Genomic DNA, 56,730 nt, shown 5'->3' on the forward strand with positions numbered 1-56,730 from the left:
GAAGAGCGCTCGGATCGCCGGTCAGCCACGCGATCGGGTCGTGCACGTCCCAGTCCGGGTGGAACCCGAGACCCACCGGACCGAAGCCGGGGGTGGTGTCCCGGTCGTCGACGGCGGTCATCAGGCACCTCCCACGAGGTCGGCTGGGGTTCGAACGAATGTAGGAATGCTATCGGAGACCACCGACAGGCACAACCCTCAATCCCCAGCAATCCCAAGGGATTTCGCCGCTCGACTGTCCACAGGGTGTGGACGGCGGAGAGGCGACCGGAGGAGTCAGGACACCGTCGCCGACTCGCGCACAGCGCACGCCGCGGTCCCCGCCCGCCAGGGCGCACGATGCGATCAGCCGGCACGACGGCGGCAGCACGAGATGCCGCCCTTGCGGTCGCCGACTTGCTCACGGCGCGGGCGCAGCGGACCCCCGCCCGCCCGGGCGCACGACGCGATCAGCCGGCACGACGGCGGCAGCACGAGATGCCGCCCTTGCGATCGGCGGCGCACACCGCATGACCGCGACAGTGCATCCTGCAGTCGACGACGGTGCGCGACGAGGGCGCCAGAGAACGGGCCCGCGCCCGCGGATCACCCGGCGGAGGCGCCCCGGAGCATCGCGTCGAGCTCGGGGTCGGAGCCGAGCTCGCGGACCTCCTGGGCGCAGCGGCACGCGGCGGCCACCTTGGCAGCCCAGGCCAGCGCGTCCTCGCGCGTGGTGACGTCGACCACCGTGATCCCGCTGACGGCGCCGGGCGGCGTGCCTTCAGTGACAGCACCGTCGGGCGTCACGACGCTCGCCGGAGCATGGACGAGACCGCCCGCCAGCACGTAGACCCCGGCGGCGATGGCCTCGCGGGCCACCGCGTGCGCGGCGTCGGCGACCGCGGGCAGCTCGTCGTCCGGGACGTGGTCCATCGCCCCTGCGGCGAAGGTGATCAGGTACGTCGTCACGTCCCACCTCTCCCGGGTCAGGTCGAGCGCAGGCGCCGGCCGGCGCCCCGAGCGGTCAGCCGAACAGCGCGGGGAACGTCGCGTCGGCCGCAGCGCGCAGGTCGTGCAGCGACCAGGCGATGGTCTCGCCGAACGCCGGCCCCACGCGCAGCTCGTCGCCGCCGGTCACCTCGCCGAGCCGCATCACGGGGACGCCGTGCGCCGCGGCGAGCGACTCGAGCTCGGCGGCCGATGCGGGAGCGCACGTGACGACGGCTCGGGCCGTCGACTCCGAGAGCAGCAGCACGAAGGCGTCCGCGTCGTCCGGTACGTGGATCGTGGCGCCCGAGCCGGCGCGCAGCGCCATCTCGACCAGCGCCTGGGCGAGGCCGCCGTCGCTCACGTCGTGCGCGGCCGTCGCCAGCCCGCGCTCGGAGGCCGCCACGAGCACCTCGGCCAGCGCCCGCTCCGCCTCGAGGTCCACCGCCGGCGGCAGCCCGCCGAGGTGGCCATGGACGACGTGCGCCCACTCCGAGCCGGCCAGCTCGTCGCGGGTCTCGCCCAGCAGCAGCACGACGTCGCCGGCCGCGCCGAAAGCCATCGGCGTGCGCCGCGCGACGTCCTGCATCACCCCGAGGACGCCGACCACCGGGGTCGGGTGGATCGCGACGTCGCCGGTCTGGTTGTAGAAGCTGACGTTGCCGCCGGTGACCGGGATGCCCAGCTGCTGGCACGCGTCGGCCAGGCCGGTGACGGCCCGCTCGAACTGCCACATCACGTCCGGGTCCTCAGGCGAGCCGAAGTTGAGACAGTTGGTGACGGCGAGCGGCCGCGCGCCGGTGGCCGCCACGTTGCGGTAGGCCTCGGCCAGCGCCAGCTGGGCGCCGGCGTACGGGTCGAGCTTGGCGAAGCGGCCGTTGCAGTCCGTCGCGAGAGCGACGCCGAGGCCGCTCTCCTCGTCGACGCGCACGACGCCGGCGTCTTCGGGCTGCGCGAGCACGGTGTTGCCGAGCACGTAGCGGTCGTACTGCTGGGTGACCCAGGTCTTGGAGGCGAGGTTGGGCGAGCCGACCAGGCGCAGCACGGTGTCGTGCAGCGAGATCGCGGTGAACGGCCGCTCGAGGCCGTCAGGGCTGGCGGCCTGGAGGTCGTCCTGCCAGGCGGGCCGGGCGTAGGGGCGCTGGTAGACCGGGCCGTCGTGGGCCACGGTGCGCGGAGGGACGTCGACGATCACCTCGCCGTGCCACTCGATCACGAGCCGGCCGGTGCCGGTGACCTCGCCGATCACGTCGGCGTCGACGTCCCACTTGGCGCAGATCGCGAGGAACGCGTCGAGGTTGTCCGGCGTCACGACCGCCGCCATGCGCTCCTGCGACTCGCTCATGAGGATCTCCTCCGGCGTCAGCGTCGCGTCGCGCAGAGGGACGGCGTCGAGCGTCACGTGCATGCCGCCCTCGCCGTTGCTCGCGAGCTCGCTGGTGGCGCAGGAGATGCCGGCGGCGCCGAGGTCCTGGATGCCCTCCACGAGCCCGGCGTGGAGCAGCTCGAGCGTGCACTCGATGAGCAGCTTCTCCATGAACGGGTCGCCCACCTGCACCGCCGGGCGCTTGGTGGGGCCGCCGTCCTCGAACGTCTCCGACGCGAGGATCGAGGCGCCGCCGATGCCGTCGCCGCCGGTCTTGGCGCCGTAGAGCACGACGAGGTTGCCGACACCGCGCGCGCTCGCGAGGTGGATGTCCTCGTGGCGCAGCGTGCCGACGCACAGCGCGTTGACGAGGGGGTTGCCCTGGTAGCACGGGTCAAAGACGACCTCGCCGCCGATGTTGGGCAGGCCGAGGCAGTTGCCGTAGCCGCCGATGCCGGCCACGACGCCGGGCAGCACGCGGTGGGTGTCGGGGTGGTCGGCGGCGCCGAAGCGCAGCGGGTCCATCACCGCGACCGGGCGCGCGCCCATCGAGATGATGTCGCGCACGATCCCGCCGATGCCGGTCGCGGCTCCCTGGTAGGGCTCGACGTAGGACGGGTGGTTGTGCGACTCCACCTTGAAGGTGACCGCCCAGCCCTGGCCGATGTCGACCACGCCGGCGTTCTCGCCGATGCCCACCAGCAGCGTGTCGGTCTCCGGCTTCTTCTCGCCGAACTGGCGCAGGTGCACCTTGCTGGACTTGTAGGAGCAGTGCTCGCTCCACATCACGCTGTACATCGCGAGCTCCGCGCTGGTGGGGCGGCGGCCGAGGATCTCGCGGATGTCGGCGTACTCGTTGTCGCGCAGGCCCAGCTGGGCGTACGGCTGCTCGCGCTCCGGGTGGGCGTACGCGTCGGCGACGGTGTCGGTGTGGCGCTGGCCGGTCGTCATGCCTCGACGAGACCCTTCAGGATCGAGGTGAAGAAGCCGAGCCCGTCGGTGCTCGGGCCGGTGAGCGGCTCGACGGCGTGCTCGGGGTGCGGCATCAGGCCTACGACGTTGCCGCGGGCGTTGCTGATGCCGGCGATGTCGCGACGGCTGCCGTTGGGGTTGAGCTCGAGGTAGCGGGCCACGACGCGGCCCTCCCCCTCGAGCCGGTCGAGCGTGGCCTCGTCGGCGACGTAGCCGCCCTCGCCGTTCTTGAGCGGCACCACGATCTCCTGCCCCTCGTCGTACGCCGAGGTCCACGCGGTGGAGGTCGACTCGATGCGCAGGCGCTGGTCGCGGCAGATGAAGTGCAGGTGGTCGTTGCGCACCAGCGCACCGGGCAGCAGGTGCGACTCGCAGAGCACCTGGAAGCCGTTGCAGATGCCGAGCACGGGCAGCCCGCCCTCGGCCGCGGCCACGAGCGGGCCCATCACGGGCGCGAAGCGGGCGATCGCGCCGCACCGCAGGTAGTCGCCGTAGGAGAAGCCGCCGGGCAGCACCACGGCGTCGACCGCGTGCAGGTCGGCGTCGCCGTGCCAGAGCTCGACCGCCTCACCGCCGGCGACCCGCACCGCGCGGGCGGCGTCGCGGTCGTCGAGCGAGCCGGGGAAGGTGACGACCCCGACCCTCATGCGGTGACCTCGCGGACGACGTAGTCCTCGATCACCGGGTTGGACAGCAGCGAGCCGGCCAGCTCGTGGATCTGCGCCAGCCGGGCCTCGTCGACCTCGCCGTCGAGCTCGAGCGCGAAGGACTTGCCCTGGCGGACGGAGGTGACCCCGGCGAGGCCGAGGCGGCCGAGCGCGCCCTCGACGGCCTTGCCCTGCGGGTCGAGGATCTCGGGCTTGAGCATGACGTCGACGACGACGCGGGCCACGGAGCGCTCCAGGGGGAGGGGTGGTCAGGCGGTACGCCGCATCCTATCCGTCCGCGGGGGTGCCACTCTCCGCCGGAGCGAGCGGGCGCACGCCGCGCCGGTCCCGTTGCCGGGCCTCGACCGGTGCGCCCGCCTCAGCCCAGGCGGGCGGTGCCCGCGGCCGCCGCCCCGGACCAGGCCGCCCAGGCCGAGGAGACCATGGCGGCCAGGTCGTGGGTGGCCCGCCAGCCCAGGTCGGCCTCCGCGCGGGCGGCCGAGGTGACGATCCGGGCCGGGTCGCCGGGGCGCCGAGCCCCCACCGCGTAAGGCACGGGGCGGCCCACCTCCGCCTCCACGGCGGCGATGATCTCCTTCACCGACACCCCGCGGCCCAGGCCGAGGTTGTACGCCGGGGCCAGGGGGGCGCCCGAGGCCAGCGCCCGGGCGGCCGCCACGTGGGCGGTGGCGACGTCGGCGACGTGGATGTAGTCGCGCACGCACGAGCCGTCCGGGGTCGGATAGTCCTCGCCGTTGACCGTGAACGTCTCGCCGCGCAGGACGGCGTCGAGCAGGATCGGGAACAGGTTGTGCGGGCTGACGTCGTAGACCTCGGGCGAGCCGGAGCCCACGACGTTGAAGTAGCGCAGGCTGGTGTGCCGCAGCGGCGGCCGGCCGGCCAGCTCGTCGGCCCGCGCGACGTCGCGCAGCAGCCACTCGCCGATCAGCTTGCCCTCGCCGTAGGGCGACTCCGGCCGCTTGTCGGTGTCCTCGGTGACCAGGTCGACGTCGGGAGTGCCGAACACCGCGGCCGAGCTGGAGAACACGACGTCGCGCACGCCGGCCCGCACGCACTCGGCGAGCAGCACGCGGGTGCCCTCGACGTTGACGCGGTAGGACTCCAGCGGCTCGCGCACGGACACCCCCGCGTACTTCAGCGCCGCCACGTGCACGACACCGGTGACCCCGTGCTCGCGCAGCACGCCGGCCACCGTGGCGGCGTCGGTGATCGAGCCCTCCACCAGCGGCACGCCGTCGGGCAGGAACTCGCGGCGTCCGCTGGAGAGGTCGTCCAGGACGACGACGGTCAGGCCCTCGTCGAGGAACGCGCGGACGACGTGCGAGCCGACGTACCCGGCGCCACCGGTGACCAGCCATGTCATGGCGGCAACCCTAGCCAGGGCGCCTGGCGGTGGTCTGTCCGCCGGATGTCCGCGACCTGAGGGCCGGACGGTCGGCTCCGCGTCCCGAGCCGCAGGCGGTGGCGCGCGCGGCCGGGGTGGCGGACGACCGAGGGGCGGCCCGAGGGACGGGCGGGGTGCTGGTCAGGCGAAGCGCTTGCCGGTGAGCCGCTCGTAGGCCTCGACGTACTTCTCCCGGGTGCGCTCGACGACGTCGTCGGGCAGCGGCGGGGGCGCCTCGCCGGAGTGCCGGTCCCAGCCGGAGGCGGGCGAGGTGAGCCAGTCGCGCACGAACTGCTTGTCGTAGGACACCTGCGCGTGGCCGGGCTCCCAGGTGTCGGCCGGCCAGTAGCGGCTCGAGTCGGGGGTGAGCACCTCGTCGGCCAGCACGATGCTGCCGTCCGGGCGGGAGCCGAACTCGAGCTTGGTGTCGGCGAGGATGATGCCGCGCTCGGCGGCGATCGAGGCCGCGCGCTCGTACACCTGGAGCGTGAGCCGGCGCAGGGTCTGCGCCTCGTCCTGCCCGACCGTGGCGACCACCTGGTCGAAGGTGACGTTCTCGTCGTGGTCGCCGAGGGCGGCCTTGGTGGCGGGGGTGAAGATCGGCTTGGGCAACTTCGAGCCGTCGACCAGCCCGGGCGGCAGGCCGACGCCGCAGACCGCGCGGGTCTCGGCGTACTCGGCCAGGCCCGAGCCGGTGAGGTAGCCGCGGGCGACGCACTCGACCGGGAACATGTCGAGGCGGCTGCACACCATGGCGCGACGGGCCACGGAGTCCGGCACCCGGGTGGTGATGACGTGGTTGGGCACGATGTCCGAGAGCCGGTCGAACCACCACAGGCTCATGGCCGTGAGGATCCGGCCCTTGTCCGGGATCGGCGTCGGGAGCACCCAGTCGTAGGCCGAGATGCGGTCGCTGGCCACGAACAGCAGGCGGCCGTCCGGGTCCTCGTAGAGGTCGCGGACCTTGCCGGAGTAGACGTGCCGGTAGCCCTCAGGGAGCTGGTAGGTGGGGGCGGGGATGCTCTGGGCGCTGGCCACGTCCCGACCCTACCCGCGACCCCCCACCGTCGTTACTGCCCGAAAGCGCGGATCCGGGCCCGGTCTCCGGTCGTTCGGGCAGTAACGACGGGGGGGTCTGGTCAGAGGATGGGCTCGGGGGCGTAGACGGCGGCGTCGGGGCGCTCGGCGACCAGGTGCTCCACCTCGTCGACGACGGCGGCCACCTGGGCGCGAGCGGCACCGGTGAACTCGATGGGCTCGGAGACGAGCTCGTCGAGCTGCTCGCGGGTGAGGCCGAGGCGGGGGTCGGCCGCCAGGCGGTCGAAGAGGTCGTTGTGCTCGGTGCCCTTCTCGCGCATCTCGAGCCCGACGGCCACCGCGTGCTCCTTGATCGCCTCGTGCGCTGCCTCCCGGCCGACACCGTTCTTCACGGCGGCGATGAGCACCTTGGTGGTGGCGAGGAAGGGCAGGTAGCGGCGCAGCTCGCGCTCGGCCACCGCGGGGTAGGCGCCGAACTCGTCGAGCACGGTGAGGAAGGTCTCCAGCAGCCCGTCGATGGTGAAGAACGCGTCGGGCAGGGCGACCCGGCGCACCACCGAGCAGAAGACGTCGCCCTCGTTCCACTGCGCGCCGGCGAGCTCGGCCACCATCGAGGCGTAGCCGCGCAGCACCACGGCGAAGCCGTTGATGCGCTCGGCCGAGCGGCTGTTCATCTTGTGCGGCATGGCCGAGGAGCCGACCTGCCCCGGCTGGAACCCCTCGGTGACCAGCTCGTTGCCCGCCATGAGCCGCAGGGTCATCGCGAACGACGACGGCCCCGCCGCGAGCTGCACGAGCGCCGAGACCACGTCGTGGTCGAGCGAGCGCGGGTAGACCTGGCCGACGCTGGTGAACACGTGCGTGAAGCCGAGGTGCGCGGCGACGCGGTCCTCGAGCTCGTCGAGCTTGCCCTGGTCGCCGTCGAGCAGGTCGAGCATGTCCTGCGCGGTGCCCATCGGGCCCTTGACGCCGCGCAGCGGGTAGCGGGCGATGAGCTCCTCGAGCCGGCGGTGCGCCACGAGCAGCTCGTCGGCGGCGCTGGCGAACCGCTTGCCCAGCGTGGTCATCTGCGCCGCGACGTTGTGCGAGCGCCCGGCGATGGCGAGCTCGTCGTACTCGACGGCGTGGGCCGCCAGCCGCGCCAGCACGGCGACGACCTTGTCGCGGGTGAGCTGCATCGACGAGAGCACCTGGAGCTGCTCGACGTTCTCGGTGAGGTCGCGGCTGGTCATGCCCTTGTGCACGTGCTCGTGGCCCGCGAGCGCGGAGAACTCCTCGATCCGCGCCTTCACGTCGTGCCGGGTGACCTTCTCCCGCTCGCGGATCGACCCGAGGTCGACCTGGTCGACCACCGCCTCGTAGGCCTCCACGACGCCGTCCGGCACGTCGATCCCGAGGTCGCGCTGGGCGCGCAGGACGGCGATCCACAGCCGCCGCTCGAGGACGATCTTGTGCTCGGGCGACCAGATCGTCGCCATGGCCGTGCTCGCGTAGCGCGAGGCGAGGACGTCGGGGATCGCGGGAGTGCTGGGCATGCGCTGGCCTTCACGGTCGGGGCGAGGCCGTCGCCCGGGGGTCGGCGGACGACGACGGCCCATCCTCTCAGGTGCCGCCGCCGGGGACGGCGCACCGACCGACCCGGAGTGCCGGTCGCCGGCGGGAGGTGTCGGGTCAGGAACGTGGCACGGCGAACGACGACACGGAGAGGAGGTTGTTGGCCTGCGCGTCCGGCGCGGCGCACATCGACAGACCGGAGACCGCGACGTCGACGGTCTGCGCGGACCCGGGCAGCGACACGCGCAGGGCAGACACCGGTCCGCTCGTGCGGACTTCGCAGCGGAACTTGGCGACCAGCGCCTCCGCCGAGGCCCCGCCTGGGAGCAGCACGGCGTACGGCGCGGGGGCGAGGCCGAACCCGCCGGCGCCGTCGGTCTCGGGCACCTGCACCGCACGGCCGCCCGCCACCAGGCCCACCAAGGGCCACCCGCCGACGACGCAGCTGCTGGCCGAGGTGTTCGTGACGCGCAGGCCGCGCAGGTTCCAGCCGGTGGCGCCGTCGGCCCAGGGCTGGGTGACGCGCAGGTCGGCCAGCGTGCACCGCCGCACGCCCGAGGCGCTGGCCTGCGCGGCCGTCAGGGCGCGGGCGCCGTCCGGCGCCGAGGCCACCGGCGTCGGCGACGCGGCCGAGGCCGAGGCGCTCCCCCCGCCCGGGGCTGCGGATGTGCCCGAGCCCGTCGTGGCGACCGCGAACCCGCTCACCGTGACCCACGGGGCGGAGCCGCGCGAGCAGTCGAAGGAGCTGGTCGACACGAGGGGCGCGACCGAGACGTCGGCCGTGGAGGTGTCGCCGGGCAGCGTCACGCGCAGCGCGTCCGGGGCCGAGGCGAAGCAGCCGCCGAGCATCACGCCGAACGTCGCCTCGCCGGGCCCGAGCGTCACCGGGCCGCCCGGGTCGCCGCGCTGCGCGGTGACGCCGTCCACGACCTTGCCGCCCGAGAACGGCCGCACCGCGGGGATGCCGTCGAGCGTGCAGTGCACGTCCGGGTTGCGCGGGTAGAGGTGCACGCGCAGCGCGACAACGCCGAACGGCGTCGGGATCGGGTCGACCTCGGGGACGGGCTTCACGTCGCCGTACCGGCAGCTCGCCAGGCCGGGCTCTGGGGCTCCCGACGACGACAGCGGTCGAGGCTTCCCGGCGGCCAGCAGGACCTGGCTGAGCTCGTCCGTGCTGAGGAAGGCGAGCGGCTGGCAGCTCCCGCAGCGCATCGGAGTCGCGATCCCGTCGACCTCGGTCCCGTCCTCGTAGTACTGGGCGAGCACGAGCGAGCCGCGCGGGATGTCGGCCTCCACGTCCGTGGAGGCGTTGGCCCAGTACTCGGCCGGGCATCCACCCTCGGCGGCGCAACGCCGGCTGCCGCCCCCGCTGATCGCACATGCGGAGCCGCACCGGTGGAGGGCGCTCCCGGCGCGTAGACCGGCGTCGGCCGCGGCTCGCGGCTGCGCATAAGACGAGATCTCCAGTGTCGCGACGGACGACAGGTCGGACGGGGACACGGAGTACGTGCGCGAGGACACCCCCGCCGCAGTGCTCGGTCCGTCGCTGACCGCGGTCGCGCGGAGACCGAAACGGGCGAGCGCCTGGACGACGGGGTCCGCCGGATCCACCGACTGCGTCGGACCCGCCGGGGGCAGGGGCGGCCCGTCCGACGCACCGGGACGGAGCGGGCCGGCGAGGGCGGCGACCAGCACGAGGGCGACGGCGAGGCCGGTGGCGCCGAGGGTGCGCGTCCGGCGGCGGCGCTGCAGGGTGCGGCCGCGGACGGCGTCGTCGGCCGGCGACCACACGGCGCCCGGCTCGTCGGCGAGCAGCAGCCCGAGCGCGGAGCGGACGTCGTGACGGGCGCGCGCGTCGTCCTCGCCCCAAGGTCCGACGGGGTCAGTCATGGTCCACCTCCACGTCCGCGAGCGCCTCGCGCAGCCGCGCGAGGCCGCGGGCGGCCTGGCTCTTCACGTTGCCGGTCGAGCAGCGCAGCACCGCGGCTGTCTCCTCCACCGAGAGGTCGTCCCAGTAGCGCAGGACGACGATCGCGCGCTGGCTCGGGCCGAGCGAGGCCAGCGCGGACGCGATCGCCGCGCGGGAGCCGACCGCGTCGGCGTGGTCGGCGTACGACGTCTCCGGCACCGTGTCGGTGGCGCGCTCGCGCCGCCACGCGCGCCGGCCGTCGGAGAGCACCGCGTTGACGACGGCCCGCCGGGCGTAGGCGTCGACCGAGTCGGCCCGCGAGGCCCGGCGCCAGTGCACGAACAGGCGCGCGAGCGCGTCCTGCACGGCGTCCTCCGCCCGGTCCCAGTCGCCGCAGATGAGGTACGCCGTGCGCCGCAGCGACGGACGCCGGGCAGCGACGAACTGCTCGAAGTCGGGAGGCCCCGGCGTCGCGCTCATCGCACCCCCGTCCGCTCCCGGCCGAGGCCGCGGCGCGGCCTCACCCCGTCAGACGCCGACGACCCGCCGGCAGGTTGCACGCCGGCCGTGGCCCCGGCCGGCCGCCTCAGGGGACCAGCGCGCGGACCTCGCCACGGGCGGCGGCCAGGCCGATGTCGGTGCGGTGGTGCGAGCCCTCGAGCCCGATCCGCGCGACCGCGTCGTACGCGTGCTCGCGGGCCTGCGAGAGATCCGCCCCGACCCCGACGACGCTGAGCACCCGGCCGCCCGTGGAGACCACCGAGCCGTCCTCGGCGTGCGCGGTGCCGGCGTGCAGCACGTAGGCGCCTTCGACAGCATCCGCGTCGTCGAGCCCGGTGATCACGCGCCCGGTGACGGGGGTGCCCGGGTAGTTCTCGGCGGCCACCACCACGGTGACGGCGGCGCCGTCGTGCCACCGCAGGTCCTCGAGGTCGTGCAGACCGCCGGTGGCCGCGGCGTGCAGCACGTGGGCGAGCGGGGTGCGCAGCCGGGCGAGCACCACCTGGGTCTCGGGGTCGCCGAAGCGGGCGTTGAACTCGATCACGCGCAGGCCGCGCGAGGTGAGCGCGAGCCCGGCGTAGACCAGCCCGACGAACGGCGTGCCCCGGTGGCGCAGCTCGTCGACCACCGGCTGCACCACGCGCTCGACGACGTCGGCCACGAGGCCCTCGGGAGCCCAGTCGAGCGGCGAGTAGGCGCCCATGCCGCCGGTGTTGGGCCCGGCGTCGCCGTCGCCCACGCGCTTGAAGTCCTGGGCCGGCTGGAGCGGCACCACGTGCTCGCCGTCGCTGAGGCAGAACAGCGACACCTCGGGGCCGTCGAGGTACTCCTCCACGACGACGCGCCCGGCGTCCTTGTCCAGGCACGCGCGGGCGTGCTCGAGCGCGACGGCGCGGTCGTCGGTGACGACGACGCCCTTGCCCGCGGCCAGCCCGTCGTCCTTGACGACGTACGGCGCGCCGAACTGGTCGAAGGCGGTCTCGACCTCCTCGAGCCGCTCGCACACGTGGGCCATCGCGGTGGGCACGCCGGCGCAGGCCATGACCTCCTTGGCGAAGGCCTTGCTGCCCTCGAGGCGGGCGGCCGGCGCGTCCGGCCCGAAGGCCGCGATCCCGGCCGCGCGGATGCGGTCGGCGGCACCGGCGACGAGGGGCCCCTCGGGGCCGATCAACACGAGGTCGACGCCGAGCCACTGCGCCAGCGCGGCGGGGGCGTCCGGGTCGGTGAGGTCGCACGGGTGCACGGTGGCGTCGGCCGCGATCCCGGCGTTGCCCGGCGCGGCGTGCAGCTCCTCCACCACGGGGTCCTCGCGCAGGGCGCGGACCAGGGCGTGCTCGCGGGCTCCGGATCCGAGGACCAGCACCTTCACGCGGGCGACCCTACCGACGCCGACGCCCGCGGTCGCCCCTGCCGTCCGACCCGTGACCTGCCGGTCCCGGCCGTCCGGAGGCGCGACCTGGCGACCCACGCGCACCGGGTGCACGCGTGGCCGTCGTCCCGCCGTCGGGCGGCGGCCGGGCCGGCAGCTCGTCGGGACGGGCGTCGTCGGCCCCGGACGCGACGGTGCCCGCGTCCGTGCGGGACGCGGGCACCGTCGGCGGGCGTGCGGAGGTCAGGCCCCCATGTAGTGCTTGTCGACCACCGTGAGCACCTCGTCGATGATCGCCAGGCCCTCCTTGGCCTCGGCGTCGGTGACGGTGCACGGCGGCACGACGTGCATGCGGTTGAAGTTGGTGAAGGGCAGCAGACCGCGCTTCTTGCTCTCGGCGACGAGCTCGCCCATCGCCGGCGAGCTGCCGCCGTAGGGCGCGAGGGGCTCGCGGGTGGCGCGGTCGGTCACGAGGTCGAGCGCCCAGAAGACGCCGAGGCCGCGCACCTCGCCGATCACCGGGTGCCGGTCGGCCAGCTCGCGCAGGCCGGGGCCGAGCACCTCGTCGCCGATGCGCTTGGCGTTCTCGACGATGCCCTCCTCGCGGAAGGCGTCCATCGAGGCGACGATCGACGCGCAGGCCAGCGGGTGGCCGGAGTAGGTGAGCCCGCCGGGGAACACGCGGTCGTCGAAGGTGTGCGCGATCGGGTCGCTGATGACGACGCCGCCGACGGGGACGTAGCCGGAGTTGGAGCCCTTGGCGAAGGTGATGAGGTCCGGGACGACGTCGAAGTTCTCGAAGGCCCACCAGGTGCCGCAGCGGCCGAACCCGGCCATCACCTCGTCGAGGATCAGCACGATGCCGTGCTTGTCGGCCAGCGCCCGCACGCCGGGCAGGTAGCCGGGCGGCGGGACCAGCACGCCCGCGGTGCCCACGACGGACTCGATGAGGATCGCGGCGATGGTGGACGGACCCTCCATCGTGATCACCTGCTCGAGGTGCTCGAGCGCGCGCTCGCACTCCTGCGCCTCGTCGGCGGCCCAGAAGGCAGAGCGGTAGGCGTAGGGGCCGAAGAAGTGCACGTGGCCGTCGGCGTACTCGTTGGGCCAGCGGCGCGGGTCGCCGGTGGAGACGATCGAGGCGCCGGTGTTGCCGTGGTAGCTGCGGTAGAACGAGAGCACCTTGCGGCGTCCGGTGTGCAGGCGCGCCATGCGGATGGCGTTCTCGTTGGCGTCGGCACCGCCGTTGGTGAAGAAGACCTTGTTCATGCCCTCCGGCGAGATCTCGGCGATCCGGTGCGCCGCCTCGCCGCGTGCGGCGTTGGCGTGCTGCGGGGCGATGGTCGCCAGCGTGGCGGCCTGCTCCTGGATCGCCGCGACCACCTTGGGGTGCTGGTGGCCGATGTTGACGTTGACCAGCTGGCTGGAGAAGTCCAGGTAGCGGGTGCCGTCGTAGTCCCACACGTACGAGCCCTCACCGCCCGCGAGCACCATCGGGTCGAGCGCCCCCTGGGCGGACCAGGAGTGGAAGACGTGGGCGCGGTCGAGGTCGTGGACGCGACGTCCCTCGGCGGGGTCGGGCGTGAGGTCGTGGGTCATGTGGTCTTCTCCCGGGTCGACGTGATGCCGCCAGGGTAGGTCCCGGACTTCCCGGGCGTCACGGGCAGCCTGTCAGGCAGGCACGCCGTACGCCGACACCCTGTCGGAGAGGGTCGCGCGGACCTGCGCCCACTCCTCGGCCACGATCGAGAACATCACGGTGTCGCGGACGGTGCCGTCGCCGCGGCGCTGGTAGCGGCGCAGCACCCCCTCGTAGGTGGCACCGAGGCGCGCGATGGCGCGCTGGGAGCGCACGTTGCGGATGTCGGTCTTGAGCTGCACCCGGCCCATGGCGAGCTCGTCGAAGGCGTACGACAGCAGCAGCAGCTTGCACTCCGGGTTGACGACGCCGCCCCACACGCCCGGGTCGTAGGCGGTGTTGCCGATCTCGAGCCGGGCGTCGTTGGGCGAGATCTCGAGGTACGACGTCCAGCCCACGACGGACCCGGCCCGGCGCTGGCCGACGTCCGCGCGCAGCCGCACAGTCCACGGGAACCAGCCGCGGTCGAGCACCGTGCGGATCCAGCCGCGGGCCGCCTGGTCGTCGGGCAGCGGGCCGCCGGCCAGGTGCTGCCAGACCGGGTCGTGGTCGAGCGCGGTGCGCAGGCCGTGCGCGTCGTGCTGGGTCGCCGGCGTCAGCTCCACCCAGGTGCCGCGCAGCACCGTGCCGGGCGGCGGCGGCCACTGCGCCACCGGCCAGGCGGCGTCGTCCGGACGGGGGTCCACGCGCGGCTCGAACCGGTCGGCGCTCACGCCCCCACGCTAGTGCCCGCCCGCTCCGGGAGGGCCGCACGTTACTGCCCGGATGACCGGATCCGGCCTCTGTCTCCGCGCTTTCGGGCAGTAACGACGGGGTCAGTCGGTCAGGCGGCGGACCATGCGGACGTGGCCGTCAGTGTCGTCGACGCCGGCTGCCGCGACCGGGGCGTCGACGCCCTCGACCTCGAACCCGATCGAGGTGTGGAAGGCGACCGAGGCGGTGTTGACCGTGGAGGTGACGCACCGCACCGTCGTCGTGCCGCGCTGCCGGGCCTCGGCGGCGAACCGGTCGTGCAGCTCGCGGCCGAGGCCGCTGCCGCGCGCGTCGGGCCGCACGCCGACGAAGTGCACGTAGGACTCCCCCGGGTGGTCCGGCGAGTCGAAGCCGACCAGGAACCCGGCCATCGCGCCGTCGGCGTCCTCGGCCACGAGCGAGGTGCCGGAGAAGTGCTCGAGGAATAGACTGGGCAGCAGCGCGGACAGCCGGCGTCCGCCCCACCAGGTGTCGACGGCGTCGACCATCGCCGGGTGGTCGTCGGCGCGGGCCCGCCGGATCGCGTACGGCACGGAGACCGGCTCAGCCCAGCAGGTCGTGCAGGACGACGGTCTGCTCGCGCTCCGGGCCCACGCCGATCGCCGAGATGCGCACGCCGCTGCGCTCCTCGAGGAAGTCGACGTACTCGCGCGCCCGCACCGGCAGGTCGTCCACCGTGCGCGCCCCGGAGATGTCCTCGGACCAGCCGGGCAGGTACTCGTACACGGGCTTCGCGTGGTGGAACCCGGTCTGCGTCATGGGCAGCTCGGTGGTGCGCTCGCCGTCGACGTCGTAGGCCACGCACACCGGGATGCGCTCCCACGCGCTGAGCACGTCGAGCTTGGTGAGCACGAGGTCGGTGACGCCGTTGACGCGACCTGCGTAGCGCGCGATCGGGACGTCGAACCACCCGCACCGGCGCGGGCGCCCGGTGGTCGTGCCGTACTCGTGGCCGAGCCGGCGCAGCTGCTCGCCGTCGTCGTCGAACAGCTCGGTGGGGAACGGGCCCTCGCCCACGCGCGTGATGTACGCCTTGGCGATCGCGATCACGCGGCTCACCGACGTCGGCGGGATCCCCGCGCCGGTGCACGCGCCGCCGGCCGTCGCGTTGGACGAGGTCACGAAGGGGTACGTGCCGTGGTCGACGTCGAGCAGCGTGGCCTGGCCGCCCTCGAGCAGCACCACCTCGTCGCGCTGGAGCGCTTCGCCGAGCAGCAGCGTGGTGTCGGCCACCATCGGGCGCAGCCGGTCGGCGTGCTCGAGCAGCTCGTCGACCACCTGGTCGACCGAGATCGCCCGGCGGTTGTAGACCTTCACGAGCAGGTGGTTCTTCTGCTCGAGGGCGCCCTCGACCTTCTGCCGCAGGATCTTCTCGTCGAACAGGTCCTGCACGCGGATGCCGACCCGGCTCATCTTGTCGGCGTACGTCGGGCCGATGCCGCGGCCCGTGGTGCCGATGCGGCGGCTGCCCAGGAAGCGCTCGGTCACCTTGTCGAGGGTGCGGTTGTACGCCGCGATCACGTGCGCGTTGGCGCTGACGAGCAGACGCGAGGTGTCGACCCCGCGGGCCTCGAGGCCGTCGAGCTCGTGGAAGAGCACCTGGAGGTCGACCACGACGCCGTTGCCGATCACGGGCACGACGCCGGGCGTGAGGATGCCGCTGGGCAGCAGGTGCAGCGCGTACTTCTCGGTGCCGATCACGACCGTGTGGCCGGCGTTGTTGCCGCCGTTGAACTTGACGACGTAGTCCACGCGGCTGCCGAGCAGGTCGGTCGCCTTACCCTTCCCCTCGTCGCCCCACTGAGCACCGAGCAGCACGATGGCCGGCATCCGGGCCCCCTCCGTGTCGACTGCGCCGCCTCGACCTCGTCGTGGGAGGCGGTCCGTGCACCACACGGGAGTGGTGCCACCAGAGCCTACCGGCTCCGGCGGCCCGTCCCGGCGTCCTGCACGAGGCCGACCGCGCGACCCGTGCGCTCAGTGCCGAACGGCGAGGGTGGCGAGCATCGCCTCCGCCAGGCGGGTGCCCGAGGTCCACGCCGTCTCGACGCGCGACCGCTCGCCCCACGCGTCGCCGCACAGGCCGACGACGCCGTCCCACGCGAAGTCGGTGCCGCGGGTGACGCGCGGCTTGGCCAGCGACCAGCGGCGCACGTCGTGCCACGCCGGGTCGCCGGCGGTGCCGACGACCTCGCGCAGCGCCGCGAGCAGCAGCGGCGCGGCGGAGGCAGGGTCGTCGAGATGGTCGGCGGCGAGCTGCGGTGTCGAGTGGGCGACGAGCACCGGGGCGCCGTCACCGCGCCGGCGGCCGTCGTCGACCACCACGGAGAGCAGCTGGGAGTCGTGCACGAACATGCCGTCGAACGGGTCCCACCGGTGGTCGTCGTACGCCGCGACCAGGCACAGCACCGGGTCGAAGGCCACGGAGTCCAGCGCCGGCACGACGGGGTCGTCGTCGGCGACGAGGTCGCGCGCCTGCGGGCCCGGCAGGGCGAGCACCGCGGCGTCGAACCACGTCTCGTCCACCAGCACGCCGCCGTCGACGCGGCTGACCGACTCGACCTCGGTGGGGTGCACCACCGCGGGCAGCCCGTCGGCGAGGTCCTCCACGAGGGAGCGCAGGCCGAAGGTGGCGGCGTAGCGCATCGGGCCGCGGGTGTGGCCGCGGCGCCCTTCGGGACCGGCGACGAGGAAGGTGTCGGTCCACGGGCGGACGAGGTCGCGGCGCTGCCACGACGTCACGACCGACCGGAAGCCCGGGTCGGCGACGGTGAGGTAGGCGGCCCCGACGTCGACGGGGTGGCCGTCGTAGGGCAGGCCCGTGCCGCGCAGGGTGCGCACCGCCATGCGCCCGCCGATGCGACGGCCGCGGTCGAGGACGGTGACGTCGACGCCGGCCTCGTGCAGCGCGCGGGCGGCCGCGACGCCGGACATGCCGCCGCCGACGACGGCCACCCGGGCCGGCGGCGCGGCGACAGGGGGCACGGTCAGCGGCCCTCGAGCGCGTCCGCGGCGGCGGCCGAGGAGTCGCGCAGGAAGAGCGTGCAGCGGGTGGCCTCGTCGTCCTCGCCGATGGCGGCGGCGGCGCGTGCGAGCGCGTGCAGGCAGCGCAGGAACCCGCGGTTGGGCTCGTGCTCCCACGGCACCGGCCCGTGCCCACGCCAGCCGTTGCGCCGCAAGGCGTCCAGGCCGCGGTGGTAGCCGACCCGGGCGAAGGCGTACGACTCCACCACCCGGCCCTCGGCGTGGGCCTGGTCCGCGAGCACGCTCCAGACCAGGCTGCTCGTGGGGTGCGCGGCGGCGACGGCGTAGGGGTCCTGCCCGGCCTCGAGCGCCTCGCGCGGAGCGGGGTCGTCGGGCAGCAGGGTGGGCTCCGGGCCGCCGACGAGGTTCTGGTCGATCGGTGTGGTCACGCGCTCGATCCTGCCGCAGCGGGCCGCGGGCCGCATCGGCCCCTCCCGTCGCGGCAGTTCGGGGGGTTCGCGCTGGGGCCGACCCTCCGGGCCTGCGGGCCGCCACCGCCGGCACCGCGTGGGCTCGGGCCGGCCTCGTCGGCCTCCGAGCGGCGGCGGAGTGGGAGCACGGCGGTGGGTTCAGGCCGGCGTCCGCAGCCTGCGGGAGGCGGCCGGGTGAGCGTACGGCGTGGGCTCACGCCGGCCTCCGCAGCCTGCGGGCCGCCACCGCGGGCTGGAGGTACAGGGCGCGGCCGAGCCGGGCGATGATCGTGGCGCCCGTCTCGCCCGCGACCCAGCGGACCACGCGCCACCCTGCCGCCTCGAGGTCCGCCTGGCGGGCACGCTCCGCCCGCATCGCCGCGCGGATCTGCGCCGAGGTGCTGCCGTACTTCGCGACGCCGTCGGCCTCGCCCACCACGCGGCGCTCCTCCCAGACGAAGTCGCCGACGTACGGAGCGCCCGAGGCGCCCACGATCGGGAGGTTGAGCTCCGGGACGGGCATGCGGACGGCGAGGATCCAGCCGCGGGACCAGCTCTCGAACGGCGAGGCGCTCGCCGGGTCCGCCGCCTCCACCGCCGCCCGTGCCGTGCGCACGCCCGGCCAGCCCACCATCGGCTCGACCACGGCCGCGAGCCGCGCCCTGGCCTGCTCGATCGCGGCGCTCGGGACTCGGCGGCCCCGCAGCTCGCGGTCGAGGTCCGGGTATGCCGGCCGCAGCAGCTCGCGCAGCGCGCCGTCGACCGCGACCAGGGCGTGCGGAAGGTCCCCCGGCCGGGCGAGGTCGACGGCGGTGCGCGCGACGTCGGTGACACGAACGCCGTCGACGACGACGACCGACGAGGCCGGCAGCGCCGAGGCGTGCACGCGGAGGCCGGCGTCCTCGCGCTCCGCCTGGCCGGGGATCGTCACGTGGATCCGGTCGTCGTGGACGTCCGGCGTCCACAGGCCGAGCAGCCTCGCGGCGGACGTGTGGCTGAACGCCGCCGAGGGCGCCAGCCGGCGTGCGGTGGCCCGCAGGCGGGCGGCGTGCAGGTCGTCGCCGAGCACCAGCTGGCGGCCGGAGTCCGGGGCGGCGGCGTACACGCCCCGGCGCTCGCGCACGAGGAGCCCGTGCTCGACCGCGCGGGCGATCCGGCCCGGCGACCAGCCGGTGGCGAGCAGCTCGTCGCGCGACCAGGGGCCGGGGCCGAGGGACGAGTGGAGGGCGTCGACACGGGCACGCGTGGAGCGGTGGGCAGCCATGCCGCGACGGTGCCGCGGCCGGCCGCGACGGCCGGGCTGCGCCGCCCGGCCCTGTGCCCGACACGCCGCCGGCGCCGCCCGTGCCCCGCCGTCCACCCCCGTCGTTACTGCCCGAAAACCCGGAAAATGCGCCAGTTTCCGGTCATTGCGGCAGTAACGACGGGGTGGAGCGGGGGCTAGCGGATCTTGGTGCCGGTGCTGCGGAGGTCCTCGCAGGCGGTCACCACGCGCGCGGCCATGCCGGCCTCGGCGAGCTTGCCCCAGGCGCGCGGGTCGTACTGCTTCTTGTTGCCGACCTCGCCGTCGACCTTGAGGACGCCGTCGTAGCTGCGGAACATGTGGTCGGCCACGGGGCGGGTGAAGGCGTACTGGGTGTCGGTGTCGATGTTCATCTTGACGACGCCGTAGTCGAGCGCCTCGCGGATCTCCGACAGCAGCGACCCCGACCCGCCGTGGAACACCAGGTCGAACGGCTTGTCCTTGCCGTACTTGGCGCCGACGGCGTCCTGGATCTCCTTGAGGATCGACGGCGTGAGGACGACGTTGCCCGGCTTGTAGACGCCGTGCACGTTGCCGAAGGTCGCGGCGACCATGTAGCGGCCGCGCTCGCCGAGGCCGAGCTTCTCCGCCGTCGCGAGACCGTCCTCCGGGGTCGAGAACAGCTTGGCGTCGTGCGTCGCCTCGATGCCGTCCTCCTCGCCGCCGACGACGCCGATCTCGAGCTCCATCACGATGTTGGCCCGGTGGCACTTGTCGAGCAGCTCCTCCGCCACCGCCAGGTTCTCGTCGAGCGGCACGGCCGAGCCGTCCCACATGTGCGACTGGAACAGCGGCAGCCGGCCGGCCGCGACCCGCTCGAGCGAGAGGTCGATCAGCGGGCGCATGTAGCCGTCGAGCTTCTCCTTGGGGCAGTGGTCGGTGTGCAGCGCGATCTGCACGTCGTACTTCTCCGCCACCACGTGGGCGAACTCGGCGAGGGCCACCGCACCCGTGACCATGTCCTTCACCGCCTGGCCGGACGCGAACTCCGCGCCGCCCCAGGAGAACTGGACGATGCCGTCGCTCTCGGCCTCGGCGAATCCGCGGATGGCCGCGACGATGGTCTGCGACGACGTGCAGTTGATCGCCGGGTAGGCGAACGCGCCGGCCTTGGCGCGGTCGAGCATCTCGGCGTAGACCTCAGGGGTGGCGATGGGCATGGCGAACGCGCTCCTCGAACGTGGAACAGGGGTCCGTCGGGCGACGCTGCCCAGCGGGCTTCACGCGTTCATCCTTCCACGCGGCCGCCGCGGGCTTCCACGCGCGCGACGAACTGCCGGACCGGACGCCGTCCCCGCACGTGCCGGACGGCGGCGGCCAGGAGCCGGTGAGGTGCGCGGCCCCGCGGACCGCTGCGCTCAGACGGCGTGCCGGTCCGGGCCGCCGAGCAGACCGAGCACCACGACCTCCGCGAGCACCAGCACCACGGCGGCCGTCGTCCACCCCGCGGCGACCAGCCCCACCGCGGCGAGCAGGAACAGCCCGGCCTCCACGGCCAGGCGGGCCGCGAGCGGGAGCCGCACCCGGCGCCGCGGCGAGAGCAGCATCCCCCACACCACGACGACCGCCGCGCACGCGACGAGGCCGACCACCCAGCCCAGCAGCCCGCCGACGACGACCACGCCGACGACGAGGAACGAGCCCCACAGCGCCAGCTCGAGCAGGAAGCGCAGCCCGAGCAGCACCACGACACCGGCCCCCATGCGGGCCGGCGCCCCCTCCTGCTCCTGCATGGCGCCAGGGTGCCGTGCCGGGCCGCCGTCCGCGACCACGTCGGCCCGACTGCCCGGGAGGCGGCTCAGGGGCCGGCGGCGGCCGGCGGTCCCGGGTGCTGGCCGAACACGTGCCGGCGCACCCAGGCGTGCATCGCGATCGCGGCGGCCGCTCCGACGTTGACCGATCGGGTCGAGCCGAACTGCGTGATCGAGACGGTGAGGTCGCACGCCGCGAGCGCCGCGTCCGACAGGCCGGCGCCCTCCTGGCCGAAGATCAGCACGCACGCGCGCGGCAGGTCGCAGGTCTCCAGCGGCAGCGACCCCGCCACGTTGTCGACCCCGACCACCACGAGGCCCGACGACGACGCCCACTGCGCGAGCGACTCGGCGTCGTCGTGATGGGCGACGTGCAGATAGCGGTCGGTCACCATCGCACCGCGCCGGTTCCACCGGCGACGGCCCACCACCCGCACGGACGCGGCGTTGAACGCGTTGGCGGTGCGCACGACCGACCCGATGTTGAAGTCGTGCGCGAGGTTCTCGATCGCCACGTGGAAGGGATGCCGCGCCGTGTCGAGGTCGGCGACGATCGCCTCGACGCTCCAGTAGCGGTAGCGGTCCACCACGTTGCGGCGGTCGCCCTCGCGCAGCAGGTCCTCGTCGTACTGCGGGCCGACCGGCCACGGCCGCGGGTGCGGCCCGACCCCGACGTCGTCCGCGGATCCCGATCGCCCGTCCATCCGGGCCGGGGTCCCGTCGACGCCCGAGACGTCGGCGTCGTCGGCGTCGTCCGCGCCGCCGGGGTCGCCGGAGCCGTCGGCGTCGCGCCCGGGACCGCCCTGCATGCCGCCACCCTAGGCTCGAGGCGTGTTCCCGGACCCGGACCTCGGCGCGCTCACCGCGGTCGCGGTCTACGCCGTGGTGTGGGGCTTCCTGTTCGCCGAGTGCGGGCTGCTGCTCGGGTTCCTGCTCCCCGGCGACACCATCCTCTTCGGCGCCGGCCTGCTGGCCGCCTCCCCGAGCAGCGACGTCAGCCTCTGGCTGCTCGTGGCGGGGTCGTTCGTGGCGGCGGTCGCCGGCAACGAGGTGGGCTACCGAACCGGGCGACGCTACGGCCGCGGCTGGCTCGAGCGCCGCGAGTCCGGCCGCGCCGCCGAGCAACTGCGCCGCACGGAGCGGTTCTACGAGCGCTACGGCTGGTTCTCGGTGGTGGTCGCGCGCTGGATCCCGTGGGTGCGCACGTTCACCCCCGTGGTGGCCGGCACCGCCGCCATGCGCCACCGGTCCTACACGTCGGCCAACGTCGTCGGCGCGCTCAGCTGGGCGGTCGCGCTGCCGATCGTCGGGTACGTCGCCTACCAGTACCCCGTGGTGCGCACGGTCTCGTTCGCGATCGCCGGGGTGTTCGTCACCGTGTCGCTCGTGGGGCTGGCGGTGCTGCTGGTGCGCGACGCCGTCCGGCGCCGCCGCGGGCGCGCCGAGCAACGGGCCGGCGAGCCGCCCGCCGGACGCCCCGACGGCGGACTCAGCGGGGACACATCCTCGTGACGTAGCCTCGACGCCCGTGACCACCGCACACGCCCTGGCCGCCGTCTCCGCCCTCGGACCCGAGTGGATGCAGCCGCAGTACATCCTCGACAAGTTCGGCACCTGGGCGTTCGTCGCCGTGATGGTCATCCTGTTCGTCGAGTGCGGCCTGTTCCTGTTCTTCCTGCCCGGCGACTCGCTGCTGTTCGTCACCGGGCTCTACATCGCCAAGGGCGCCTCGGGCGACAGCGGCGGCCTGCACATCCCGCTGTGGCTCGCGTGCGTGCTGCTCTCCGCCGCGGCGATCGCGGGCAACGTGTCCGGCTACTGGATCGGCAGCAAGGCCGGCCCGGCGCTGTTCCACCGGCCCGACTCGCGGCTGCTCAAGCCCGAGTACGTCGAGCAGACCCACGCCTTCTTCGAGAAGTACGGCCCGCGCGCCATCGTGCTGGCGCGCTTCGTGCCGATCGTGCGCACGTTCATCACCGCGATGGCCGGCGTCGGCAAGATGCAGTTCCGCACCTACCTCGTCTACACGACGATCGGCGGCATCCTGTGGGCGTCCGGGCTCACGATCCTGGGCTACTTCCTCGGCAACGTGGAGTTCGTGCAGAAGAACATCGAGCTCATCGCGGTGGTGATCATCGCGCTCTCGCTCGTGCCCGCGGGCGTGGAGTGGTGGCGCGCCCGCCGCGCCCGCGACACCGACGCCGCCACCTCCTGAGCGAGGACGCCGCAAGCCCGGCGCGTCAGGCGTGCCGGGGCATCGAGGGCAGGCGCTCGATCGGGCGCGACCGCCGCTCGGTGACGATCCCCTGCACCGCCTCCAGGGCCGGCGGCGTCGTCCGGTCCTCGTAGGCCTCCCACGGCACGGCGGCGATCAGCGTGCGCAGCGCGGTGGCGCGGGCGAACAGGTCGAGCGGCTCGAGCTTGCTGGAGCTGCGCCCGACCAGGCGGTCGTCGCGGGTGACCCAGGTCTGCGCCGGTGCCGCGAGCAGCGCGCGGCGCACGGTGGCGTCCACCACGGCGCGGGCGAACCACGGCTCGGCCGCGCGCACGACGTAGCGGGCCTCGAAGGTGGGGTCGCCGAGGTGGACGTCGCGCATCCCGTCGCCCACCTGCGCGACGTGCCGGTCCGCCACCACCATCTCCATGCGCGGCAGCACGCCCGGCGCGACGAGCTCGATGACGGTGCTCCGGCCGCGCTCCTCGTAGGCCCGCACCGCGACACCCTCGACGTCGCCCACGAGCACGCCGCTGGTGGTGAGGTCCCAGCCCATGGCGCGCGCGTAGCGACGCAGCCGCACGCGGCGGCTGTGGGTGGCCAGCCAGGACGTGCCGGCCTCGCGCCGCGTCGCGCGGCGCGCAGCCGACGACGACGGCTCGACCGCCGAGGGAGCGCCATGGGACGGCACTCGCGACCACCCCCCATCGGACGTCCCCCAGACGGACGTCTCCTGGCGTTGTCGGCGCCGGGGCCGCGATCGGGATGCGCCGAACGGGTGAGGGGACGCCGAACCCGCAGGTCAGGGGCGCGAGCGCAGGGTGGCCGTCAGGCCAGGCCGAGGTCGGCCAGCGTGTAGGCCGCGAGGTAGGGCAGGCCGGCGGCCTCGACCACGGGGGCGGCCCCGCGCTCGACGATCACGGCGACCGCCACCACCTCGGCGCCGGCCTCGCGCAGCGCCTCCACCGCCGTCATGACCGAGCCGCCGGTGGTGGAGGTGTCCTCCACGGCGAGCACGCGGCGGCCCGCGACGTCCGGGCCCTCGATCCGCCGCTGGAGGCCGTGGGCCTTCTCGCTCTTGCGCACCACGAAGGCGTCGAGGCTGCGGCCCCGGGCGGCTGCGGCGTGCAGCATCGCGGTGGCGACGGGGTCGGCGCCCAGGGTGAGGCCGCCCACCGCGTCGTAGTCGAGGTCCGCAGTGAGGTCGAGCATCACGCGGCCGATGCGGGGGGCGGTCGCCCCGTCGAGGGTCACGCGGCGCAGGTCGACGTAGTAGTCGGCCTCGCGCCCGCTGGAGAGGATGACGCGGCCGTGCACGACCGCCTTGTCGAGGATGTCCTGGCGGAGCTGGGCGCGGTCGTCGGCTGCAGTCACGGGTCGCAAGGCTAGCCGCCGACGGCGTAGGGCAGGGTGGACGGGTGAGCACCTCCACCATCGTCCTGTGCCCGCGGCTGCCCGGGCAGGAGCCGGCGTACGACGGCGCCGACGTCGTCGACGCGATCCTCGACGACGCGCGCGCCTCCGGACTGCGCACGCTCTCGCCCTACGCCACCGCCGACGCCGCCGACGACCTGCGCACCCAGCGGGCGCACTGGGTGGCCCAGCTCGCGGTGGCGCTCACCACGGCAGGCATCGTGCCGCCGGTGCTGCTGGTGCTCGGCGGCGCGAGCGGCGCCATGGCGCCGGCGCTCGGCTTCGCGCAGAAGGCGTCGCGCCGCGCGGTGAGCGGCTACGTCCTCGTCGACGCCGCGACACCGCCCGCCGACGCCGGCGGTGGCGACTGGCCGGACGCGCCGGTGGCCTACGTCGCCTCGCCGGCGGCCGACCCGCTCGAGGTCAACCAGGCGCGCCTGCGGGGGTGGGACGTCGTCGAGGTGGCCTCGCTCGCGCCCGACGCCCTGGCCGACGCCGTGCTGCGCCGGGCGGTCGACCAGCGCTGAGCGCCTGAGCCCGGAGCCCGCGCGCCGCGCGACCGGCGCGCGCACGGACCGGTGCGGGACCGCCGGCGCACCGCTACCGGCGCGCGAGGCGGTCCGGCCCGGAGGCGCCGGCGTACCGCTACCGGCGCGCGAGACGGTCCGGCCCGCGGACGCCGGACGCGCGCCGCACCACGGGGCGGGGCAGGTAGCGCGCCAGGGTCGAGAGCACCTTGTACTGCGCGCCGGGTACCGACACCGGCTTGCCCCGCCCGAAGTCCGCGAGGGCGCCGCGCACGAGGTCGGGCGCGTCGAGCCACATCCAGTCGGGCAGGTGCGAGACGTCCATGCCCCCGCGCTGGTGGAACTCGGTGTGGGTGAAGCCGGGGCACAGCGCCATCACGCGCACGCCGGTGCCGTGCAGCTGCCGGTCGACCGACTCCGAGAAGACCGTCGTCCAGGCCTTGGCCGCGCTGTAGCTGCCGCCGGCGATGAACCCGGCCACGCTCGAGACGTTGATGACCCCGCCCGTCCCGCGGCCCACCATGCCGGGCAGCGCCGCGTGGGTGAGGCGCATGGTGGCGGTGACCAGCACGTCGAGCATGGCCTGCTCGGCGTCGAGGTCGCCGCCGACGAACGACTGGTTGACGCCGAAGCCCGCGTTGTTCACCAGCAGGTCCACCGGGCGGGCGTCGTCGGCGAGACGGTCCGCCACGGCCGCGAGCGCCGTCCGGTCGGTGAGGTCGGCGGGGAGCACCTCGACCCGCACCCGGTGGGCGCGGCCGAGCTCGTCGGCGTACGCCGTGAGCCGCTCGACGTCGCGGGCCACGAGCACGAGGTCGTCGCCGCGGGCGGCGAGCTGGCGGGCGAACTCGGCTCCGATGCCGGCGGTCGCGCCGGTCACGAGTGCGGTGGTCATGCCGCCATCCTCGCCCGCACCCCCTCCCCTCGCCCGACGTCACTGGTGAAACGGTCGCTTCCTGGCCCCGGAAGCAGCCGTTTCACCAGTGACATCGCGGGGGTCAGCGGCCGCCGGAGACCGCGACCACCGTGCCGGTCGTGTACGACGCCTGCTCGGAGAGCAGCCACACGATGGCGGCGGCGACCTCCTCGACGGTGCCGGACCGCTGCATGGGCACGGTGGGCCGCAGGCGGTCCGGCCGGCCGGGCTCGCCCGCGGCGGCGTGCAGGTCGGTGTCGACCAGCCCCACGGCCACCGCGTTGACCCGCACGCCCTCGGTCGCGACCTCCCTCGCGAGCCCCACGGTGAGGGTGTCCAGCGCGCCCTTGCTCGCGGCGTAGTGCACCCACTCGCCCGGGCTGCCGAGCACCGCCGCGCGCGAGGAGACGTTGACGATCGCGCCGCCGCTGCCGCCGTGGCGGGTCGACATCCGGCGCACCGCCTCGCCGCAGCACAGGAACGGCCCCGCGACGTTGACGGCGAGCACATCCTGCAGCGCTTGGGGGCTCAGCTCGTCCACGCGCGCGAACCCGCCCGTGACGCCGGCGTTGTTCACCAGCCCGGTCACCGGGCCGCGCCAGGCCGCGGCCGTGTCGAACAGCCGGGCCACCGCCGCGGCGTCCGCGACGTCGGCCTGCACCGCCAGCGCCTGTCCCCCGGCGTCGAGGATCCGGCGCACGACGTGCGCGGCCGCGGCAGCGTCGTGCGCGTAGTCGACGACGACGTCCCACCCGGCGGCGGCCGCTGCCACGGCCGTGGCGGCGCCGATCCCGCGCGATCCTCCGGTGACGACCACGGTGCTCATGCGAGGACCCTGCCACGCCACCCCGACCTCGTCGTTACTGCCCGAAGAACCGGAGACTCGGGTCGGTTTCCGGTTGTTGCGGCAGTAACGACGGGGGGGTGGGGTCGTAGCCTCGGCGGGTGAGCCGTCGGGAGCTGCCGCTGGTGCCGCGCATGCGCGAGCACGCCGCCACCGTCTTCGGGGAGATGAGCGCGCTCGCGGTGCGCACCGGGTCGGTCAACCTCGGCCAGGGCTTCCCGGACACCGACGGCCCGGAGTCGGTCAAGCAGGCCGCGATCCGGGCGATCGAGGACGGACGCGGCAACCAGTACCCGCCGGCGCACGGCGTGCCCGAGCTGCGCGCAGCGATCGCGGAGCACCAGCGCCGCTTCTACGGCCTCGAGATCGACCCGGCCACCGACGTCGTGGTCACCACCGGCGCCTCGGAGGCCATCGCCGCCGCGCTGCTCGCCCTCGTGGACGCCGGCGACGAGGTGGTGATGTTCGCGCCGTGGTTCGACCTCTACGCCGCCACCGTGTCGCTGGCGGGCGGCCGCCGGGTGGAGGTGCCCCTGACCGCCGGCACGTTCCGGCCCGACGCCGAGGCGCTGCGCCGCGCGGTGACCGACCGCACCCGCGTGCTGCTGCTCAACTCGCCGCACAACCCCACGGGCAGCGTCTTCACCCGGGCCGAGCTCGAGGCGATCGCCGACGTCGTCGTCGAGCGGGACCTCTGGGTGATCAGCGACGAGGCCTACGAGCACCTGGTGTTCAGCGGGTCGCAGCACGTGCCCTTCGCCACCCTGCCGGGCATGGCCGAGCGCACGGTGACGATCGGCAGCGCCGGCAAGTCGCTGTCGATGACCGGGTGGAAGGTGGGCTGGGCCACCGGGCCGACGGACCTCGTGGCCGCCGTGCGGGTGACGCGCCAGCACCTGTCGTTCGTGTCGGGCGGGCCGTTCCAGTGGGCCGTCGCCGAGGGGCTGGCCCTGCCCGACAGCCACTGGGCCTCGTTCGCGGCCGGCCTCGAGGCGCAGCGCGACCTGCTCTGCGACGGCCTGCGCGAGCTCGGGTTCCCCACGACCGTCCCCCAGGGCACCTACTTCGCCACCACCGACGTCCGGCCGCTGGGCTACGCCGACGGCTGGGCCTTCTGCCGCGACCTGCCGCACCGGGCCGGCGTCGTCGCCATCCCGCACGAGGTCTTCCACGACGACCCCGAGGCCGGGAAGCCGTTCGTGCGGTGGGCGTTCTGCAAGCGCCCCGAGGTGCTCCACGAGGCCCTCGACCGCCTGACGAGGGCGTTCGGCTGAGGGACGCCGGCAACGTCCGCGCGTCGCACGACGCCGCTGGGCACCCTGGTGCCATGCACATCAAGCCGGCCCGCTCCGTCGCCGAGATCGGCTCCGCCGCGCACCTGCTCGACGAGCCCCTCGACCAGGCCGCCGCGCAGCGCTTCGTGGACCTCGGCACGCACCACTTCCTGCTCGCCGTCGAGGGCGAGGAGACGGTCGGCTTCGTGTCCGGCGTCGAGACGACCCATCCCGACAAGGGCACCGAGATGTTCCTCTACGAGCTCGCGGTCGACGACGGCCACCAGGGCCGCGGCGTCGGCACGGCGCTCGTCGCGGCGCTCGCCGACCTGGCTCGCGACCACGGCTGCTACGGGATGTTCGTGCTCACCGACGCCGACAACCACCGCGCCCTCGGCGCGTACCGGCGCGCGGGCGGGGCCGAGCCGACGGAGCACGTCATGCTGGAGTGGCGGTTCGACCCCGCCCCGTCCGCCGCCGTTCGCTAGGCGGCCGCGGCCAGCACGGAGTCCAGCTTGGTGAACGAGCTGCGCCATCCACGGGCGGCCATCTCGTTCATGAACAGCGTGTAGGGGCCCTGGGTCAGCACCAGGCGGGTGCCGGCCGGGTCGTCGTGCAGCTCGATGCGCAGCCAGGTCGGGGTCGGCCCGTCCGCCCCGGGGAAGCCGTCGGCAAGCAGCTCCGCCACGAGCATCCGCTCGTCCTCGACCTCGGTGAAGGAGCCCCACACTGCGTTGCCCTCGCCGTCGTCGCCATCCTGCCTCATGCGGTAGGCGTGCCGGCCGCCGGCACGGGGCTCCACGACCACCGACTCGCGGGGGACGCCGAACCCGACGGGGCCGAACCACCGCGCGAACTGGTCCGGGTCGGTGAACGCCCGCCAGACCGCCGCACGCGGGGCGGCGAAGACGCGTTCGACCCGCAGCTCCTGCGCGGGCTCCTCGGCGGGGTCGTACGCGGGCAGGTCGGCGGGCTGCGGTTCGGTCATGGCCGTGCCTCCTCGGATCGGTCGGGGTCGTGGGTGCGTCGCAGGTGCTCGTCGAGGCGGTCGAACGCGTCGTCCCAGAAGACGCGGTAGCGCTCCATCCACGCGGTCGCCTCGCGCAGCGGTTCCGCCTCCAGGCGGCTCGAGCGCCACTGCGCGTGTCGCCCGCGCGAGATGAGCCCGGCGCGCTCGAGCACCTTGAGGTGCCTCGACACCGCAGGCAGGCTGATCGGGAGCGGCTCGGCGATCTCCGTCACCGTCGCCTCGCCCTCGGCCAGCCGCGCCAGGATCCGGCGGCGGGTGGGATCGGCAAGCGCCGCGAACACCCGGGAGAGCCGGTCGGAAGCCGGGCCCGTGTCGAGCACCGAGGACATGTATTTCACCATCTCGTTAAATACTGGAAGGCCCTGAAATTACTCGGGTCTGGCGAGCAGGTCAACAGCCGGGCATCGGACGCATCAGCCGGTGAGCCGTGGCCCTCGGGCGTGGCGAAGGGTGACGCACGAGTCACGACCGACCCTCGGCGCGACGGGCCACGGGCCCGGTGCCGACCTACGATGAAGGGGACGGACCACTCCCGGCCTGCACGGGACGAGGTGATCGCGATGCTGAGCGGATGGTTCGCTCCGACCGGTCACGACGGGCCCTACGACCCGCACCGGCGGGGCGTCCCGCACCGGTCCGACGAGGAGCGCCCGCACGACGACGTGATCCTGCTCGACTGCTTCGGGGTCCATGTCGTGCGGCCCACGCTGGTCGACCGGCTCGTGGCGCGGCTCACCGCCGACCGGCTCGACCGTGCGCTCGTCGCCGGCGTCGCCCCGGAGTCCCAGCTCGTGCTCGCGCTGCACGCGCGCCGCATCGCCACCGAGTCCTCGCGGCGGCGCCTGGCCGACGTGCTCGCCCGGCTGCTCGAGGCCGGCCAGGAGTGGGACCGCACCCGCTCGCCCGGTCCGGCCATCGCCGTGCTGCCGCGGGTGTGGGCCGCGCGCGACGACCTCGCGGCGCTGGAGCAGGCGCTGCTGGCCCCCGCCCCGCTCTCGGCCCGCGGCATCGCCACGGTGCGCCGGCTGCTGCGCGACGGCGAGGGCCCGCTGTACCGCTACGAGGCCACCGGCGACGTCGGCGCGATGGCGCGCGACGCGCTGCGCACCCTCGAGCCCACGTTCGACTGGTCCGTCTGACGACGCGACGCCGGGACCGCGGCGGGAGCCCCCACCGTCGTCCCGGCGCCGTCGTGTCAGGCCTCGCCGGGAGTCAGCTGGAGCGGCACCGCGTCCTCGACCGGACCGTGGGCCGCGTGCACGTCGAGCCGGTCGCCGGACGCCGCGACGTCGACCCGCACGGTGTCGCCGTCGACCACGTCGCCGGACAGGATCGCCTTGGCGAGCTGGTCGCCGATCGCGGTCTGCACCAGGCGGCGCAGCGGCCGCGCGCCGTAGACGGGGTCGAACCCGCCGAGCGCCAGCCAGTCGCGCGCGGCCGGCGTGACGTCGAGGGTGAGGCGGCGCTCGTGCAGCCGCGACTGGAGCGCGTCGATCTGCAGGCCCACGATGACGCCGAGCTGCTCGAGACCGAGCGGCGCGAACATCACGGTGTCGTCGAGCCGGTTGAGGAACTCCGGCTTGAAGCTCGCGCGCACCACGCCCATGACGGCGTCGCGCTTCTGCTCAGCCGTCAGCGACGGGTCGGCGAGGAACGCCGAGCCCAGGTTCGAGGTCAGCACGAGGATCGCGTTGCGGAAGTCCACCGTGCGGCCCTGGCCGTCGGTGAGGCGGCCGTCGTCGAGCACCTGGAGCAGCACGTCGAACACCTCGGGGTGCGCCTTCTCGACCTCGTCGAACAGCACCACGGTGTACGGCCGGCGCCGCACCGCCTCGGTGAGCTGCCCGCCCTCGTCGTACCCGACGTAGCCGGGGGGCGCGCCCACCAGCCGCGCGACCGAGTGCTTCTCGCCGTACTCGCTCATGTCGATGCGCGTCATGGCGCGCTCGTCGTCGAAGAGGAACTCCGCGAGCGCCTTGGCCAGCTCGGTCTTGCCGACGCCGGTGGGCCCGAGGAACAGGAACGAGCCGGTGGGGCGGTCCGGGTCCGAGACGCCGGCACGGGCACGACGCACGGCGTCGGACACCGCGCGCACGGCCTCCTCCTGGCCGACCACCCGGCGGGCCAGCTCGTCCTCCATGCGCAGCAGCTTGGCCGTCTCGCCCTCCATGAGCCGGCCCGCGGGGATGCCGGTCCACGACGCCACGACCTCGGCGACGTCGTCGGGTCCGACCTCCTCGCGCACCATGCGCGCGCGGTCGCTCGACGACGACACCGCGGCGGACAGCTGCTCCTCGAGCGTGGGGATCTCGGCGTAGAGCAGCCGCGAGGCCTGCTCGAGGTCGCCGTCGCGCTGGGCGCGCTCGGCCAGCATGCGCAGCTCGTCGATGCGGATCTTGAGCTCGCCGACGCGGTCGAGACCCTCCTTCTCCGCGTCCCAGCGGGCCCGCATGCCGAGCAGCTCCTCGCTGCGGTCGGCGAGGTCGGCGCGCAGCCGGGCCAGCCGCTCGACCGACGCGGGGTCGGTCTCGCGGGAGAGCGCCAGCTCCTCCATGCGCATCCGGTCCACCTGCCGCTGGAGGTCGTCGATCTCGGTGGGCGAGGAGTCGATCTCCATGCGCAGCCGGGACGCCGCCTCGTCGACGAGGTCGATCGCCTTGTCCGGCAGGAACCGGTGGGTGATGTAGCGATCGGACAGCGTCGCGGCCGCGACGAGCGCGGAGTCGGCGATGGCCACCTTGTGGTGGGCCTCGTACTTCTCCTTGATGCCGCGCAGGATGCCGAGGGTGTCCTCCACGCTGGGCTCGCCCACCAGCACCTGCTGGAAGCGGCGCTCGAGCGCCGGGTCCTTCTCGATCCGCTCGCGGTACTCGTCGAGCGTGGTCGCCCCGACCATGCGCAGCTCGCCGCGCGCGAGCATCGGCTTGAGCATGTTGCCGGCGTCCATCGCCGAGTCGCCCGAGGCGCCCGCACCCACCACGGTGTGCAGCTCGTCGATGAAGGTGACGACCTGGCCCTCGCTGCCCTTGATCTCGTCGAGCACGGACTTGAGCCGCTCCTCGAACTGGCCGCGGTACTGCGCGCCCGCGAGCATCGCGGCGAGGTCGAGCGCCACGAGGCGCTTGCCGCGCAGCGACTCCGGGACGTCGCCCGCAACGATGCGCTGGGCCAGTCCCTCCACGACGGCGGTCTTGCCGACGCCGGGCTCGCCGATGAGCACGGGGTTGTTCTTCGTGCGCCGCGAGAGCACCTGCACCACGCGGCGGATCTCGGAGTCGCGCCCGATCACGGGGTCGATGCGGCCCTCGCGCGCCAGGGCGGTGAGGTCGACGCTGTACTTCTCCAGCGCCTTGAACGAGCCCTCCGGGTCAGCACTGGTCACCGGCCGCTGGCGCACCTGCGAGATCGCGTCCACCAGCGCACCCGGGGCGGCGCCGGCCTCCGCCAGGGCGTCGGCGACGCCGGGGCCGCCCTGCTGCGCGAGACCGACGAGCAGGTGCTCGGTGGACACGAACGTGTCGCCGCGCTCGGCGGCGAGCTCCTGCGCGGACTGCACCACGCGGTAGGCGGCCGGCGAGAGCTGCGGCGACTGCACGGTCTGGCCGCTGGCCGAGGGCAGCGCGGCCAGCGCCTGCTCGACGCGCGCGGTCAGCGCGGCGCGGTCGACGCCGACGCGGTCGAGCACGGCCGCGGCGATGTCGTCGCCGTCGCCCTGGGCGAGCAGCGCGCCGAGCACGTGCAGCGGCTCCACCTGCGCCTGGCCGGCCGTGGCGGCACGGCGGATCGCGCGGCTGAGCGCCTCCTGGCTGCGGGTCGTGAACTGGATGTCCATGGTGGTGGTCCTTCTCGCGGGCGCCGAGGCGTCCGCGCTGGTGCGGTGCGGGGAAGCGGCGAGCGGGTCGCCGGGGGCCGCCGTAGGTGGGCGGCGGACGGGTCAGCGGGGCCGGGAGCGTCGGGCGGTGTCGCGGTCCGCAGGGCGCGGACGCCACACGACCAGCGCCGTGGAGGGCTCGGACGACGGCAGCTGCGGGCGCGCGCCGATGCCAGGCCGCAGCCGCTGCACCTCGGCCAGGAGCACGCCGAGCTGCGCGCGCAGGCGCTCGTTGTCCGACTCGAGCTCGAGGATGCGCTGGATGCCGGCGAGGTTGACGCCCTCGGCCGACAGCCGCGACACCTCGCGCAGCCGGGCGATGTCGCGCAGGGAGTAGAGCCGGTTGCGCCCGCCGGTGCGGTCCGGCGAGACCAGGCCGAGCCGGTCGTACTGGCGCAGCGTCTGCGGGTGCAGCCCGGCGATCTGGGCGGCGACCGAGATGACGTAGACCGGCGTCGCGTCGTCGGGGCGCAGGCGGTCCTCGACGTGGGGCGTGCTCTCGTCGCTCATGGCCTGCCTCCCGTCTGCCGGGCGCGCGCCATGAGGTCGGCGCGCGGGTCGTGGTCGTGGGTGGCCTCGGCGTAGGCCGAGAGCGCGTCCTTCTGGGCCGAGCTAAGCCGCTGCGGGACGGCGACGTCGACCGTCACGAGGAGGTCGCCGTGGGTGCCGTCCTTGCGGCGCACGCCCTTGCCGCGCACGCGCATCACCCGGCCGTTCTGCGTGCCCTCGGGCAGCCGCAGCCGCACGGTGCCGCCGTGCGGCACGGGCACCTGGACGTCCGCGCCGAGCGCGGCCTCCGGGTAGGTGACCGGCACGGTCACCGTGAGGTTGTCGCCGTCGCGCCCGAACACGGGGTGCGGCGTGACTGTGACGCTCACGAGCAGGTCGCCCGCCTCGCCGCCGTTCTCGCCCGGCATCCCCTTGCCGCGCAGCCGGATCTTCTGGCCGTTGCGCACGCCCGCGGGGATGCGCGCCTGCACGGTGCGCGTGGACGGCGCGTGCCCCGAGCCCTGACACGTGGGGCAGGGGTCGTCGACGACGAGGCCGCGGCCGCGGCACTCGCGGCACGGCTCGGGGAAGGCGAAGCCGCCCTGGTTGCGGTCGACCTGGCCGGCGCCGTGGCATGTGGGGCACACGCGGGGCGTGGTGCCGTTGCGCGCGCCGGTGCCGGAGCACACGGTGCAGACGGCGTCGGAGGTCAGCCGCAGGGGGAGGGTGAGCCCGTCGAGCGCCTCGTCGAAGGAGAGCGTCACGCTGCTCTCGATGTCCTGGCCGCGGCGCGGACGCCGGGCGCCCGCCTGACCGCGGTTGAAGATGCTGCCGAACACGTCCCCGAAGCCGCCTGAGCCGCCGCCGGTGCGGCCGAGCAGGTCGGACAGGTCGAACGGCACGCCCTGGCCGCCGCCCGTGCCCGGGCCGCCGAAGCCGCCGGGCATCCGGAAGCCGCCACCGGCGAACAGCGTGCGGGCCTCGTCGTACTCCTTGCGCGTCTTCTCGTCGGAGAGGACGTCGTAGGCCTCCGAGACCTCCTTGAAGCGGGCCTCGGCCTGGGGGTCGTTCTCGTTCGAGTCCGGGTGCAGCTTCTTGGCCAGCCCGCGGAACGCCTTCTTGATCTCGGCCTGGCTGGCGTCCTTGGAGACGCCGAGCGCCTTGTAGTAGTCCTTCTCGATCCAGTCCTTCTGGCTCACGGCGTCCCTCCTCTCCTGGTGCGCGTGGTGCGGGCCGGACGACGGTGCGCGTCCGGGTGGGGCCGGGCCCCGCTGCCGTGGCTCGCGACCGTGGCGGCGGGGCCCGGCGTGCTCACTCCGGGTCGGTGACCGCCACGACGGCGGGCCGCAGCACGCGACCCTTGTAGCGGTAGCCGGGCTGGTAGACCTGCGTGCAGGTGGGTCCGGTGACGTCGGGACTGTGCTCGTGGCTGATGGCCTCGTGCACCATCGGGTCGAAGGCGTCGCCGACCTCGCCGTACTTCTCGAGGCCGATCCGCCCGACGGTCGACTCCAGCGACTCCGCGACGCTCTTGAACGCGCCGTCGAGGTCGCCGTGCTCGCGTGCGCGGCCGATGTCGTCGAGCACGGGCAGCAGCTCCGCCACGGCCGAGCCGACGGCGAGGTCGCGCTGGGCCTCGCGGTCGCGCTCGACGCGCTTGCGGTAGTTGGCGTACTCCGCGTGGACGCGCTGGAGGTCGGCCGTCAGCTCGGCCACCTTCGCGTCCACCGCCTCGGCGTCGGCCTCGAGACCCTCCACGATCTGGTCGAACGGGTCGTCCGGCTCGGGTGAGGGAGCAGCGGGCTGCTCCCTCACCTCACCGGTGTCGGGGTCGATCCGGCGCTTGTCCTGGAAGGAGAAGCCCGGGTCCGAGGGCTCGGTCACTGCTCCGCCTTGGTGTCCTCGTCGTCGATGATCTCGGCGTCGACCACGTCGTCGTCGGACGACGTCGCGCCGGCGCCGGGCTGCTCGCCGCCGCCGGCGGCGTTGGCCCCGGCGTTGGCGTACATCGCGGCACCGAGCGCCTGACTCGAGGTCGCGACCTTCTCGGCCGCGTCCTTGATCGCCTCGATGTCGTCGCCCTCGAGCGCCTTGCGCAGGTCGGCGAGGGGACCCTCGACGTTGCTCTTCGCGTCCTCGGGGACCTTGTCGCCGTTGTCGGCGAGGAACTTCTCGGTCTGGTGCAGCAGCGACTCGGCGCTGTTGCGGACCTCGGCGGCCTCGCGGCGCTGGCGGTCCTCCTCGGCGTGCGCCTCGGCGTCCTTCATCATCCGCTCGATGTCCTCCTTGGGCAGGCCCGAGCCGCCCGTGATGGTCATCGACTGCTCCTTGCCGGTGCCGAGGTCCTTGGCCGCGACGTGGACGATGCCGTTCGCGTCGATGTCGAAGGTCACCTCGATCTGCGGCACGCCGCGCGGGGCGGGCGGCAGCCCGGTGAGCTCGAAGGTGCCGAGCTTCTTGTTGTACGCGGCCATCTCGCGCTCGCCCTGGTAGACCTGGATGAGCACCGAGGGCTGGTTGTCGTCGGCCGTGGTGAAGATCTCCGACCGCTTGGTGGGGATCGTCGTGTTGCGCTCGATGAGGCGGGTCATGATGCCGCCCTTGGTCTCGATGCCCAGCGAGAGCGGGGTGACGTCGAGGAGCAGGACGTCCTTGACCTCGCCCTTGAGCACACCGGCCTGGAGCGAGGCGCCCACCGCGACGACCTCGTCGGGGTTGACGCCCTTGTTGGGCTCCTTGCCGCCGGTGAGCTCCTTCACCAGGTCGCTCACGGCCGGCATGCGGGTGGAGCCGCCGACGAGCACGACGTGGTCGATGTCGCCGACGTTGATGCCGGCGTCCTTGATGACCGCGGCGAACGGCGCCTTGCACCGGTCGAGCAGGTCGGAGGTCAGCTTCTCGAACTGCGCCCGGGTGAGGGTCTCGTCGAGGTGCAGCGGTCCCTCCGCCGAGGCGGTGATGTAGGGCAGGTTGATCGAGGTCTGCATGGAGCTCGACAGCTCGATCTTCGCCTTCTCCGCCGCCTCGCGCAGGCGCTGGAGCGCCATCTTGTCCTTGGTGAGGTCGACGCCGTGGGCGTTCTTGAACTGGGTCGCGAGGTGGCTCACGAGCCGCTCGTCCCAGTCGTCGCCGCCGAGGTGGTTGTCGCCGGAGGTCGCCTTGACCTCGACGATGCCGTCGCCGATCTCGAGCAGCGAGACGTCGAAGGTGCCGCCACCGAGGTCGAAGACCAGGATGGTCTGCTCCTTCTCGCCCTTGTCGAGGCCGTAGGCGAGGGCGGCGGCGGTGGGCTCGTTGATGATGCGCAGGACGTTGAGGCCCGCGATCTCGCCGGCCTCCTTGGTGGCCTGGCGCTGGGCGTCGTTGAAGTACGCCGGCACCGTGATGACGGCGTCGGTGACGGTGTCGCCGAGGTAGGCCTCGGCGTCCCTCTTCAGCTTCTGCAGCACTCGGGCGCTGATCTCCTGGGCGGTGTAGGCCTTGCCGTCGATGTCGACGGTCCAGGCGGTGCCCATGTGGCGCTTCACCGAGCGGATGGTGCGGTCGACGTTGGTGACGGCCTGGCGCTTGGCCACCTCGCCGACGAGGACCTCGCCGTTCTTGGCGAAGGCGACGACCGACGGCGTGGTGCGGGCGCCCTCGGCGTTGGGGATGACGGTGGGCTCTCCGCCCTCGAGGACCGACACCACCGAGTTGGTGGTGCCGAGGTCGATTCCGACTGCTCGTGCCATGGGGGTCTGCCTCTCGCTCTCGTGCTCTGGGTCCGTGGCCGGGCCGGCGGCGCCTCCCCCGGAGGGACGGCGCGGGCCCGGGAGGGTCCGTGCTGGTGGTTCCTGGTGCGGGTCGTGCTGCGGTGCCGGCGCCGTCCCGGTGCCGGCGGCTCCCCTCCGACTGTGGTCAAGAGCAGATCCTGTGTCAACTTCACGTGCAGATTACCTGAGCCTACCCGGCTCAAGCCACCTGACATAACCCGTACCTCCTGCGGTGCATTCCCGCCGGCCGACCGACCCAGCCTCGTCCCGCCCCTGCTCGCCGGGCGCCGACGCGCGCCGCCCGGGGCTCCCCACGGGAGCGCCGGGCTCTACCGTGGGCGCAGCCCCGCGGGGCGGCGCACGTTACCGACGGGTAACGTTGTCCCGCGTCCGCGACCGAACCTGTGGGAGGCCCTCCGGTGCCCGTCCTCGCGACCGTCCCCGCGCACGACGTCGTGCTCCTCACGCCGTTCTCCGCGCCCTACCTCACGGTGCGGCTCGTGGTCGGCGTCCTCGTCACGGTCGGGCTGCTCGGCCTCGCGGCGTGGCGGCTCGGGCGCATCGTGGGAGTGATCCGCTCCGGCCAGCCTGCCGTCGGGCGCACGGACGAGAAGGGCGTGCGGCTGCAGAACGAGCTCGTCGAGGTGCTCGGGCAGCGCAAGCTGCTCAAGTGGACCGTGCCGGGCACCGCCCACTTCTTCACGTTCTGGGGCTTCATCGTCCTGGGCCTGACGATCCTCGAGGGCTTCGGCAGCCTGCTCGACCCGGACTTCCACGTGCCGATCGTGGGCACCTGGCCGGTCGTCGGCTTCCTCGAGGACCTCTTCGGCGTCCTGGTGCTGGTGGCGCTCGTGGTGTTCACCGTGATCCGCGTGCGCCGCGACCCGCACCGCATCGGCAAGAAGTCGCGCTTCTACGGCTCCCACACCGGTGGCGCCTGGCTCATCCTCGTGCTGATCGCCGCCATCGTGATCACGCTGTTCGTCTATCGCGGGGCGCAGGTCAACACCGGCGCGTTCCCCTACCAGGACGGCGGCGCCTTCGTCTCGGAGTGGGTCGGCTCGCTGCTGGCACCGCTCGGCCTCGCGGCCAACGAGTGGATCGAGACGGTCTTCATTCTGCTCTCGCTGATCTCGGTGCTCGTCACCACGATCGTCGTGCTCTACAGCAAGCACATGCACATCTTCCTGGCGCCCTTCAACGTGCTGTTCTCGCGGCGGCCCAACGGCCTCGGCCCGCTGCTGCCCATGTACAGCGGCACCGAGCGGATCGACTTCGAGGACCCCGACGAGGACGCCGTGTTCGGCCGCGGCACGATCGAGGACTTCACCTGGAAGGGCAACCTCGACCTGCTCACGTGCACCGAGTGCGGCCGCTGCCAGTCGCAGTGCCCGGCGTGGAACACCGACAAGCCGCTCTCGCCGAAGCTGCTCGTGATGGACCTGCGCGACAACCTGCTCGGCCAGCTGCCCTACCTGCTCGACAAGAGCAACCCCTCCTACCTGGCCTCGCCCGGCACCGGCAAGGCGTCCGTGCCCGTGCCGGTCGAGATCACGTCGTACTCGCAGGAGATCCAGGACCAGCACGCGCGGCCTCTGGTGGGCTCGCGCGAGAGCGACAACGCCGTCATCGACGAGGACGTGCTGTGGTCGTGCACCACGTGCGGCGCCTGCGTGAACCAGTGCCCGGTCGACATCGAGCACATCGACCACATCGTCGACATGCGCCGCAACCGGGTGATGATCGAGTCGGAGTTCCCGGCCGAGCTCGCCGGGCTGTTCAAGAACGTCGAGAACAACGGCAACCCGTGGGGCATGAAGGCCTCGCTGCGCAACGCCTGGATCGAGGAGGTCGACTTCGACGTCCGGGTGTTCGGGGCGGACGGCGAGGACACCATCCCCGACGACGTCGACTACCTGTTCTGGGTCGGTTGCGCCGGCGCGTTCGAGGACCGCGCCAAGCGCACCACCAAGGCCGTCGCGGAGCTGCTGAACCTGGCGGGCGTGCAGTTCATGGTGCTCGGCGAGGGCGAGACCTGCACGGGCGACCCGGCCCGTCGCGCGGGCAACGAGTTCCTCTTCCAGATGCAGGCGATGCAGAACGTCGAGGTGCTCAACGAGATCAAGGCGAAGAAGATCGTAGTCACCTGCCCGCACTGCCTCAACACGCTGGGCCGCGAGTACCCGCAGGTGGGCGGCCACTACGAGGTCGTGCACCACACCCAGCTGCTCGCCTCCCTGGTGAAGGACGGCCGGCTCACCCCGGTGACCCCCGTCGACGGCGGCGTCACCTACCACGACCCCTGCTACCTCGGGCGGCACAACAAGGTCTACACGCCGCCGCGCGAGCTGCTCGGTGCCGTGCCAGGTCTAGCGCTCACCGAGATGGAGCGCTCGGCCGACCGCTCGTTCTGCTGCGGCGCCGGCGGCGCGCGCATGTGGATGGAGGAGCGGCTCGGAACGCGGATCAATCTCAACCGCACGGACGAGGCGCTGGCCACCGGGGCGTCGACGATCGCCGTCGCCTGCCCGTTCTGCTCGGTGATGATCAGCGACGGCGTGACCAACCGGTCCGAGGGCAAGGACGCGCCGCTGGCCGAGGTGCGCGACGTCGCGACGCTGCTGCTCGACAGCGTCCGCACCTGACGCGGCTCCGGGTGTCCGGCCGGGTGGGCGGCCGCCAGGAGTGCGAGCAGCGTCCGGTGAGTGTCGCGCCGCGGCGCGGCCGCTGGACATCCAGGTGCGCTCACGGTCGGATGGCACGGCCGTCGCGACGGTCGCGGACGGGCACTAGTCGGGAGGCACCGCTGTGGCGACATGGGCCGGGCAGGTCGACGCACTGACGATGTTCGCGGAGGACCTCGACGCCGTGCGCGACTTCGCCGAACGCGTGCTCGAGCTACCGGTCCACTTCGAGGAAGACCACAGCGTGGTCTACCGGCTCGGCGGCCTGCTGCTGAACTACCTCGACGTCCGCGAGGCCGACGACCTGATCGCGCCCGCGTCCGTGGGCGACTCCACTGCCGGCGTGCGCGTCCAGCTGACGGTCGGCGTGAGCGACGTGCACGCGGTGGCCCAGCGCATCCAGGACGCCGGATGGCCGCTGCTGCGCGGGCCCGAGGTGCGACCGTGGGGCATGACCACCGCGACCTTCCGCGACCCTGCCGGGCACGTGTGGGAGATCGCCTGCTGATGCCGGCGCAGCAGGGCGCTCGTCCGTCGCGGGAGGGCCTCCGGCGACCGGGGTTCAGCGCCGGGTCGCCTTGTCGAGCCTGGTGAGCGCCGCGGCGACGGCGCGGCCGGACGACGTCGCGTCGGCCTTGGCCGCGGTGAGGTCGGCCCGGGCGTCGGAGGTCGCGTCCTTGGCCGCCCGCAGGGCCTCGGCCGCGGCGTTCTCCGCGGCGAGCGCGGCGTCGAAGGCCTCCTGCGCCTGCGCGAGCGCCGCCTGCGCGTCGGCGTCCTGGAGCCGTGCCTCGGCGAGCGACTGCTCCGCCTCGACGACAGCACGCTCCCGCTCCGCGTCCGCCGCCTGCTGACGCTCCGCCGCGCGCCGCTCGGCGGCCGACTCCGTGGGCCCGCGCGCTGCGCCCCGGCTCGGACCGGCCGGCGCCGGCGGGTGCGTCGCGTGGGCCCCGTCCGCTGCAGGCTGGGCCCGGTCGTGCGGGACGGCACCGAGGCCGAACCCGAGGCCCGCGACCTCGAGCGGCGCGGAGATGCGGCCGGTGAGCAGGGCTGCGGCGGCGTCCTCGTCGACGGCCGCCGCGGTGAAGGTGGCCTCGAGCTCGCGCTGGTGCGTGGCGGTGAACGCCCGTCCGCCCTCCTCGGCGACGGCGCGTGCCGCGCCGATCAGCTCGCCGAGCAGGGCCGCCCGGTGCCTGCCGAGGTCGCGCAGCGCCGCGGCGTCGCCCGCCACCGTGGCTTCGCGCATCGCCGGCCCGATGGCGATCACGCCCGCCACGACGTCGGGCACCGCGCGCACGACCTGGTTCGCGAGCCACGCCGTCACGGTGGGCTTGCGCAGGGCCCCGAGCTCGGCCGCCACCGCCGCCTGCCCGGCCTCGCGCGCGACCGCGACGACGCTCGCGCGCGCGGCGATGAACTGCTCGGGCGGCATCGCGTAGAGCTCGTCGGCGAGCGTGTCGACGTCGACCTCGGCCATGACCCCATCGTGCCGCGCGCGGACCGGCCTGCGGCGCAGCATGGCGTGGCTCGGACGCGGGGTGCCGACAGCCGCCCGTGGTGAGCGGCCGTCGGCACCCGCGCGGTTCAGCTCTGCGCGTGCAGCAGGGCGATCGCCATCTGCTGGTAGCCCAGGTCCGTGGGGTGGATGTTGCCCGGCGTCCAGGAGCACATCCAGGTGCGGCTGCACACGAACGCGGCCTCCGCGGGCGAGCCCGCGCGGTGGTTCATCACCGTGAACGCATCGGCGACCTTGGCGCCGAAGCCCGCTGCCAGCTGGGTGATCGCCGGGTTGACGTACTGCGTGAGCAGCGCGTCGCTGCCGGGCGTGGTCAGCGCGAGCGGGTTGTAGAGGTTGAACACCACCAGCTGCGCCCGGGGGGCGGCGGCCTTGAGCGCACCGAGGATGTAGGCGTAGTTGCCCAGCACCGCAGGCAGCTTGCCGGAGATGCACGTCGCGTCCACGCCGCACTGGCCCAGGATGGCGAGCAGGTCGTTCGAGCCGATGTCCACGCTGATCAGCGACGTGTCCGGGTGCTCGGCGATGTACGCCAGGGCCGCCTGCAGCTGCGAGCCGCCGTTGTAGGGCATGTGGAGCGCGAACGCGGGCCACGGGCAGCCGCCGTTGATCAGGGTGGCCGTGGTCTCCCCCGGGCAGCCGAAGTTGGCCACCTGGAGGTGCGGGCGCATCGCGGCGTAGTCCTCGGCGTAGCTCACGTAGTGGGCCGGGTCGTAGTCGCCCGCGGCGACGAGGTCCGGCTGGTAGCCGAAGGCCAACGAGTCGCCGAGCGACACGTAGGTGCCGGACTTCACCTGGGCGGCCTGGGCCGGGACGAGCCCGGCCGTCAGGCCTGCCGCGGACAGCACGACTGCGGACACCACACCGAGCGCCCGGCGAACGGATCGACGCATACCAACTCCACCTGCCTGTCATGAGACACGGACGGGAACCAGGCCGCCGACGTGCCCGATCGCGGAGCCCGGGTCACCGTAACCCCGGCCCCACGGAGCGGCGACCGCGGCCCCGCCGGCGTATGTGCGCCGAGAGGTGCGGTCCCCGCCGCTCAGTGCGGCAGCAGCGGCGCGAGGCGCTGGTAGAGGTAGGGGGCGAGCGCCTCGGCGAATGTCGCCGTGAGATGGCTGCCGTCGCGGTAGACGAGGTACTTGCCCCGCGTCACCGGGCAGCGCGACGGCTCGCAGATCACCGAGGTGAGGTCGACGCCGTGGCCCGTGGCCGTGCCGCGGGTGAGCGCCGTGTCGTACGACGGCGAGTCCAGGGCCGACCGGCTCAGGTCGCAGGCGCTGGGGTCGGACAGGTTCTGCGCCACGCAGGAGGGCACGTCGCGGCCGGGCCAGGGGGTGTCGCGCAGCACGGCCACCGGCACCCCGGCGCGGCCGAGGGCGTCGAGGTCGCGGCGCCACCCGGCCTGCCACTCGCCGGGCGCGGCCGAGGCGGCGATCTTCGACCCCGTCGAGCGGTCGACGAGGGAGTCGGTGCGGGTGCCTGCCGCGACCACGAGGGTGGGGTGCGTGCTGGTCAGCTCGGTCATCACCTGGGTGCGCCACTGGTCGCACTCGTCGTAGGGCCGCTTGAGGGCGCGGTCGAAGATCGTGACGTCCGGCGCCGGGCAGCCGGACTTGGTGCGCACGAGCAGCTTCCAATGGTGCTTGTCCGCCAGCGAGCGCAGCGCGGGGAACCACTGCGCGGCGTGCGAGTCGCCGAACAGGACGACCACCGTCGAGGACGACGGGTCGCCGAACACGCAGGCCGGGTGGGAAACGGCCTGCTTGGGCAGGTGGCAGCCGTCGCCGTAGATCACGGGGATGTCCGAGCGGGCGTCCTGCGGCGAGGGCGTGAGCGGTCCGGCCGGCCACACGACCGGGGCCTGGGTGGGCCGGGCCGCGCCGGACGCCGAGGGCGCCGGGGCCGAGGGCCCGGAGCCCGAGGGCTGCGGGGTGGCCAGCGCGGCCGGCCCGCGGCCGGTCTGCTCGTCCGCCGCGCCGGGGGCCGCGGCCGCGCTCGAGGCCAGCGCGCCGCCGCCGGGCAGCACGGCGAGGAGCAGCCCGGCTGTGGCGGCCCCGAGGGAGAGCGCGGCGCCCAGTCGCAGCGAGCGGCCGGGGCTGGCCACGAGCGCGGGGTGGTGGTGCAGCGGCCGCTCGACGAACCGGTAGGCCAGCGCGGCGGGCACCAGCGAGAGCAGGGCCACCGCGAGCCGCCCGCCGACGCCGAGGTCGCCGAGCGCGGCGGCGGTGAGCACGAGGGCGGGCCAGTGCCACAGGTACCAGGAGTACGACAGCCGGCCCAGGGCGCGCACCGGCCACAGGGTGAGCACGCCCACCCGGCCGGGGCCGCCGGTGCCGGCCGCGATCACCAGCGTGGTGCCGAGCACCGGCCACAGCGCGGCGGTGCCCGGGTAGGGCAGGTCGTTGGACAGCAGCACGACGGACCCGGCCACCAGGGCGAGGCCCACGACGCCGGCCGTGCGACGCGCCGCGACCGGCAGCGCGCCGAGGTGCGGCGCGCCGATCGCCACGAGGCCGCCGAGCGCGAACTCCCAGGCGCGCGTGGGCATCCCGAAGAACGCCCAGGGCTCCACGCGGTCGGTCAGGCGCAGCGAGAGCAGGAACGAGAGCACCCCCAGCAGCGCCAGCGTGCCCATCAGCGGACCCGTGACGGCACCGCCGGCGGCGCGGCGTCGGCGTACGACGACGAGGCCCACGACGAGCACGAGCAGCGGCCACACCAGGTAGAACTGCTCCTCCACGCCGAGCGACCAGAAGTGCAGCACGGGGCTCGTCGCGGCGTCCGAGGCGAGGTAGTCGGTGGCCTGCGCGGCGAAGCGCATGTTGGACACGTAGAGGGCCGACGCCGCGATGTCGAGCCCGGTCGTGCCGTGGTCGAGCACCGGCACGACCCACCACGACACCGCGGCCACGAGGGCGAGCACCAGCGTGGCGGCGGGGAGTAGGCGCCGCGCGCGACGGGCCCAGAACCTCGACAGCGACACGTGGCCGGTGGACGCGACCTCCGTGACGAGCAGCCCCGTGATGAGGAAGCCCGAGATCACGAAGAAGACGTCGACGCCGACGAAGCCGCCGCCGAACAGCGGCAGGCCGACGTGGTAGCCCACGACGGCCGCGATGGCCACCGCGCGCAGGCCCTCGACGTCCGGGCGGAAGCGGAAGGAGCGGGCGCGCTCGTGGGCCGCGGGCGACGGGCGGGTGGCGCCGTCCGCCGCGTCGGCCGTCGCGCGCGCGTCCATGGGGAGAGCGTAAGGACTCCGGACGGCCCGGCCCGAGCCCGCGTGCGCCGGCCCGCGCGTGGCTACCCTGCGCGCATGTGGCACCGCCGCCCGATCGCCGTGCTGGCCCTCGTGCTCTGCGCCGGCGCGACCGCCCTGCCCGCCGCGTCGGCGGCGGCTCCCCCGCTGGCGGCCCCCGCGGGTGCGACGGCGGCGCTGCGACCCGGTGCCGCGTCGCCCGCCGCGCTGCCGGCCGCCACGGCGTGGACGCCGATCCCGTCGTACGCCTACGCGGTGCACGACGAGCCGGTGACCTACCGCAACGGCTGCCACGCGCGGGTGAGCGTGACCGTGCCGCACCCGTGCACGTTCACCCACCCGAACGGCGCGAAGACCGTGCTGCTCTTCGGCGACTCGCACGCCGCGCACTGGCACGCCGCGGTGCTCCAGACGGCGTGGAAGCACGGCTGGCGGATGCTCACCATGACCAAGTCCGGCTGCCCCGCGCCGGACGTCCTGGTGCGCCGCTACAAGGCGTCCGCGTCGTACTACCAGTGCCCGGTGTGGCGACGCGCCGCGCTCGCGGGGCTGGCCGCGCAGCGCTGGGGCCGGATCGACCTCGTGGTGGTGAGCAGCTGGAACTTCCACCAGGTGATCTCCTCGCACGGCACCCTCGTGACCGGCGCCACCCGCACGCACATGTGGGAGATGGGCTGGCGCCGCACGCTCGCGCAGCTGCTGCGCAAGGCCAAGCACGTGGTGATCCTGCGCGACTCGCCGGACCTGCCCGGGGACGCGACGACGGCGCAGGCCTGCTACCGCCGGTGGGGGCTGGCCGCGCAGACCCGCTGCGGCGCACCGAAGTCCCGCGCGACCAGCACCGCGCTGTGGCGGGCCGAGCGGGCCGCGGCCCAGGCCTTCCCCGGCCGGGTGACCGCCGTCGACCTCACCTCGGCCACCTGCCCGAACGACTGGTGCGGCCCGATCGACAAGCCGTACCTGCGGTTCAAGGACGACAACCACTGGAACCAGACGTACATGAAGGCGCACTTCACCGCGCCGGTCGACCAGGCGCTCAACACCGCGATGCGCGTGGCCTTCGGCGTGACCCCGGCGTAGCGGCCCGGGACGCGGCGGGCCGCGCTCAGCGTGGGACGTCGCGGGTGAGGGCGAGGGAGACGTTGAACGCGGTGGCGCCCTCCGGGCGCGGCGACCGGCGCTCGGCGAGGTAGGGCTCGAGCAGCGCCTCCAGCCCGGCGGCGAGGCTGCGGGCCTCGTCGGCGGTGAGCACCAGGCGGCTCCGGGAGTAGTGCGTGGTGTCGCGCCAGGCGCCGGAGCGCCCCTCGCTCGCGTCGACGCGCATCGAGGCGAGGAGCCGTTCGCGGTCGAGCTCGATGCTGTTGCTCACCAGCAGCTCTGCCGCCGACATCGACGCCGCGGCGTCGCGCGAGCCCTGGATGCGCACGGCGAGGTTCTCGCCCGCCTTCATCCACGGCCGCTCCCGGCCGTCGCCGCGCGGCTCGGCCCGGCGCACCAGCCCGTACTTCTCCAGGGCGCGCAGGTGGTAGCTCATGGCGCTCGCGGAGATGCCGGCGAGGGCGGCGCACTCGGTCGCGGTGAGCACCTCGCCGCCGTAGAGGGCGTCGATCACGACCAGCCGCGCCGGGTGGGCGAGGGCGCGGACGGCGGAGGCATCGGTGAGCACGACGTCGGCGTCCGACGACGGGGACGCCGCGGGCTTCGGCGCAGGACGGCGGGCCACGGCGCCGACGCTAGCGCCCCCGGGTGCCGCGCGGGCCTTGACGGCACGAGATATGAAGCACTATTTTCGAAACATGTCTTTCACACCTGCGGTGCGCCGCGACCTGGCCGTCGTCGCCTCGGGCCGGGCGGCGAGCCTGGTCGGCGACGAGATCGCGCTCGTGACGCTGCTGCTGTGGGCCAGCGCCCGCGGCCACGGCCCGCTCGTCGTCGCCTCGCTCGTGATGGCCGCGGCCCTGCCCCAGCTACTGGCCGCGCCGGTGGCCGGCCTGCTCGCGGACCGGCTCTCGGCCCGCCGGCTCGTGGCGACCGTCTCGGCGCTCCAGGCGGTGGTGTGCGCGGGGCTCGTGGCCGCGGTCGCCTCCGACGTCACGTGGCTCGTCGTCGCCGCGGTGCTGGCACTCAACCTCGGCCAGGCCGTGGTCGCGCCTGCGTGGCAGGCCCTCGTGCCCGCGATGGTCGGCGAGGAGGGGCTCGGCCGCGCGCTGGCCCTGCTCCAGACCACCACCGCCGGCGCCGGGCTCGTGGGGCCGGTGCTGGGCGGCCTGCTCGTCGGCGCCGTCGGGACGACGGGTGCGCTGACCGTCGACGCCGTGTCGTTCCTCGCCCTGGCGGGCGCGGCGCTGATGCTGCGCGCGGACCGGCGTCCCGAGCCCGGTGCGGCGCCGGGGCGCGGCGAGCTGTGGGCCGGGCTGCGCCTGGTGTCGGGCGAGCCGCTGCTGCGCAGCGTCGTCGTGCTGCTCGTGGCGGTGGTGCTCGTGCTCGGCGCGGTGAACGTCGCCGAGGTGTTCCTGGTGACGCAGGTGCTCGGCGCCGGCCCGACGGCCTACGGCGTGTGCGGCGCGCTGTTCGCGGTGGGGCTCATGCTCGGCGCGTGGCTCGCGCGCCGCGACATGGAGGTGACCACCAGCGCCCGCCTGCTCGTGCTCGCCATGGCCGGCATGGCCGTCGCGATCGCCGCGCTCGGTCTGGCGCCCGGCATCGTCGTGGCCGCCGCGGCCGGCTTCGGCGTCGGGATCGGCAACGGCGCGCTCAACGTGCTGGCCCAGACCATCGTGGTGCGCATCGCCCCTCAGGCCGTGCTCGGCCGGGTGTTCGCGGTGCTCCAGGGCGCGGCCGGCGCCGGGATGCTGGTGTCGACCGCCGTCGGCGGGCTGCTGCTGGGCCTGCTCTCGCCGCGCGCGGTGGTGACCGGCAGCGGCCTGGCGACCGTCGTCGTCGCCCTGCTCGTCGGGAGCCCACTGCTGCGCGGCGCGCGCCGTCCCGCGGACGGGCCCACCCCCCAGGAGACCCCGTCGTTACTGCCCGGATGACCGGAGTCCGGCGCGGTTTCCGGTCGTTGCGGCAGTAACGACGGAGCGGACGGCCGGCGGTCTCGGACCCGCCGGCCGTCCGGGCTCAGGCCGGACCGTTGCCCGGGCCGCCGGGCAGCTGGCCCGCGGGCACGATCGTGATCCGCGACGCCACGCGGTTGCCGTTGGCGTCTGTGGTGGACGCGATGGTCACCGTCGAGCCGACGGCGACGTCGGAGAGCTTGCCGTCGACGGTCTTCGACACCGTGGCCGTGCCGGGCACCGCGACCGTCACAGACCCGGCCCGGGTGTCGACGGTGACGCTCGAGGGCGTCACGGCGGTGACCGTGCCGGCGAGCCCGCGCCCGAACCCGCCGAACCCGCCGCCGTCGCCCTGGCCCGCCCCCGCCCCGGTGCCCCCTGCCTGGCCGGCCCCGCCGCCCGGGGTGAACCCGCCCGCTCCGCCGGCGCCGCCGCAGAGACGGCTGAGGAACTGGCCCGGGCCGCTCGCGGACGTGCCGCAGGGCAGGGTGCCCGCCTGGGCCTCGGCGAAGGCGTCGGCGAGGGTGGCCGGGCCGGCGGCCATGGCGCGGCCCGCGAAGAACGCGCCCCCCGCGATCACCACGGCGCCGACGACGGCGCCCACGAGCACGTTGCGCCCGAGTCCGCCGCGAGGCTCGGGCCGGCCCTTCGAGCCCTCGACGATGTCCGCGATGTCGGGCATCGAGGGGCCGGAGTACGACGAGGACGCCGGCGCGGGCGGCACCGCGCCCGGCTCGGACAGCGGCGGGACGAACGACGGGCCGTTCCCGGATCCGTCGGGCGGGGTGGGCTGGGTCATCACGGTCTCCTGGTGCGGTCGGGCCGGTCACTCGGTCGGCGAGGGCGGTGCGGTCGGTCGTGGGCGGCGGTGCGGTGCGGTCGGTCTGGCCGGTCGCGGGTTGTCGGGCGGTCAGGTCGGGCGGTCGGGTCGGTCGGCGGGCGGGGGGTCACTCGTAGCGGAGGGCCTCGACGGGGTCGAGGCGCGAGGCGGCGCGGGCCGGCCAGTAGCCGGCGACGACGCCGACCACGAGCGCGGAGACGAAGGCGAGGGCGATGCCGGACAGCGTCGGCGCGGCGGGCACGTTGACGGCAGTGCCCACCGGCCCGGTCACGGCCATCCCGAGCAGGACGCCGACCACCGCGCCGCCGAGCGTCACGATGATCGCCTCGACGAGGAACTGGCGGCCGATGTCGCGCCGGCGGGCGCCGATCGCCTTGCGGGTGCCGATCTCGCGCACCCGCTCGCGCACCGACACCAGCATCGTGTTGGCGATGCCGATGCCGCCGACGACCAGCGCGATCGCGGCGATGCCGATGAGGAAGTTGCGGATGGTCGCCGTCGTCGTCGACGCGACCGACAGGAGCTGGTCCTGGCTCACCATGCTGAAGTCGTCGCTGGCGGTGGAGCTCAGGTCGTGGCGGTAGCGCAGCAGCGCGGTGATCTCGCTCTCGACGTACGACAGCTGCGCCGGGTCCTTGAGCGAGACGCCGATGGTGCGCAGCGACGACGCGCCGGTGAACCGCGACTGCACCGCGCTGATCGGGGTGTAGACGGCGTCGTCCGGGTTGGCGAAGCCGACCCCGCCCTTGGGCTGGGTGACCCCGACGACGGTGAAGGGGATGCCGTTGATCGTCACGCTCTGCCCGACGGCCTCCTGCGGCGTGAGGTTGAGGTTCGACACCGTGGTGGGGCCGAGGACCGCGACGCGCAGGCCCTTCTCGACCGAGACGTCGTTCAGGAACGTCCCGGCCTGGATCTCGTAGTTGCGCACCTGGGCCTCGGCCGGCGTGGTGCCGGTCATGCTCGTGGTGGTGTTGGTGCGCCCGTCGACGACGACGACGTTGGACACCGACATCTCCGGCGCCACCGCCGCCACCCCGTCGAGCTTCGCGATCGCCGTGGCGTCGTCGAGGGTGAGCGTGCTCGCCGACCCGGCCGCCCCCCGCACCCCGCCGACGAAGGTGCCGCCGGCGTTGACCGACAGCAGGTTGGTGCCGAGGCCGGCGATCTGCTGGGTGATGGCCGTCTGCGTGCCCTCGCCGACGCCGATGAGCGCGACGAGCGACGCGACGCCGATGATGACGCCGAGCGTCGTGAGCGCGGTGCGCAGCAGGTTGGTGCGCAGCCGTCGCACGGCCAGGCGCAGCGCCTCGGTGAAGCTCACGGCTCCACGCTCCCGGCGTGGTCGAGGTAGGCGGGCGCGGGAGCCCCCTCCTCCACGAGCAGCCCGTCCTCCACCCGCAGCACGCGCGCGGCCCGGTCGGCGATGCGCTGGTCGTGCGTGATCGTCACGAGCGTGAGCCCCTCCGCCTGGAGCTCCTGGAGCAGCGAGAACACGTCGGCGCTCGAGCGCGAGTCGAGGTTGCCGGTCGGCTCGTCGGCGAGGATCACGGCCGGCCGGGTCACCAGCGCGCGTGCGATCGCGACGCGCTGGCGCTGTCCGCCGGACAGCTGGGACGGGTCGTGGTGCAGCCGGTCCTGCAGCCCCACGCGCACGAGCGACTCCTCCGCGCGCTCGAGCCGCTCCCGGCGCTTGACCCCGGCGTACACGAGCGGCGCGGCGACGTTCTCGAGCGCGGACTCGCCGGCCACGAGGTTGAAGCTCTGGAAGATGAACCCGATGGCGCGGTTGCGCAGCGCTGCGAGCCGGTCGTCGTCGAGGGTGTCGGTGTCGACGCCGGCGAACAGGTACTGGCCGCCGGACGGCCGGTCGAGCAGGCCGAGGATGTGCAGCAGCGTCGACTTGCCCGAGCCGGACGGCCCGATGATCGCGACGTTCTCGCCGAGCCGGATGCGGAAGCTGACGCCGCGCAGCGCCGCCACCTCGCTGTCGCCCATCGAGTACACGCGGGTGAGGTCGCGGCCCTCGATGAGGGGCGGCTCCTCGAGCACGGTCGGGGTGTCGGCGGCGAAGCCCGCCGGGGCGGGATCGAGGTCAGCCACCGGGCCGCCCCCCGCCGAACCCGCCGCCGAAGCGCCCGCCGCCGCCGGTGAGACCACCGACGCCGCCCACCCCGGTCGTCGTGGACGCCGTCGGGTTCACCACGCCGGTCACCACGACCTGCCCCACGGACAGCCCGCTGATGATCTCGGTGGCCGAGTTGGTCGACAGCCCGATGTTCACCGGCGTCGACACCGGCGACCCGTTCACCATCAGCTGCACCGTGGTGCTGCCCGCGGTGCCCTGGATCGCCGTGGTGGGCACGTAGAGCACGTTGGTGGCCTTCGCCGTCGCGATCGAGATCGACGCCGACATGCCCGGCAGCGTCCCCTTCGGGGTGGACGAGAGCGTGAGCGAGAGCGGGAAGGTCACCGCGCCCGACGACGAGCCGGAGTTGGCCGCGGTGGGCAGCGCGGTCACCTTCGCCGGCACCGTGGTGCCGAGCGCGGTGACGGTCACCTGCGCGGTCTGCCCGAGCCGGAGGTTGGCGACGTCCTGCTCGGCGACGTCGGCGGTCACGGTGAGCGCGTCGGACCGCAGCGTGACGGCGTTGGCCGAGGGCGGCGCCTGGCCGACGGTGAGGTCGACCGCGGTGACGTAGCCGGACACCGGCGCCGTGATCGTCGAGGCCGCCGCCGCGGAACGCGCGGTCGCGAGGTTGGCACGTGCGGTGGTGACCTGGTTCTGCGCCTGGGTGAGCGAGGCCTCGGCCTGCGCGAGCGAGGCGGCGTTGGCCGCGTCCGTGGCGGAGGTGTCCGAGGCCTGCGCGACGGCCTGCTGGTCCTGCGCGATGGCGGCGTCGTCGTGGGCGACCTTGGCCTGCGCCTGGGCGACGGCGAGCCGGTCGGCCTGGATCGTGGCGGCGGGCGCCTTGGCCGCCTGGTCCGCGGCGAGCTTCTTCTGCGCCTGGCCCAGCGCCGTCGTGTCGACCGCGAGCTGGGCCCGGTCCACCTGGAGCTGCGCCTGGGCGCTGGCCACGGCCGTGCTCGGGGAGGTCTGCGACGCGATCTTGGCGCGGGTGGAGGTGAGCTGCGCCTGGGCCGAGGTCACCTGCGCCAGCGCGGTGGTCAGCTGCGCCTGCGCGGACGTGATCGCGGCGCTGGACCCCGCGGTGCTCTCCCGGGCCAGCACCTGGCCGCGGCGCACGTGCTGGCCGGTGCTCACGTAGACCGCGGTGACGGTGTTCGAGGAGCTCCCGCTCGACGCGTTCGACCCGGTGCTGCCGTTGCCGGACGAGGACGTCGAGGTCGACGTGGTGACCGTCGTCGTGCCGAACGCCATCGCGTAGGTGGCGGCGGCGCCGATGGTGCCGGTGGCCGCGATCGTGGAGGTGACGTCGCCCTGCTGGACGGCGCTCGTCAGGTACTGCGTGGTCGACGCGTCGGACTGGCGGTGCCCGAGGAACCAGTAGCCGCCGAGGGCCACGACCAGCACGAGGGCGACGACGAGCACGCGTTTCATGACCGCAGTGCTACGGGACCCGGTTGGCAGTTGCCCGGGGGAGTCCTGAGAGGTTCCTGAGCATCGGCCGCCCGGCTCCGACGCCGGCGGCGACCGGCCCGCGCGGGGCCGGCGTCCGGCTCAGATCTCGGTGCGGTGGAAGTTGAGGTGGCTCTTGCTCGGCGTCGGCCCCCGCTGGCCCTGGTAGCGCGAGCCGTACTGCGCGGAGCCGTAGGGGTGCTCGGCCGGGCTGGAGAGCCGGAACAGGCACAGCTGGCCGATCTTCATGCCCGGCCACAGCTTGATCGGCAGGGTCGCGACGTTGGACAGCTCGAGGGTGACGTGGCCGCTGAACCCGGGGTCGATGAAGCCTGCGGTGGAGTGGGTGAGCAGGCCGAGCCGGCCCAGCGACGACTTGCCCTCGAGCCGGCCGGCGATGTCGTCCGGCAGCGTGACGACCTCGTACGTCGAGGCCAGCACGAACTCGCCGGGGTGCAGGATGAACGGCTCGCCCTTGGCCGGCTCGACCAGGCGGGTGAGCTCGGGCTGCTCCTCGGCCGGGTCGATGTGCGGGTAGCGGTGGTTCTCGAACACGCGGAAGTACACGTCCATGCGCACGTCGACGCTCGAGGGCTGCACCATCGCCTCGTCGAACGGCTCGAGGACGACGCGCCCGGAGGCGAGCTCGGCTCGGATGTCGCGGTCCGACAGCAGCACGGGTACTCCTTGGTCGAGGGACGCCGAGAATCTATCGGTCGCCCGCCTCGCCAGGCATCGCCGTGCGCCGGTCAGCCGGCGGTGCAGGCGACGGCTCCGTCGGGCTGCGCCGAGCACCGGGCGTGCACGGCCGACTGCACGACGGCCGCGGGCACGGCGTCGACCACGGTGCGCGACACGGCCGACTCACCGATCACCGTGCCGGCCGGGATCCCGTCGAGCGCGGTGACGGCCACCTCCCGCTCCCCCACCAGCTCGCCGGTGGCCGGGTCCACCACGATCTCCTGCCGGATCCCGTCCACCGCCTCGGAGTACGACAGGGCCACTCCGGAGCGCGCCCCGACCGCCGCGGTCCGGTCGCTCACCTCGACCCCCGGCACGGTGGCGAGCACCCGGTAGAGCGCGGCGCGCAGGTCGGCCGGCACCAGTCCGGTGCGCAGCAGGTCCGCCGCGTAGACGAAGGCCTCGCCGTCGGCCGACGAGCCGTGGCCAGCGGCCGCGGCGTACAGGGCGTCGCGCAGGGCCTGAGGATCGAGAGGCAGAGCCGCGACGAACTCGGGGCTGGGGGTCTGCCACGAGCCGGGCAGCGCGTCCGGGGCCAGGTCGCTGGTCCAGGTGCGCGCGGGGGAGGTCACCACTGCGGGGTCCCATGCCAGCCCGGAGAGCGTGCGGAGGATGCGCGTGGCGTCGGTGACCGTGTAGCCGGGGCGCGATCCGTCGACGGCGAGGTAGTCGGTGGAGTCCGCCGACACCAGCACCGCCGAGGGCCCGCCGCCGCCGGCGGCGGCGTCCGCGGTGGCGCCCGGCGACGTCTCGGCCAGGGCGAAGCCCGTGCGCGAGATGCGCCACCACTGGTCCGGGGCGGCAGCCGGGTCGCTGGTGTGGATCGCCCCGGCCGCCCGGGTGAGCAGCGACGCCGCCTCGGCCGAGGCCGACGGTGCCCGGGTGAGGGCGGGTGCGAGCAGAGCGGCGAGGGTGAGCGCGGCCACGGCTGGCACCGCCCACCGGCCGACCCGGCCCACCCGGCCTCGTGTCCGGCGGCTCACCGCGCCAGCCGCGGGTGCCGCCGCGGCGGCGTCCTCGAGCACCCGGCGGGCCATGGCGCGCAACGCCGCCGGGTCGAGGCTGCGGTCGCTCGCGGCAGGGTCGACGGTGTGCAGGCGCTCGCGCAGGTCGGTGCTCATCGGGGCTCCTCGGTCAGGGGGAACTGCCGCGGCGCGGGGACGGCGCGGCGGGGGACGACAGGACGGGCAGGGGCGGGTGCGGCCTCGGGACCGGCGGCCCCGTCGGTGAGCAGCACCGACGCGGCACGACGCCGGGCCCGGTGCAGCCGGACACGGGCGGCCGCCGCGGTCACGCCGAGGACGTAGGCGATCTCGGCCGGCTCGAGCTGCTCCCAGGCCCAGAGCCTGAGCACCTCGGCGTCGCGGTCGGACAGGCCGGCCAGGGCACGCGCCACCGCGTCGGCGTCGTCCAGGCGCGCGGCGACCGCGTCCGCGGGGTCGTCGGTGCGCCCGTCCGGCATCTCGATCGAGGCCGCTCGGGCGGCGAGGGCGGTGCGGCGGCTGCGGCTGCGGTGCTCGTGCAGCACCAGGTGGCTGGCGGTGCGGTAGAGCCAGGGCAACGCCGGCTCGGGCACCCGGTCGCGGTAGCGCCACGCCGCAGCGAACACCTCCGCGGCGACGTCGTCGGCGTCCTGGGGGACGCGTCGTCGGGCGTAGGCCAGCACGGTGTTGCCGTGGCGCAGCACGAGAGCCTCGAGCCAGGCCTCGTCCCGGCACGGCCGCTCGGCGTCGCTCATGCCCGTGTGTTCCCGGCCGGCCGTCCGCCGTTACAGCTCCGACGACGACAGCCCGGCATCAGTCGCGGCCGAGCATCCGGCGGATGCGCTCGCCGGCGCCGGACAGCGGGTCGACGGCGTCGTCCTCGAGCGGCTCGCCCATGGCGTCCTCCACGGTGCGGACCCGCCGCGGGCCCTCCGCCACGGACTCGCGCAGCTGCTCGAGCCGGCCGAGCAGGGTGAGGCTGTCGAGGGCGGCGACGACGTCGCCGGAGGCCGTGGTGACCTCGACCGCCACCCGGACGTCCTCGGCCATGCGGTCGCTGGCGTCGAGGGTGTCCTCGTCGAGACCGTGCAGGGAGACGGCGCGCAGCAGCGAGCCGAGCTCGCCGAGCAGGTCCGCGAGCACCGCCCGCGGGAGGGCCGGCGCCGGGCCGGGCCGGTCGTAGACGCGGTCGACGCTGCCCGCCAGCGAGCGGCAGTGGATGGCGAGCCGGGTGAGCCACACCATGCGGTCCTCGAGCTGCTCGAGCTCGACGCCGAGCGCGCGGGCCCGCGGGTTGAACCGGGTGGACTCCGCGGCCTGGGTGACGGCGTCGCGCACGGACACGGCGCGCACGCGCAGCGCGCGGCTGGAGCGGATGAACGCGTGGCGGGTGTCGTCGTGCAGCGGCACGGGGTGCGTCCCCGCCTCGGCCGCCACCTGCGCCAGCAGGCCGGCCAGCTCGTCGGCATAGGCCGCGAGCTCCACCCGCGCCTCGTCCAGGCGCGGCCGCGGCGGCAGCACGAACACCGCGGCGACCCCGACCACCGCGCCGAGCGCGACGTCGAGCACGCGCCACAGGTCCACGCTGAGGTCGCCCGGCCCGAGCGCCAGCACGAAGACGACGGCCACCGGGATCTGCAGCTGGCCGGTCATGCCGACCGGCAGCGCCCGCGCGGCGAGCAGGCTCACCAGCACCGCGACGAACACCGACCACCACGTGACCGGCAGCCAGGTGACGTACACCGTCGCCGCGAGCACGCCCAGGCCGGTGCCCAGCACCCGCTGCGCCGTGACCCCCAGCGTGGTGAAGGGGCTCGACTGCACCACGAACAGCGTGGTGATGGGCGCGAAGATCGGCAGGGCCGAGCCGGACACGGCGCGGGCCAGCAGGTACGACAGCGTGGTCGCGAGCGAGATCCGCAGGATCAGCGAGAGCGAGTCGATCGGGCGCATCCGCGAGGTGAGGGCCGCCTGCAGCCCCAGCTCCGCGCGCGACGTGGACACCTGCGCAGTGTGGCAGCCGCCGCGGCGCCTGCCCGGCGTCCGACCGACGCCGCGCTCGGGCGCCGGCGCGCGCGGACGCCCCCGCGGACGGCGACGCCGCGACCGCCGGCGGGTGCCCCGGGATCAGCCCGTCGGGCGCGGGTCCGGCGGCGGGGTGGGCACGGTGGGCTCGGGCGGCGGCGTCTGCAGCAGGATCTGCGGGATCTCCGGCGGGCAGCCCGGGGTGGTGCTCGGCGACGGGCCGGCGCTGGTGGACGACGTCGGGGACGCCGTGGCCGAGGTGGTGGGCGACGCCGTCGCGGTGGGGCTCCCGGCCGCCTGGCAGGCGGCGACCGCGGCGTCGTACGCGGCCTGGGCGTCGGCCTGGTCGACGAAGAACTGCGCGCGGGCGGCGACGGCGTCGTTGTAGGCCTGGAGGGCGGCGGCGTAGGCGGTGCGCGCCGCGGTGATCGCGTCCCAGGCGGCCGCGACCTGCGCGACGGCGCGGGCGTACTGCGCGAACGCGACGGCCTGCTGCTCGTAGACCGGGACGTCCTCCCAGTAGGTGAGGGTGTCGACCTGCCAGGTCTGCTGCGCGAGCGCGAGGTCCGAGAGCGCCTGCTGGGCGCGCGACTGAGCCAGCACCGCCTCCTGCGCCTGGTCGAACGGCGGCCGCGGCTGCCCGGTGAAGGCCCACCCGCAGCCGGGGCCCACCAGGTCGTCGAGGCGTGAGGGGTAGGTGGTGACGTTCGGCACCGGCGTGGGCCGCACCGGCACGACCGGCTCGGGCACCGGCGTGGGCAGGTCCTGCGGCCACACCGGGTCGGCCGGGCGCTCGGGGTAGGAGACCGACGGCAGCGGGGTGGGGGTGTAGGTGTCCGGCACCGGGGTGACGCCCTTGGGCGGCGACGGGGTCGGGACCGGCGGCAGCGTGACCGGCACCGGCGTGGTGAGCCCGGTGAACGCACCCGGCGCGCCCTGCACGCCGGTGGCGACCCAGGGCGACCGGCTCGCGTCGGCCAGGCGGGAGGAGATGACGTTGCAGCGGCTGCGCAGCGACTCGAGCAGCACGGCGTCGAGGGTGGTGGCGTCGGCCGCGAGGCCCACCGAGCTGCGCCCGGGCGAGACCACCAGCGCGATCACGTCGCC

General features: G+C 74.5%; 54 protein-coding genes (1 of these 54 only partly in view). 10 read left to right on the top strand and 44 right to left on the bottom strand.

What is annotated here, in order from left to right:
• Positions 1–585: 585 nt before the first annotated feature.
• The 20 genes from GC157_15465 to GC157_15560 all read right to left on the bottom strand — a co-directional run bounded on the left by GC157_15465 (position 586) and on the right by GC157_15560 (position 21,311).
• The gene (locus GC157_15465) at positions 586–948 is read right to left on the bottom strand and encodes a hypothetical protein (protein ID MBI1378855.1); all 363 of its coding nucleotides are present in this window, start codon (positions 946–948) and stop codon (positions 586–588) included.
• 55 nt (positions 949–1,003) lie between these two features.
• Positions 1,004–3,283, bottom strand: a complete 2,280-nt coding sequence (gene purL / locus GC157_15470) for a phosphoribosylformylglycinamidine synthase subunit PurL (GenBank protein MBI1378856.1) — start codon at positions 3,281–3,283, stop codon at positions 1,004–1,006.
• Positions 3,280–3,951: a phosphoribosylformylglycinamidine synthase subunit PurQ gene (gene purQ / locus GC157_15475; GenBank protein MBI1378857.1), complete on the bottom strand. Its 672-nt coding sequence runs from the start codon at positions 3,949–3,951 to the stop codon at positions 3,280–3,282. Before purQ ends, purL begins: the two co-directional genes overlap by 4 nt.
• A complete protein-coding gene (gene purS / locus GC157_15480; GenBank protein ID MBI1378858.1) occupies positions 3,948–4,196 on the bottom strand; it encodes a phosphoribosylformylglycinamidine synthase subunit PurS in 249 nt (82 codons plus the stop codon). The genes purQ and purS overlap by 4 nt, the downstream gene beginning before the upstream one ends.
• 134 nt (positions 4,197–4,330) lie before the next feature.
• A complete protein-coding gene (gene galE, locus GC157_15485) occupies positions 4,331–5,335 on the bottom strand; it encodes a UDP-glucose 4-epimerase GalE (GenBank protein ID MBI1378859.1) in 1,005 nt (334 codons plus the stop codon).
• Between the two features lie 162 nt (positions 5,336–5,497).
• On the bottom strand, positions 5,498–6,376 hold the full coding sequence (locus GC157_15490) for a phosphoribosylaminoimidazolesuccinocarboxamide synthase (GenBank protein ID MBI1378860.1): 879 nt from the start codon (positions 6,374–6,376) through the stop codon (positions 5,498–5,500).
• 119 nt (positions 6,377–6,495) lie between these two features.
• A complete protein-coding gene (locus GC157_15495; protein MBI1378861.1) occupies positions 6,496–7,929 on the bottom strand; it encodes an adenylosuccinate lyase in 1,434 nt (477 codons plus the stop codon).
• Positions 7,930–8,065: 136 nt separating this feature from the next.
• Positions 8,066–9,838, bottom strand: coding sequence for a DUF4232 domain-containing protein (locus tag GC157_15500; protein ID MBI1378862.1), 1,773 nt, complete (start codon positions 9,836–9,838; stop codon positions 8,066–8,068).
• A complete protein-coding gene (locus GC157_15505; protein MBI1378863.1) occupies positions 9,831–10,337 on the bottom strand; it encodes a SigE family RNA polymerase sigma factor in 507 nt (168 codons plus the stop codon). The genes GC157_15500 and GC157_15505 overlap by 8 nt, the downstream gene beginning before the upstream one ends.
• A gap of 106 nt (positions 10,338–10,443) precedes the next feature.
• Positions 10,444–11,727, bottom strand: coding sequence for a phosphoribosylamine--glycine ligase (purD, locus tag GC157_15510; GenBank protein MBI1378864.1), 1,284 nt, complete (start codon positions 11,725–11,727; stop codon positions 10,444–10,446).
• Between the two features lie 243 nt (positions 11,728–11,970).
• Positions 11,971–13,326, bottom strand: a complete 1,356-nt coding sequence (locus tag GC157_15515; protein MBI1378865.1) for an aminotransferase class III-fold pyridoxal phosphate-dependent enzyme — start codon at positions 13,324–13,326, stop codon at positions 11,971–11,973.
• A 72-nt stretch (positions 13,327–13,398) separates the two neighbouring features.
• Positions 13,399–14,019: a GNAT family N-acetyltransferase gene (locus tag GC157_15520; GenBank protein ID MBI1378866.1), complete on the bottom strand. Its 621-nt coding sequence runs from the start codon at positions 14,017–14,019 to the stop codon at positions 13,399–13,401.
• Positions 14,020–14,181: 162 nt separating this feature from the next.
• Entirely contained in the window at positions 14,182–14,607 is a 426-nt protein-coding gene (locus GC157_15525) for a GNAT family N-acetyltransferase (GenBank protein MBI1378867.1), read from the bottom strand.
• Positions 14,608–14,662: 55 nt separating this feature from the next.
• Positions 14,663–15,949 carry an adenylosuccinate synthase gene (locus GC157_15530; protein MBI1378868.1) on the bottom strand — a complete coding sequence of 429 codons (1,287 nt, stop codon included), beginning with the start codon at positions 15,947–15,949 and terminating at the stop codon, positions 14,663–14,665.
• Between the two features lie 147 nt (positions 15,950–16,096).
• Entirely contained in the window at positions 16,097–17,053 is a 957-nt protein-coding gene (locus tag GC157_15535) for an NAD(P)-binding protein (protein ID MBI1378869.1), read from the bottom strand.
• Positions 17,054–17,106: 53 nt separating this feature from the next.
• Positions 17,107–17,568, bottom strand: a complete 462-nt coding sequence (locus tag GC157_15540) for a DUF3151 family protein (protein MBI1378870.1) — start codon at positions 17,566–17,568, stop codon at positions 17,107–17,109.
• Between the two features lie 199 nt (positions 17,569–17,767).
• A complete protein-coding gene (locus tag GC157_15545; protein ID MBI1378871.1) occupies positions 17,768–18,817 on the bottom strand; it encodes a hypothetical protein in 1,050 nt (349 codons plus the stop codon).
• Positions 18,818–18,993: 176 nt separating this feature from the next.
• Positions 18,994–20,016, bottom strand: coding sequence for a class II fructose-bisphosphate aldolase (fbaA, locus tag GC157_15550; GenBank protein ID MBI1378872.1), 1,023 nt, complete (start codon positions 20,014–20,016; stop codon positions 18,994–18,996).
• Positions 20,017–20,214: 198 nt separating this feature from the next.
• The gene (locus tag GC157_15555; GenBank protein ID MBI1378873.1) at positions 20,215–20,589 is read right to left on the bottom strand and encodes a DUF2568 domain-containing protein; all 375 of its coding nucleotides are present in this window, start codon (positions 20,587–20,589) and stop codon (positions 20,215–20,217) included.
• A gap of 65 nt (positions 20,590–20,654) precedes the next feature.
• Entirely contained in the window at positions 20,655–21,311 is a 657-nt protein-coding gene (locus GC157_15560) for an rRNA methyltransferase (GenBank protein MBI1378874.1), read from the bottom strand.
• A gap of 127 nt (positions 21,312–21,438) precedes the next feature.
• Between GC157_15560 and GC157_15565 the strand changes: the two genes are divergently transcribed.
• Both GC157_15565 and GC157_15570 read left to right on the top strand, forming a co-directional pair.
• Complete coding sequence (locus tag GC157_15565) at positions 21,439–22,119, top strand: DedA family protein (protein ID MBI1378875.1); 681 nt, start codon at positions 21,439–21,441, stop codon at positions 22,117–22,119.
• A 67-nt stretch (positions 22,120–22,186) separates the two neighbouring features.
• On the top strand, positions 22,187–22,822 hold the full coding sequence (locus GC157_15570) for a DedA family protein (GenBank protein ID MBI1378876.1): 636 nt from the start codon (positions 22,187–22,189) through the stop codon (positions 22,820–22,822).
• Positions 22,823–22,847: 25 nt separating this feature from the next.
• Here GC157_15570 and GC157_15575 read toward each other — a convergent pair whose 3' ends face one another.
• Both GC157_15575 and GC157_15580 read right to left on the bottom strand, forming a co-directional pair.
• On the bottom strand, positions 22,848–23,405 hold the full coding sequence (locus GC157_15575) for a hypothetical protein (protein MBI1378877.1): 558 nt from the start codon (positions 23,403–23,405) through the stop codon (positions 22,848–22,850).
• Between the two features lie 245 nt (positions 23,406–23,650).
• Positions 23,651–24,196, bottom strand: a complete 546-nt coding sequence (locus GC157_15580; protein MBI1378878.1) for an orotate phosphoribosyltransferase — start codon at positions 24,194–24,196, stop codon at positions 23,651–23,653.
• Between the two features lie 44 nt (positions 24,197–24,240).
• Here GC157_15580 and GC157_15585 point away from each other — a divergent pair, with 44 nt between their 5' ends.
• Positions 24,241–24,762, top strand: a complete 522-nt coding sequence (locus GC157_15585) for a hypothetical protein (protein MBI1378879.1) — start codon at positions 24,241–24,243, stop codon at positions 24,760–24,762.
• A 118-nt stretch (positions 24,763–24,880) separates the two neighbouring features.
• Here the strand turns inward: GC157_15585 and GC157_15590 are convergent, their stop codons facing one another.
• Both GC157_15590 and GC157_15595 read right to left on the bottom strand, forming a co-directional pair.
• On the bottom strand, positions 24,881–25,657 hold the full coding sequence (locus GC157_15590) for an SDR family NAD(P)-dependent oxidoreductase (protein ID MBI1378880.1): 777 nt from the start codon (positions 25,655–25,657) through the stop codon (positions 24,881–24,883).
• Positions 25,658–25,760: 103 nt separating this feature from the next.
• The gene (locus tag GC157_15595; GenBank protein ID MBI1378881.1) at positions 25,761–26,504 is read right to left on the bottom strand and encodes an SDR family oxidoreductase; all 744 of its coding nucleotides are present in this window, start codon (positions 26,502–26,504) and stop codon (positions 25,761–25,763) included.
• A gap of 152 nt (positions 26,505–26,656) precedes the next feature.
• On the opposite strand from GC157_15595, the gene GC157_15600 reads away from it, so the two are divergent.
• Together GC157_15600 and GC157_15605 are read left to right on the top strand one after the other, a co-directional pair.
• Positions 26,657–27,796, top strand: coding sequence for a pyridoxal phosphate-dependent aminotransferase (locus GC157_15600; GenBank protein ID MBI1378882.1), 1,140 nt, complete (start codon positions 26,657–26,659; stop codon positions 27,794–27,796).
• Between the two features lie 53 nt (positions 27,797–27,849).
• On the top strand, positions 27,850–28,284 hold the full coding sequence (locus GC157_15605) for a GNAT family N-acetyltransferase (GenBank protein MBI1378883.1): 435 nt from the start codon (positions 27,850–27,852) through the stop codon (positions 28,282–28,284).
• Here the strand turns inward: GC157_15605 and GC157_15610 are convergent.
• Together GC157_15610 and GC157_15615 are read right to left on the bottom strand one after the other, a co-directional pair.
• Positions 28,281–28,784, bottom strand: a complete 504-nt coding sequence (locus tag GC157_15610; GenBank protein MBI1378884.1) for a hypothetical protein — start codon at positions 28,782–28,784, stop codon at positions 28,281–28,283. The two genes, GC157_15605 and GC157_15610, sit on opposite strands and share 4 nt — an antisense overlap.
• Positions 28,781–29,155 carry a metalloregulator ArsR/SmtB family transcription factor gene (locus tag GC157_15615; GenBank protein MBI1378885.1) on the bottom strand — a complete coding sequence of 125 codons (375 nt, stop codon included), beginning with the start codon at positions 29,153–29,155 and terminating at the stop codon, positions 28,781–28,783. The genes GC157_15610 and GC157_15615 overlap by 4 nt, the downstream gene beginning before the upstream one ends.
• A gap of 231 nt (positions 29,156–29,386) precedes the next feature.
• Here GC157_15615 and GC157_15620 point away from each other — a divergent pair, with 231 nt between their 5' ends.
• A complete protein-coding gene (locus GC157_15620) occupies positions 29,387–29,965 on the top strand; it encodes a hypothetical protein (GenBank protein ID MBI1378886.1) in 579 nt (192 codons plus the stop codon).
• Between the two features lie 56 nt (positions 29,966–30,021).
• Here GC157_15620 and clpB read toward each other — a convergent pair whose 3' ends face one another.
• The 5 genes from clpB to dnaK all read right to left on the bottom strand — a co-directional run bounded on the left by clpB (position 30,022) and on the right by dnaK (position 36,917).
• Positions 30,022–32,658, bottom strand: coding sequence for an ATP-dependent chaperone ClpB (gene clpB, locus GC157_15625; GenBank protein MBI1378887.1), 2,637 nt, complete (start codon positions 32,656–32,658; stop codon positions 30,022–30,024).
• Positions 32,659–32,760: 102 nt separating this feature from the next.
• Positions 32,761–33,207 (bottom strand): MerR family transcriptional regulator, encoded by a 447-nt coding sequence (locus GC157_15630; protein MBI1378888.1) that lies wholly within the window; start codon positions 33,205–33,207, stop codon positions 32,761–32,763.
• Positions 33,204–34,385 carry a molecular chaperone DnaJ gene (gene dnaJ / locus GC157_15635; protein MBI1378889.1) on the bottom strand — a complete coding sequence of 394 codons (1,182 nt, stop codon included), beginning with the start codon at positions 34,383–34,385 and terminating at the stop codon, positions 33,204–33,206. The genes GC157_15630 and dnaJ overlap by 4 nt, the downstream gene beginning before the upstream one ends.
• Positions 34,386–34,497: 112 nt before the next feature.
• The gene (grpE, locus tag GC157_15640) at positions 34,498–35,070 is read right to left on the bottom strand and encodes a nucleotide exchange factor GrpE (GenBank protein ID MBI1378890.1); all 573 of its coding nucleotides are present in this window, start codon (positions 35,068–35,070) and stop codon (positions 34,498–34,500) included.
• Positions 35,067–36,917 carry a molecular chaperone DnaK gene (dnaK, locus tag GC157_15645; protein ID MBI1378891.1) on the bottom strand — a complete coding sequence of 617 codons (1,851 nt, stop codon included), beginning with the start codon at positions 36,915–36,917 and terminating at the stop codon, positions 35,067–35,069. Before dnaK ends, grpE begins: the two co-directional genes overlap by 4 nt.
• A gap of 476 nt (positions 36,918–37,393) precedes the next feature.
• Between dnaK and GC157_15650 the strand changes: the two genes are divergently transcribed.
• Positions 37,394–39,583, top strand: a complete 2,190-nt coding sequence (locus GC157_15650) for a 4Fe-4S dicluster domain-containing protein (protein MBI1378892.1) — start codon at positions 37,394–37,396, stop codon at positions 39,581–39,583.
• A 163-nt stretch (positions 39,584–39,746) separates the two neighbouring features.
• The gene (locus tag GC157_15655; GenBank protein MBI1378893.1) at positions 39,747–40,130 is read left to right on the top strand and encodes a VOC family protein; all 384 of its coding nucleotides are present in this window, start codon (positions 39,747–39,749) and stop codon (positions 40,128–40,130) included.
• A gap of 54 nt (positions 40,131–40,184) precedes the next feature.
• Here the strand turns inward: GC157_15655 and GC157_15660 are convergent, their stop codons facing one another.
• The 3 genes from GC157_15660 to GC157_15670 all read right to left on the bottom strand — a co-directional run bounded on the left by GC157_15660 (position 40,185) and on the right by GC157_15670 (position 44,379).
• Positions 40,185–41,096 (bottom strand): hypothetical protein, encoded by a 912-nt coding sequence (locus tag GC157_15660; GenBank protein ID MBI1378894.1) that lies wholly within the window; start codon positions 41,094–41,096, stop codon positions 40,185–40,187.
• A 107-nt stretch (positions 41,097–41,203) separates the two neighbouring features.
• Complete coding sequence (locus GC157_15665) at positions 41,204–42,028, bottom strand: hypothetical protein (protein ID MBI1378895.1); 825 nt, start codon at positions 42,026–42,028, stop codon at positions 41,204–41,206.
• A gap of 152 nt (positions 42,029–42,180) precedes the next feature.
• The gene (locus GC157_15670) at positions 42,181–44,379 is read right to left on the bottom strand and encodes an acyltransferase family protein (protein ID MBI1378896.1); all 2,199 of its coding nucleotides are present in this window, start codon (positions 44,377–44,379) and stop codon (positions 42,181–42,183) included.
• 75 nt (positions 44,380–44,454) lie between these two features.
• Here GC157_15670 and GC157_15675 point away from each other — a divergent pair, with 75 nt between their 5' ends.
• Entirely contained in the window at positions 44,455–45,477 is a 1,023-nt protein-coding gene (locus GC157_15675) for a hypothetical protein (protein MBI1378897.1), read from the top strand.
• A 25-nt stretch (positions 45,478–45,502) separates the two neighbouring features.
• On the opposite strand, the gene GC157_15680 is transcribed toward GC157_15675, so the two are convergent.
• On the bottom strand, positions 45,503–46,174 hold the full coding sequence (locus GC157_15680) for a helix-turn-helix domain-containing protein (protein ID MBI1378898.1): 672 nt from the start codon (positions 46,172–46,174) through the stop codon (positions 45,503–45,505).
• On the opposite strand from GC157_15680, the gene GC157_15685 reads away from it, so the two are divergent.
• On the top strand, positions 46,173–47,432 hold the full coding sequence (locus tag GC157_15685; GenBank protein MBI1378899.1) for an MFS transporter: 1,260 nt from the start codon (positions 46,173–46,175) through the stop codon (positions 47,430–47,432). The genes GC157_15680 and GC157_15685 overlap by 2 nt on opposite strands.
• Positions 47,433–47,517: 85 nt before the next feature.
• Here the strand turns inward: GC157_15685 and GC157_15690 are convergent, their stop codons facing one another.
• From GC157_15690 to GC157_15730, 9 genes are all read right to left on the bottom strand, one after another.
• On the bottom strand, positions 47,518–48,252 hold the full coding sequence (locus GC157_15690) for a hypothetical protein (protein MBI1378900.1): 735 nt from the start codon (positions 48,250–48,252) through the stop codon (positions 47,518–47,520).
• Positions 48,253–48,400: 148 nt separating this feature from the next.
• Positions 48,401–49,618 (bottom strand): FtsX-like permease family protein, encoded by a 1,218-nt coding sequence (locus tag GC157_15695; GenBank protein MBI1378901.1) that lies wholly within the window; start codon positions 49,616–49,618, stop codon positions 48,401–48,403.
• Positions 49,615–50,292: an ATP-binding cassette domain-containing protein gene (locus GC157_15700; protein ID MBI1378902.1), complete on the bottom strand. Its 678-nt coding sequence runs from the start codon at positions 50,290–50,292 to the stop codon at positions 49,615–49,617. The genes GC157_15695 and GC157_15700 overlap by 4 nt, the downstream gene beginning before the upstream one ends.
• A 97-nt stretch (positions 50,293–50,389) precedes the next feature.
• Positions 50,390–51,856, bottom strand: a complete 1,467-nt coding sequence (locus tag GC157_15705; GenBank protein ID MBI1378903.1) for an HlyD family efflux transporter periplasmic adaptor subunit — start codon at positions 51,854–51,856, stop codon at positions 50,390–50,392.
• 120 nt (positions 51,857–51,976) lie between these two features.
• Entirely contained in the window at positions 51,977–52,552 is a 576-nt protein-coding gene (locus tag GC157_15710; protein ID MBI1378904.1) for a dCTP deaminase, read from the bottom strand.
• 71 nt (positions 52,553–52,623) lie between these two features.
• Positions 52,624–53,736, bottom strand: a complete 1,113-nt coding sequence (locus GC157_15715; protein MBI1378905.1) for a hypothetical protein — start codon at positions 53,734–53,736, stop codon at positions 52,624–52,626.
• On the bottom strand, positions 53,733–54,353 hold the full coding sequence (locus tag GC157_15720) for a sigma-70 family RNA polymerase sigma factor (GenBank protein MBI1378906.1): 621 nt from the start codon (positions 54,351–54,353) through the stop codon (positions 53,733–53,735). Before GC157_15720 ends, GC157_15715 begins: the two co-directional genes overlap by 4 nt.
• 58 nt (positions 54,354–54,411) lie before the next feature.
• Positions 54,412–55,602 (bottom strand): hypothetical protein, encoded by a 1,191-nt coding sequence (locus tag GC157_15725; protein ID MBI1378907.1) that lies wholly within the window; start codon positions 55,600–55,602, stop codon positions 54,412–54,414.
• Between the two features lie 123 nt (positions 55,603–55,725).
• Positions 55,726–56,730: the 3' portion of a hypothetical protein gene (locus GC157_15730; protein MBI1378908.1), read on the bottom strand. 597 nt of this gene lie beyond the right edge of the window; 1,005 of the gene's 1,602 nt are visible here — the last part of the coding sequence; its start codon lies off the right edge, out of view — the gene reads right to left on this strand; it ends in the stop codon at positions 55,726–55,728.

This window comes from Frankiales bacterium, assembly GCA_016125335.1.
GTDB lineage: Bacteria > Actinomycetota > Actinomycetes > S36-B12 > CAIYMF01 > Longivirga.

Coding starts and splice junctions, on each gene's coding strand:
- purL (MBI1378856.1), bottom strand. CDS start 3,283: ATGACGACCGGCCAGCGCCACACCGACACCGTCGCCGACGCGTACGCC.
- purQ (MBI1378857.1), bottom strand. CDS start 3,951: ATGAGGGTCGGGGTCGTCACCTTCCCCGGCTCGCTCGACGACCGCGAC.
- galE (MBI1378859.1), bottom strand. CDS start 5,335: ATGACATGGCTGGTCACCGGTGGCGCCGGGTACGTCGGCTCGCACGTC.
- GC157_15495 (MBI1378861.1), bottom strand. CDS start 7,929: ATGCCCAGCACTCCCGCGATCCCCGACGTCCTCGCCTCGCGCTACGCG.
- GC157_15500 (MBI1378862.1), bottom strand. CDS start 9,838: ATGACTGACCCCGTCGGACCTTGGGGCGAGGACGACGCGCGCGCCCGT.
- GC157_15505 (MBI1378863.1), bottom strand. CDS start 10,337: ATGAGCGCGACGCCGGGGCCTCCCGACTTCGAGCAGTTCGTCGCTGCC.
- GC157_15515 (MBI1378865.1), bottom strand. CDS start 13,326: ATGACCCACGACCTCACGCCCGACCCCGCCGAGGGACGTCGCGTCCAC.
- GC157_15525 (MBI1378867.1), bottom strand. CDS start 14,607: ATGGTCGACGCCGTCGACACCTGGTGGGGCGGACGCCGGCTGTCCGCG.
- GC157_15530 (MBI1378868.1), bottom strand. CDS start 15,949: ATGCCGGCCATCGTGCTGCTCGGTGCTCAGTGGGGCGACGAGGGGAAG.
- GC157_15535 (MBI1378869.1), bottom strand. CDS start 17,053: ATGTCCGGCGTCGCGGCCGCCCGCGCGCTGCACGAGGCCGGCGTCGAC.
- GC157_15540 (MBI1378870.1), bottom strand. CDS start 17,568: ATGCGGCCCGCGGCCCGCTGCGGCAGGATCGAGCGCGTGACCACACCG.
- GC157_15545 (MBI1378871.1), bottom strand. CDS start 18,817: ATGGCTGCCCACCGCTCCACGCGTGCCCGTGTCGACGCCCTCCACTCG.
- fbaA (MBI1378872.1), bottom strand. CDS start 20,016: ATGCCCATCGCCACCCCTGAGGTCTACGCCGAGATGCTCGACCGCGCC.
- GC157_15555 (MBI1378873.1), bottom strand. CDS start 20,589: ATGCAGGAGCAGGAGGGGGCGCCGGCCCGCATGGGGGCCGGTGTCGTG.
- GC157_15560 (MBI1378874.1), bottom strand. CDS start 21,311: ATGGACGGGCGATCGGGATCCGCGGACGACGTCGGGGTCGGGCCGCAC.
- GC157_15570 (MBI1378876.1), top strand. CDS start 22,187: ATGCAGCCGCAGTACATCCTCGACAAGTTCGGCACCTGGGCGTTCGTC.
- GC157_15590 (MBI1378880.1), bottom strand. CDS start 25,657: ATGACCACCGCACTCGTGACCGGCGCGACCGCCGGCATCGGAGCCGAG.
- GC157_15595 (MBI1378881.1), bottom strand. CDS start 26,504: ATGAGCACCGTGGTCGTCACCGGAGGATCGCGCGGGATCGGCGCCGCC.
- GC157_15600 (MBI1378882.1), top strand. CDS start 26,657: ATGCGCGAGCACGCCGCCACCGTCTTCGGGGAGATGAGCGCGCTCGCG.
- GC157_15605 (MBI1378883.1), top strand. CDS start 27,850: ATGCACATCAAGCCGGCCCGCTCCGTCGCCGAGATCGGCTCCGCCGCG.
- GC157_15610 (MBI1378884.1), bottom strand. CDS start 28,784: ATGACCGAACCGCAGCCCGCCGACCTGCCCGCGTACGACCCCGCCGAG.
- GC157_15615 (MBI1378885.1), bottom strand. CDS start 29,155: ATGTCCTCGGTGCTCGACACGGGCCCGGCTTCCGACCGGCTCTCCCGG.
- GC157_15620 (MBI1378886.1), top strand. CDS start 29,387: ATGCTGAGCGGATGGTTCGCTCCGACCGGTCACGACGGGCCCTACGAC.
- clpB (MBI1378887.1), bottom strand. CDS start 32,658: ATGGACATCCAGTTCACGACCCGCAGCCAGGAGGCGCTCAGCCGCGCG.
- GC157_15630 (MBI1378888.1), bottom strand. CDS start 33,207: ATGAGCGACGAGAGCACGCCCCACGTCGAGGACCGCCTGCGCCCCGAC.
- dnaK (MBI1378891.1), bottom strand. CDS start 36,917: ATGGCACGAGCAGTCGGAATCGACCTCGGCACCACCAACTCGGTGGTG.
- GC157_15660 (MBI1378894.1), bottom strand. CDS start 41,096: ATGGCCGAGGTCGACGTCGACACGCTCGCCGACGAGCTCTACGCGATG.
- GC157_15665 (MBI1378895.1), bottom strand. CDS start 42,028: ATGCGTCGATCCGTTCGCCGGGCGCTCGGTGTGGTGTCCGCAGTCGTG.
- GC157_15670 (MBI1378896.1), bottom strand. CDS start 44,379: ATGGACGCGCGCGCGACGGCCGACGCGGCGGACGGCGCCACCCGCCCG.
- GC157_15675 (MBI1378897.1), top strand. CDS start 44,455: ATGTGGCACCGCCGCCCGATCGCCGTGCTGGCCCTCGTGCTCTGCGCC.
- GC157_15685 (MBI1378899.1), top strand. CDS start 46,173: ATGAAGCACTATTTTCGAAACATGTCTTTCACACCTGCGGTGCGCCGC.
- GC157_15690 (MBI1378900.1), bottom strand. CDS start 48,252: ATGACCCAGCCCACCCCGCCCGACGGATCCGGGAACGGCCCGTCGTTC.
- GC157_15700 (MBI1378902.1), bottom strand. CDS start 50,292: ATGGGCGACAGCGAGGTGGCGGCGCTGCGCGGCGTCAGCTTCCGCATC.
- GC157_15705 (MBI1378903.1), bottom strand. CDS start 51,856: ATGAAACGCGTGCTCGTCGTCGCCCTCGTGCTGGTCGTGGCCCTCGGC.
- GC157_15715 (MBI1378905.1), bottom strand. CDS start 53,736: ATGAGCACCGACCTGCGCGAGCGCCTGCACACCGTCGACCCTGCCGCG.
- GC157_15720 (MBI1378906.1), bottom strand. CDS start 54,353: ATGAGCGACGCCGAGCGGCCGTGCCGGGACGAGGCCTGGCTCGAGGCT.